Origin of the sequence: Microcoleus sp. S13_C3 (genome assembly GCF_036700905.1) — a bacterium.
Lineage (GTDB): Bacteria > Cyanobacteriota > Cyanobacteriia > Cyanobacteriales > Microcoleaceae > Microcoleus.
The window spans coordinates 57,672-115,342 of the sequence record NZ_JAUBPT010000003.1 but is presented as its reverse complement, the minus strand read 5'-3'; the positions used below and the strand labels follow the sequence as shown (position 1 = coordinate 115,342).

General features: G+C 45.3%; 52 protein-coding genes and 1 pseudogene (2 of these 53 cut by a window edge). 32 read left to right on the top strand and 21 right to left on the bottom strand.

Translation table 11 applies throughout. From position 1 onward, the window contains the following. The 6 genes from QUA16_RS01885 to QUA16_RS01860 form a co-directional block, all read right to left on the bottom strand. A protein-coding gene (locus tag QUA16_RS01885; RefSeq protein ID WP_333101573.1) for an MBL fold metallo-hydrolase crosses the window boundary here: on the bottom strand, window positions 1-768 show its 5' portion. The gene continues 141 nt to the left of window position 1, outside the view; only the first 768 of its 909 coding nucleotides appear in the window; the start codon lies at window positions 766-768; its stop codon lies off the left edge, out of view. A gap of 511 nt (window positions 769-1,279) precedes the next feature. Continuing rightward, window positions 1,280-1,792: an inorganic diphosphatase gene (locus QUA16_RS01880; RefSeq protein WP_006634582.1), complete on the bottom strand. Its 513-nt coding sequence runs from the start codon at window positions 1,790-1,792 to the stop codon at window positions 1,280-1,282. 247 nt (window positions 1,793-2,039) lie between these two features. Further along, a complete protein-coding gene (locus QUA16_RS01875; RefSeq protein ID WP_333101574.1) occupies window positions 2,040-3,554 on the bottom strand; it encodes a serine/threonine-protein kinase in 1,515 nt (504 codons plus the stop codon). Between the two features lie 143 nt (window positions 3,555-3,697). Next, window positions 3,698-5,005 (bottom strand): serine/threonine-protein kinase, encoded by a 1,308-nt coding sequence (locus QUA16_RS01870; protein ID WP_333101575.1) that lies wholly within the window; start codon window positions 5,003-5,005, stop codon window positions 3,698-3,700. A gap of 160 nt (window positions 5,006-5,165) precedes the next feature. Continuing rightward, window positions 5,166-5,714, bottom strand: coding sequence for an inorganic pyrophosphatase (locus tag QUA16_RS01865; RefSeq protein ID WP_333101576.1), 549 nt, complete (start codon window positions 5,712-5,714; stop codon window positions 5,166-5,168). A gap of 911 nt (window positions 5,715-6,625) precedes the next feature. Then, the gene (locus QUA16_RS01860) at window positions 6,626-9,808 is read right to left on the bottom strand and encodes a GAF domain-containing protein (protein WP_333101577.1); all 3,183 of its coding nucleotides are present in this window, start codon (window positions 9,806-9,808) and stop codon (window positions 6,626-6,628) included. 394 nt (window positions 9,809-10,202) lie between these two features. Here QUA16_RS01860 and QUA16_RS01855 point away from each other — a divergent pair, with 394 nt between their 5' ends. Next, window positions 10,203-11,465 carry a transposase gene (locus QUA16_RS01855; protein ID WP_333101578.1) on the top strand — a complete coding sequence of 421 codons (1,263 nt, stop codon included), beginning with the start codon at window positions 10,203-10,205 and terminating at the stop codon, window positions 11,463-11,465. 385 nt (window positions 11,466-11,850) lie between these two features. Here QUA16_RS01855 and recN read toward each other — a convergent pair whose 3' ends face one another. Next, window positions 11,851-13,605: a DNA repair protein RecN gene (gene recN, locus QUA16_RS01850; protein WP_333101580.1), complete on the bottom strand. Its 1,755-nt coding sequence runs from the start codon at window positions 13,603-13,605 to the stop codon at window positions 11,851-11,853. Window positions 13,606-13,801: 196 nt separating this feature from the next. On the opposite strand from recN, the gene QUA16_RS01845 reads away from it, so the two are divergent. From QUA16_RS01845 to QUA16_RS01835, 3 genes are all read left to right on the top strand, one after another. Next, complete coding sequence (locus QUA16_RS01845) at window positions 13,802-15,133, top strand: TAXI family TRAP transporter solute-binding subunit (RefSeq protein ID WP_333101581.1); 1,332 nt, start codon at window positions 13,802-13,804, stop codon at window positions 15,131-15,133. Window positions 15,134-15,320: 187 nt separating this feature from the next. Continuing rightward, a complete protein-coding gene (locus QUA16_RS01840) occupies window positions 15,321-15,500 on the top strand; it encodes a hypothetical protein (protein ID WP_333101582.1) in 180 nt (59 codons plus the stop codon). 415 nt (window positions 15,501-15,915) lie between these two features. Continuing rightward, window positions 15,916-17,247, top strand: coding sequence for a TAXI family TRAP transporter solute-binding subunit (locus QUA16_RS01835; RefSeq protein WP_333101583.1), 1,332 nt, complete (start codon window positions 15,916-15,918; stop codon window positions 17,245-17,247). Window positions 17,248-17,660: 413 nt separating this feature from the next. On the opposite strand, the gene ruvB is transcribed toward QUA16_RS01835, so the two are convergent. After that, window positions 17,661-18,749 carry a Holliday junction branch migration DNA helicase RuvB gene (gene ruvB, locus QUA16_RS01830; RefSeq protein WP_333101584.1) on the bottom strand — a complete coding sequence of 363 codons (1,089 nt, stop codon included), beginning with the start codon at window positions 18,747-18,749 and terminating at the stop codon, window positions 17,661-17,663. A 71-nt stretch (window positions 18,750-18,820) separates the two neighbouring features. Here ruvB and QUA16_RS01825 point away from each other — a divergent pair, with 71 nt between their 5' ends. From QUA16_RS01825 to QUA16_RS01785, 9 genes are all read left to right on the top strand, one after another. Beyond that, entirely contained in the window at window positions 18,821-19,360 is a 540-nt protein-coding gene (locus tag QUA16_RS01825) for a hypothetical protein (RefSeq protein ID WP_333101585.1), read from the top strand. Window positions 19,361-19,541: 181 nt separating this feature from the next. Further along, window positions 19,542-20,396, top strand: coding sequence for an ABC transporter permease (locus QUA16_RS01820; RefSeq protein ID WP_445252181.1), 855 nt, complete (start codon window positions 19,542-19,544; stop codon window positions 20,394-20,396). A gap of 245 nt (window positions 20,397-20,641) precedes the next feature. Continuing rightward, a complete protein-coding gene (locus QUA16_RS01815) occupies window positions 20,642-22,054 on the top strand; it encodes an ABC transporter ATP-binding protein (protein ID WP_333101586.1) in 1,413 nt (470 codons plus the stop codon). Between the two features lie 15 nt (window positions 22,055-22,069). Next, complete coding sequence (locus tag QUA16_RS01810; protein WP_333101587.1) at window positions 22,070-23,569, top strand: methyltransferase; 1,500 nt, start codon at window positions 22,070-22,072, stop codon at window positions 23,567-23,569. A 42-nt stretch (window positions 23,570-23,611) separates the two neighbouring features. Then, window positions 23,612-28,969, top strand: a complete 5,358-nt coding sequence (locus QUA16_RS01805) for a glycosyltransferase (RefSeq protein ID WP_333101589.1) — start codon at window positions 23,612-23,614, stop codon at window positions 28,967-28,969. Then, window positions 28,926-29,936: a class I SAM-dependent methyltransferase gene (locus tag QUA16_RS01800; RefSeq protein ID WP_333180986.1), complete on the top strand. Its 1,011-nt coding sequence runs from the start codon at window positions 28,926-28,928 to the stop codon at window positions 29,934-29,936. Before QUA16_RS01805 ends, QUA16_RS01800 begins: the two co-directional genes overlap by 44 nt. Beyond that, the gene (locus QUA16_RS01795) at window positions 29,927-30,643 is read left to right on the top strand and encodes a class I SAM-dependent methyltransferase (RefSeq protein ID WP_333101592.1); all 717 of its coding nucleotides are present in this window, start codon (window positions 29,927-29,929) and stop codon (window positions 30,641-30,643) included. The genes QUA16_RS01800 and QUA16_RS01795 overlap by 10 nt, the downstream gene beginning before the upstream one ends. A gap of 179 nt (window positions 30,644-30,822) precedes the next feature. Then, window positions 30,823-32,103: a glycosyltransferase family 4 protein gene (locus QUA16_RS01790; RefSeq protein WP_333101594.1), complete on the top strand. Its 1,281-nt coding sequence runs from the start codon at window positions 30,823-30,825 to the stop codon at window positions 32,101-32,103. Window positions 32,104-32,219: 116 nt separating this feature from the next. After that, window positions 32,220-32,855, top strand: a complete 636-nt coding sequence (locus tag QUA16_RS01785) for a DUF1802 family protein (protein ID WP_333101595.1) — start codon at window positions 32,220-32,222, stop codon at window positions 32,853-32,855. A gap of 115 nt (window positions 32,856-32,970) precedes the next feature. On the opposite strand, the gene QUA16_RS01780 is transcribed toward QUA16_RS01785, so the two are convergent. The 3 genes from QUA16_RS01780 to QUA16_RS01770 form a co-directional block, all read right to left on the bottom strand. Continuing rightward, complete coding sequence (locus QUA16_RS01780) at window positions 32,971-33,618, bottom strand: ABC transporter permease (RefSeq protein WP_333101597.1); 648 nt, start codon at window positions 33,616-33,618, stop codon at window positions 32,971-32,973. A 137-nt stretch (window positions 33,619-33,755) separates the two neighbouring features. After that, on the bottom strand, window positions 33,756-34,511 hold the full coding sequence (locus tag QUA16_RS01775) for an ATP-binding cassette domain-containing protein (RefSeq protein WP_333101599.1): 756 nt from the start codon (window positions 34,509-34,511) through the stop codon (window positions 33,756-33,758). A 539-nt stretch (window positions 34,512-35,050) separates the two neighbouring features. Next, window positions 35,051-35,737, bottom strand: coding sequence for an NUDIX hydrolase (locus tag QUA16_RS01770; RefSeq protein ID WP_333101601.1), 687 nt, complete (start codon window positions 35,735-35,737; stop codon window positions 35,051-35,053). A 282-nt stretch (window positions 35,738-36,019) separates the two neighbouring features. Here QUA16_RS01770 and QUA16_RS01765 point away from each other — a divergent pair, with 282 nt between their 5' ends. Further along, window positions 36,020-36,292: a hypothetical protein gene (locus QUA16_RS01765; protein WP_333101602.1), complete on the top strand. Its 273-nt coding sequence runs from the start codon at window positions 36,020-36,022 to the stop codon at window positions 36,290-36,292. Window positions 36,293-36,861: 569 nt separating this feature from the next. Here the strand turns inward: QUA16_RS01765 and QUA16_RS01760 are convergent. Continuing rightward, the gene (locus QUA16_RS01760; protein ID WP_333101603.1) at window positions 36,862-37,293 is read right to left on the bottom strand and encodes a hypothetical protein; all 432 of its coding nucleotides are present in this window, start codon (window positions 37,291-37,293) and stop codon (window positions 36,862-36,864) included. 146 nt (window positions 37,294-37,439) lie between these two features. Here QUA16_RS01760 and QUA16_RS01755 point away from each other — a divergent pair, with 146 nt between their 5' ends. After that, window positions 37,440-37,751 carry a hypothetical protein gene (locus QUA16_RS01755; RefSeq protein ID WP_333101604.1) on the top strand — a complete coding sequence of 104 codons (312 nt, stop codon included), beginning with the start codon at window positions 37,440-37,442 and terminating at the stop codon, window positions 37,749-37,751. Between the two features lie 51 nt (window positions 37,752-37,802). Next, entirely contained in the window at window positions 37,803-38,714 is a 912-nt protein-coding gene (era, locus tag QUA16_RS01750) for a GTPase Era (RefSeq protein WP_333101673.1), read from the top strand. A 265-nt stretch (window positions 38,715-38,979) separates the two neighbouring features. On the opposite strand, the gene QUA16_RS01745 is transcribed toward era, so the two are convergent. The 3 genes from QUA16_RS01745 to QUA16_RS01735 all read right to left on the bottom strand — a co-directional run bounded on the left by QUA16_RS01745 (window position 38,980) and on the right by QUA16_RS01735 (window position 40,896). Continuing rightward, window positions 38,980-39,237 carry a hypothetical protein gene (locus tag QUA16_RS01745; RefSeq protein WP_333101605.1) on the bottom strand — a complete coding sequence of 86 codons (258 nt, stop codon included), beginning with the start codon at window positions 39,235-39,237 and terminating at the stop codon, window positions 38,980-38,982. A gap of 251 nt (window positions 39,238-39,488) precedes the next feature. Beyond that, complete coding sequence (locus QUA16_RS01740; RefSeq protein ID WP_333101606.1) at window positions 39,489-40,022, bottom strand: peptidoglycan-binding protein; 534 nt, start codon at window positions 40,020-40,022, stop codon at window positions 39,489-39,491. Between the two features lie 241 nt (window positions 40,023-40,263). Further along, entirely contained in the window at window positions 40,264-40,896 is a 633-nt protein-coding gene (locus QUA16_RS01735; RefSeq protein WP_333180989.1) for an RNA-guided endonuclease TnpB family protein, read from the bottom strand. Window positions 40,897-41,119: 223 nt separating this feature from the next. Here QUA16_RS01735 and QUA16_RS01730 point away from each other — a divergent pair, with 223 nt between their 5' ends. The 9 genes and pseudogenes from QUA16_RS01730 to QUA16_RS01700 all read left to right on the top strand — a co-directional run bounded on the left by QUA16_RS01730 (window position 41,120) and on the right by QUA16_RS01700 (window position 45,576). Next, window positions 41,120-41,341: a hypothetical protein gene (locus tag QUA16_RS01730; protein ID WP_333180985.1), complete on the top strand. Its 222-nt coding sequence runs from the start codon at window positions 41,120-41,122 to the stop codon at window positions 41,339-41,341. Between the two features lie 289 nt (window positions 41,342-41,630). After that, window positions 41,631-43,181, top strand: coding sequence for an ATP-binding protein (locus QUA16_RS01725; protein WP_333101607.1), 1,551 nt, complete (start codon window positions 41,631-41,633; stop codon window positions 43,179-43,181). A gap of 78 nt (window positions 43,182-43,259) precedes the next feature. Further along, window positions 43,260-44,090 (top strand): TIGR02452 family protein, encoded by an 831-nt coding sequence (locus QUA16_RS01720; RefSeq protein WP_333053535.1) that lies wholly within the window; start codon window positions 43,260-43,262, stop codon window positions 44,088-44,090. Window positions 44,091-44,173: 83 nt separating this feature from the next. Further along, window positions 44,174-44,248: pseudogene (locus QUA16_RS36830) on the top strand (hypothetical protein); the annotation flags it as partial. Window positions 44,249-44,251: 3 nt separating this feature from the next. Next, window positions 44,252-44,530 (top strand): hypothetical protein, encoded by a 279-nt coding sequence (locus tag QUA16_RS01715; RefSeq protein ID WP_333053536.1) that lies wholly within the window; start codon window positions 44,252-44,254, stop codon window positions 44,528-44,530. Between the two features lie 43 nt (window positions 44,531-44,573). Continuing rightward, a complete protein-coding gene (locus QUA16_RS01710) occupies window positions 44,574-44,828 on the top strand; it encodes a type II toxin-antitoxin system VapB family antitoxin (protein WP_333101608.1) in 255 nt (84 codons plus the stop codon). A 186-nt stretch (window positions 44,829-45,014) separates the two neighbouring features. After that, window positions 45,015-45,245 (top strand): DUF433 domain-containing protein, encoded by a 231-nt coding sequence (locus QUA16_RS01705; RefSeq protein WP_333101609.1) that lies wholly within the window; start codon window positions 45,015-45,017, stop codon window positions 45,243-45,245. Then, window positions 45,242-45,328: a DUF5615 family PIN-like protein gene (locus tag QUA16_RS36825; protein ID WP_263053636.1), complete on the top strand. Its 87-nt coding sequence runs from the start codon at window positions 45,242-45,244 to the stop codon at window positions 45,326-45,328. The genes QUA16_RS01705 and QUA16_RS36825 overlap by 4 nt, the downstream gene beginning before the upstream one ends. Before the next feature lie 41 nt (window positions 45,329-45,369). Then, window positions 45,370-45,576 carry a DUF5615 family PIN-like protein gene (locus QUA16_RS01700; RefSeq protein WP_333180984.1) on the top strand — a complete coding sequence of 69 codons (207 nt, stop codon included), beginning with the start codon at window positions 45,370-45,372 and terminating at the stop codon, window positions 45,574-45,576. A gap of 189 nt (window positions 45,577-45,765) precedes the next feature. On the opposite strand, the gene QUA16_RS01695 is transcribed toward QUA16_RS01700, so the two are convergent. Continuing rightward, complete coding sequence (locus QUA16_RS01695) at window positions 45,766-46,470, bottom strand: Crp/Fnr family transcriptional regulator (RefSeq protein WP_333180983.1); 705 nt, start codon at window positions 46,468-46,470, stop codon at window positions 45,766-45,768. Window positions 46,471-46,631: 161 nt separating this feature from the next. On the opposite strand from QUA16_RS01695, the gene QUA16_RS01690 reads away from it, so the two are divergent. From QUA16_RS01690 to QUA16_RS01675, 4 genes are all read left to right on the top strand, one after another. Continuing rightward, complete coding sequence (locus QUA16_RS01690) at window positions 46,632-48,950, top strand: nitric-oxide reductase large subunit (protein ID WP_333101611.1); 2,319 nt, start codon at window positions 46,632-46,634, stop codon at window positions 48,948-48,950. 48 nt (window positions 48,951-48,998) lie between these two features. Beyond that, a complete protein-coding gene (locus QUA16_RS01685; protein WP_333101612.1) occupies window positions 48,999-49,712 on the top strand; it encodes an alternative oxidase in 714 nt (237 codons plus the stop codon). Window positions 49,713-49,905: 193 nt separating this feature from the next. Beyond that, entirely contained in the window at window positions 49,906-50,145 is a 240-nt protein-coding gene (locus QUA16_RS01680; protein WP_333101613.1) for a type II toxin-antitoxin system VapB family antitoxin, read from the top strand. A gap of 140 nt (window positions 50,146-50,285) precedes the next feature. Continuing rightward, window positions 50,286-52,556, top strand: a complete 2,271-nt coding sequence (locus tag QUA16_RS01675) for a DEAD/DEAH box helicase family protein (protein ID WP_333101614.1) — start codon at window positions 50,286-50,288, stop codon at window positions 52,554-52,556. A gap of 290 nt (window positions 52,557-52,846) precedes the next feature. Here the strand turns inward: QUA16_RS01675 and QUA16_RS01670 are convergent, their stop codons facing one another. After that, window positions 52,847-53,239, bottom strand: a complete 393-nt coding sequence (locus QUA16_RS01670) for an aspartyl protease family protein (protein WP_333101615.1) — start codon at window positions 53,237-53,239, stop codon at window positions 52,847-52,849. Then, window positions 53,232-53,450: a hypothetical protein gene (locus QUA16_RS01665; protein WP_333053554.1), complete on the bottom strand. Its 219-nt coding sequence runs from the start codon at window positions 53,448-53,450 to the stop codon at window positions 53,232-53,234. Before QUA16_RS01665 ends, QUA16_RS01670 begins: the two co-directional genes overlap by 8 nt. A gap of 59 nt (window positions 53,451-53,509) precedes the next feature. Between QUA16_RS01665 and QUA16_RS01660 the strand changes: the two genes are divergently transcribed. Then, window positions 53,510-53,683 (top strand): hypothetical protein, encoded by a 174-nt coding sequence (locus tag QUA16_RS01660; protein WP_333101616.1) that lies wholly within the window; start codon window positions 53,510-53,512, stop codon window positions 53,681-53,683. 79 nt (window positions 53,684-53,762) lie between these two features. Here QUA16_RS01660 and QUA16_RS01655 read toward each other — a convergent pair whose 3' ends face one another. The 3 genes from QUA16_RS01655 to petM form a co-directional block, all read right to left on the bottom strand. After that, window positions 53,763-54,680 carry an NAD(+) kinase gene (locus QUA16_RS01655; RefSeq protein WP_333101617.1) on the bottom strand — a complete coding sequence of 306 codons (918 nt, stop codon included), beginning with the start codon at window positions 54,678-54,680 and terminating at the stop codon, window positions 53,763-53,765. A gap of 1 nt (window position 54,681) precedes the next feature. Beyond that, window positions 54,682-55,659 (bottom strand): NmrA family NAD(P)-binding protein, encoded by a 978-nt coding sequence (locus tag QUA16_RS01650; RefSeq protein ID WP_333101618.1) that lies wholly within the window; start codon window positions 55,657-55,659, stop codon window positions 54,682-54,684. Window positions 55,660-55,856: 197 nt separating this feature from the next. Next, window positions 55,857-55,961: a cytochrome b6-f complex subunit PetM gene (gene petM, locus QUA16_RS01645; RefSeq protein WP_172189541.1), complete on the bottom strand. Its 105-nt coding sequence runs from the start codon at window positions 55,959-55,961 to the stop codon at window positions 55,857-55,859. Between the two features lie 70 nt (window positions 55,962-56,031). Here petM and pdxA point away from each other — a divergent pair, with 70 nt between their 5' ends. Continuing rightward, a complete protein-coding gene (gene pdxA, locus QUA16_RS01640) occupies window positions 56,032-57,129 on the top strand; it encodes a 4-hydroxythreonine-4-phosphate dehydrogenase PdxA (protein ID WP_333101619.1) in 1,098 nt (365 codons plus the stop codon). Between the two features lie 119 nt (window positions 57,130-57,248). Then, window positions 57,249-57,671, top strand: the beginning of a protein-coding gene (locus QUA16_RS01635; RefSeq protein WP_333101620.1) for an OmpA family protein. Its footprint extends 3,189 nt past the window's final position; the window shows 423 of its 3,612 coding nt (coding positions 1-423); the start codon lies at window positions 57,249-57,251; the stop codon falls past the right edge of the window.

Here is a 57,671-nt window from a genome sequence, read left to right as displayed (position 1 = left end):
AGCTTTCGCTATTTCTACTCCTGCTTGCCAAGTCGAGTGTCCCCAGCCAACTTTCGGGGTTTTGAAGTCGTAATACTCTTGGTTGGTGTAGTTGGCGTCGTAAATCAGCACGTCGGCGTTGCGAGCGAGGTGTAACACGTTGTCGTCCAGGCGATCGGGAAAATGTTCTGTATCGGTGCAGTAGACGGCTGTGTGTCCCTCCCAGGTGACTCGATATCCGATCGCGGTGTTGGGATGGTTGAGCAGTGCCGTTTCTATTTTCACATCGTCGAGTTCGAGAATATCCCCAGGCGTCAAATCGTTGAATTTGAGGTCTGATTGCATGACTTGGATGGGGACGGGAAAATTGGGGTGCACCATTTGGTCGGCAAGACGGTGTTTGATTGTAGTGCCGTTGGGGGCGATCGCACCGTAAATGTGAAAGCAGTTCCCTGGGATAAAGGCGGGAGTAAAGAACGGAAACCCTTGAATGTGATCCCAGTGAGTATGACTAAAAAACATATGGGCTTCCACCGGCATTTGCCGCAGCAGATTGAGGCCTAGAACTCGCAGGCCCGTACCACCGTCAAAAATCAGGCGTTTTTTGCCCAAGCGCATTTCTACACAGGAGGTGTTGCCTCCGTAGCGCAGTGTTTTGGTGCCGGGGGTGGCTATGCTGCCCCGCACGCCCCAAAACTGAACGACAAACTCGGTCAAAGGACTATTTTCCATAGTGGCTTTGCGATCGGAGGGCTGTGGATTGGCTAGAGAGGGTGCGGAATCTGGCATTTTTTTTAGTTTTGGCGGCAGGAACTTGGGAGTTGAAATCTTAGTTTTTACTTTTTAGTTTTTAGCAATCTGTACTATAATAAAGCGCTTGATCGGGAAACCATTCGAGTGCCGCACACTTGGGCTATTACAAGCCTAAACCGTACCGGTTGGTGTAGGAGATGTCGCTTGAGAGATTATTTTTCCACCCTGCGGGCTGTTGATCGTGTTCTCTATTCTGAGATTAAGATAGCGCCGAACCAGAGTTGTTAGGGTTAAATTTCCTCAAACGTAGAACGCATTTTCCAGGGGTAGAATTTGCGCTTAATCTTACTCTAGGAGTAGTATTTTTTTCAAGATTGGGGCCGGGGCGGGGTTTTCAGGAATGCCGTTCCGGTGACTCGGCATTGACGAAGGATTTGACCTTCTAGCTACCCGTTCCTCGACTGCATCGCCTGACGTGCAGCATCGCCTTGAGTTGGGCCCTCTGAGTTTTTAGTCGGGTTGCAGTCGAGGAGTGCGGGCTAGGGACTTATTTGCGATCGGCTGCGATGCACTTTTCCACTAAGGGCATGACTTGATCGACATCTTGCCAACCCAGAATTTCCGTGACTTTTTTCTCCAAATTTTTGTAGGTTCTAAAAAATTCGGCTATTTCGTCCAGGCGGTGGGGGGCTACGTCTTTGAGGGACTTATAGTGAGCATAGCGGGGGTCTTTGTCGGGAACGCACAAAAGTTTTTCGTCCCTGTCGCCTCCGTCGATCATTTCCAGCATTCCGATCGGACGGGCTGCGATTATGCACCCTGGAAATGTGGGCTCATCCATCATGACCATGCCGTCGAGGGGGTCGCCATCATCGGCTAAGGTATTGGGTATGAAGCCGTAGTCGCACGGATATTGGACTGAGGAAGAAAGCACCCGATCGAGAGCAAAGGCTTGTAAGTCTTTATCAAATTCGTACTTGTTTTTGCTACCGGCGGTAATTTCGATGAGGACGTTGAGCAGTCCTGGTTTCGGCTGTGCCGGAATTAGCGATAAGTCCACAACAATATCTCCAAGTTAACAGATGATTGGGATGAGTGCTACTTGCCAAATCCCTTTGATAGCATTTTACGGGCGATCGGGCCTTTCGGCTGCATGAGATTGACCGAAAGCGGGGGAGTGTGTCGCCGGCTGGGGGAATACACGCTTTCGGGCGAGACGCCCATCCCACACAATAGAGAGGGGACGGGCGGGACGCCCATCCCACAGTTTGAGAGGGGAATGCTTTGCTTGGGCTAGGGAGATATGTTCAGAACCATTTATTCTGTTTACCGTCTGTCAAAATTATTTTAATTTTCAAACCCAACCACTGGCTCAGTTCTGTTGCTAACCACTTGATTTCTGATTCACTTAGTCCCTCCTTCTCTCCTAACTGATATTTGTGTTTGCCTGCTTGAACTATCATCTGATAGACTTTCCCTAATCTCACTTCCGAGTGGCCCTTCTGCATAAGTAATGATGCCGCTTGATATAACTCTCTAGGGATTGAAAAAGCAAAAATCATAACTTTTATAACTTTTATAACTTTTACACCAATACCGCTGTTTCTATATTCACGTTGTTGAATTTCCAACTGGCAAATCTCGTTTCTGGGAGATGGCTTGGCATGATTCCATCTCAACCCCAGTAGATGGCTGCTACAGGAGATTTGCTGGCGATCGATTCTGAGGCGCCTTTCCCTAAATAGTGCAAATATCAACTTTAGTCCTGCCATACATAACAAACTTCCTGATATTATTATAAAAAATTGGGGATTTATCTTTAACGCATCGCTCAACATATCCCTTGCTATAAATGAGACAGGACTCGCAGATACCACAGCCGAAAGCGTGGCAATTAAACCAAAACCGATGCCTGGTGGCGGAATTACAATTTCTATAAACTCCGAATTTTTTGTAAGTTTAATATCGCTGCCTTGTGGCTGCAGCACCACCATAGGACTTTTGTTGATAAGGTGGGGATTTTTAAGCCCTCGCCATGCTTCCCTAGCCGAAGATAACCGTTTGGACAAACTTGGTTCTGTCATCCACTCCAGCCAATCTATTAAATTAGGATTGACCTGCGGTACCCGATCGGCAAATTGAATTTTCAAATCCTGCTGCGACAGTTCGGTGGGATGCAAACCCGTTACCAAATAAATTAAAGTTGCACCTAAACCGTAGAGGTCAGAAGCCGGAACCGAGCGCCCGCCAAATTGTTCGGGTGCCATATACCCGTAAGTTCCCACTACTGTAATTGTGCCGCCAAATTTTGCAGCTTGGTTCTGCACCGAACCGAAATCAACTAAATAAACTTGTCCAACCGAGTTACCTGATCTGCTATGCAGTAAAATATTGCTAGGTTTAATATCGCGGTGAATAACAGGCTGATTTTGCTCGTGCAAATAATTCAAAATTGCTAACAGCGATTTAGCTAATTCTTTCACCTCGCTTTCGCTAAAAGTACGCCCCGATCGCAAATGCTCTTGCAAAGTTTTTCCCTCTACATAAGTCTGTACCAGCGCAAAGCTTTTACTGTTTAGTTCGTCAATTTCCAGGTAATCGAGGTAGCGCGGAATTGCTGGGTGAGAAAGTGCTTTTAAAGTTTCCGCTTCCCGTTCAAATAGCTTGAGGTCTTGCCATTCAAAATCGCTGCCGAGGAATAGCTGTTTGATAACAACTAATTCGTGAGTTTGTAAGTCACGAGCCAGCAGCGTTTGGCGACCAGTTTGTTTTCCTAGTTGCCGCTGCACTTCGTAGCGTTCTGCTAATATTTTGCTAGTCATATTTTTTTACATGAATTTGAGTGTGAGGGGAACGTCGGGGTTCAGAAACCGGGTTTTTTAGCGAGTCTGGCGGTTCTAACGCGTCTTTTCGTAAAAACGCGGTTTCTAGGAGTCGGAGTGCGTCCAGAACTGTAAATTTTAGATTACAGTCCACTTTCTTTTTGATACCACCGGGCAATAGACTTGCTACTTGCCCCCATTGACAGTCCTGCAATTAGCGACGGTGCTAGCACGAAAATAATCTCAAAACTCAAATCGTTTAGCTTATTCCAATCCATTATCCGAAAGTAGACGATGCTTATCGAGGTACAGAGTACAATACTAATTGCAGTTAAAACCTGTCGGTGAAGTTTGGGATTAGTTAGGGGAAAGAACCACAAGCGCGTCACAATTCCTACGATTATTCCGTTCCCCAACCCCAGCAGCAAGCCGAGAAAAAGACCGATAAATCCTCCTAAAATTGTCGCCACTACCGGAAAAATAAAGGTTCCGTAAATTGCTGCACAAGCTCCTACACCTAGAGTGCCCATCCAAGTGCTGCGCCCGATCGCATTCTTGAACAACCTAGAGGTATCTAGCGTTTTTCCCAGTCTCAATGTCTGGGAATATTTATTTATTTGCTGTGGTTTTTCTAGAACTTCTTTGGCTATTTGGACTGAGGCGGGACGGCATTCTAAACTGGGATGCGTCATCCACTTCAGCCAATTGGTAAAACCGGGACTCAGTTGGGTGAATTGCTCGAATTCAAGCTGCAAATCTTGCTGCGGTAAATCGGCTGGATGCTGCTTGGTAATTAAGGCGATTAATGTTGCTCCCAAGCTGTACAAGTCGGAAGCGGGAACTGCTCTCCCGCCAAATTGTTCGGGCGGCATATAGCCATAAGTTCCGACAACGGTGACTGTTTTTCCCTGTTGCGTGGCTAGGGTTTGAACTGCACCAAAATCGACTAGGTAAACTTCGCCGACGCTGTTTCCCGATCGATTCTTGAGTAAAATATTGCTGGGTTTAATGTCGCGGTGAATGACGGGGGGCTGTCGCTGGTGCAGGTAGGCGAGGATGTCTAATAATGCTGTGGCTAATTGTTTGACTTCGCTTTCGCTGAAGGTGCGGCCGTCTGAAAGATATTCTTGTAGGGATTTGGCTGCGATGTAAGTCTGAACTAGGGCGAATCCTTTGCGGTTGGGGGTGTCGATTTCAAAGGAGTCGAGATATCGGGGAATTGCGGGATGGGATAGGGATTTTAAGGTTTCGACTTCTCGCTCGAAGAGTTTTAAGTCTTCCCAGTTAAAGTCGCTGCTGAATGACAGGAGTTTGACTACTACTTGCTGTTGGGTTTTTAAGTCGCGGGCGAGTAAGGTTTGCCTTCCTGCTTGCTTGCCGAGCCGCCGATCGCACTGATAGCGATCGGCTAATATTTCTTTTGACAAATCGCCGATGTTTTCTCCGCTCATGTTCTCTTGCCCTAGAACCGATTAAACCTAGTGTAGTTGACAAAAGTGGAATAATCGCAAATGTTCGGGCTAGGGCAAAAAAATTTTTATGTCAAAGAGCAACTGCCTTTAAGAGCGATCGATCTCGCACAATCAAGACGCCCCTGAGTGAAGCTTGAATTTAATTTTGGATTTGCTTGTAAATTGACTGCACTACGTCGAGCAGGCTCAAGACTTGCTGCCATTCGGGGGCATCGGGGTTGTAGCTTTTGGCGCGCTGAGCTTTCAAACTGTGGTGCAAAAGGGAAAGCAGCGCCTCTGGAGACTCTAAAGAATTGTCATCTTCATCTGCTGGGGTTTGGGCTGCATTTTCTTCGATGTCTTCTTTAATTTTTTGTGCTCGATCGGCGAGGGCTAAAGATCTGCCTGCCAGGTTTTCCGGCATTTTGGGCTGTTCGGACAAAGACGCGCTGGTTAGTTCTACCAATAGTTGACAGACTCGATCGACCCATTCGTGATCGTTTACTGAAAAGGAACCGGATTTGAACACTTGCCCGTCAGGTCTTTGTTGAATGCTTTGTACCTTCTGGATCAGAGGGATAGCCTTAACAGTGATATTTTCCGGGATTCTGGGGATATCTGACAGGGAGCTCCGAGCAATCTCCAGCAATAGTTGGTAAACCTGATCTACCCACTCAACATCTCCCGATTGCGAATTCCAATTATTCATAACTGACGCTAGTGGTTTTCTATATCTAAGACTAGAACATTGACTATCTGCGAAGGAAGCTCTTTTTAGGAGCCGCTAACGCTATTAAGACTTACGCAGGTGGGGTGAGAAACCCGGTTTTTGAGCGGATGTTTCGTCACCTTTCTCCAAGATTTTTCTCAGAAACTGGGTAACGCTGCCGCCAGTCATAACTATTTTTAAGCGCTTCAAATAATAGAAGTGCTAAGTTTGTTGCGGTAGGTAGTGCGATCGAAACACCTAGGGCGAAACCCCCGGCATCTCGCTGGCAAATTGAAATCCGGTTATTTGGCACTCCCCAACCTAAAGGATGGGGATTCTTAATTCAGCGACTGACCTTTAAGTGTTGCGTCCTTACGGCAATACTCAAACCTTTTAACCGTAGAAATCCTACCAATTAAGGAGTCTGATTCGCAGTCACCCGCCTAGGGCCTATCTCCAAAAGCGTACTAGGATATTGACCTAGAGTTTGGGTATGCCCTACCCTACCTAACAAAAGTAAATTGTTTATTTTTCTGGTGGTGAGACTGTATTAAGCCTCTAGCTGTATGGCGAGTTTTCGCCGCTCTTTGTCCCCCGGTTAACGCCTAAAAGTGTGTCTGAGTCCCTGTTTCACGAGGGCGTTGCGAGTTTAACCTTGACTATTGTAGCATACCACAAATACTAGGAATTTCCTGATTTTTAAGAATGGATTTAAGAAATTAAAGCCGTCCTAAAAGGATGGGGTTTTAAACCCATCTTCCTGATAACCATAATACCTGTTGGAGCTTATTTACAATTACCTCAATAGGAGATTAAGGTTAATTGGTGGTGGGATGGGAGGCGCACCCCCGATCGCGATCGCCCCCACCCCGAACCCTGACGCCACCGCCAGCATTTGCTGTGGGCTACTGCTATTTTTCTGTGAGATTCCACACACCATCCCAGTTGAGTACGTCTGAAAAACTATGCTGAAATAACATACAGCGATCGACGTGCAATTTAGCTGCCTTGTTTTTCGGGTCAATTTCCAGAACGGCGTTAAATTCGCGTTTGGCGTCTGTAAAAGCTTGCTTGGCTTTGGGTTCTAAGGCTTTCTTAAACTCGCTCAGCAGTTTTTTCACCCGATCGAGTCCCAGGTTTTCAAATTCCTCATCTAACATTTCTGCAACTGTCTCGCAGGCCCGACTTTTAATTTTCGCCTGCAATAGCTGCCTGATCTCTCCTGGTTTCAGCCGCTTGATTTGAGGATTTGATGGTTCTAAGATGTCTGCTTCCAAGAGCTTTTTGACTTCGCCTTCTTGCAAGTATTTAATATCGTCTGCTGATAGGGGCTTGATTTTTGCTTGCAGCAGCACTTTGGCTTCGTCTTCCGAGAGGTTTTTGATTCCTTCCAATTTCAGCAGTTGGATTTCTGGCTGCAACAGTACGATGAGTTTGTCTGCTTCGGACAGGTTTTTCGGGTCGTACTCTGACAGCTTTTTCAGTTGATATAACAGGTTCCTGAGTTCGTGTTCCAACTGTTGCTCTAAATTGTAGGAGAGTTTCTTAATCTCTGCCTCCGGCATTTCGGCGACATCCTTTAAGATGTTTTTCACCTCACTTTCTGAAAGTCTTTGGCTAACGGGAGTTTTGTAATGTTCGCGCCCCTTCGTGTAATGTTCTATAATTTGTTGCTGTGTTTCGGTTAGTGACTTGCCCACTGGCGAGTATCCCTCGCGGATGCCGACGAGTTCGTAAACGATTACGGGTTCGCTTTTGCCTTTGACAGTAATAAAGTCGAGTTCTCGCACGTACAGCCGATCGGCATAATCTCTGTAAGTATTGTCGCTGATGATCAAGTCGGTGCCGTACTGCTTGCTAGCGCCTTCTAAGCGAGAGGCAAGGTTTACACCGTCTCCGATCGAAGTCAATTCCATGCGTTTGCTACTACCGATGTTGCCGCTGACAACTTCATCGGAATGCACGCCCATACCAATGCCGATCGGCAGTTCGCCATTTGCCACGCGATCTCGATTGAACTCTGCCAGTTTTTCCCGCATTTTCACCGCCGTTTGCATGGCGCACCAAGCATGATCCTCTAGGGGCGCTGGAGAGCCAAAAACTGCCATCAGAGCGTCGCCGATGTATTTGTCGAGAGTCCCTCCGTACTCGAATACGACATCTACCATCACTTCAAAATATTTATTCAGCATCACTACCACTTCTTCGGCTTGCAATTTTTCCGTAAGTGTGGTATAGCTGCGAATGTCTGAGAACAGCACCGAAACGTTTTTGCGCTTACCGCCCAATCCAGTATCCCCTGAAGCTAACAAAGCTTCGGCTACTTCGGGAGTCATGTAACGGTACATCAAGTTTTTGATTTGCTTGGCGCTGCTAATATCTTCCATGACGACTAACGCGCCGTTGACCTTGTTGGGGTCGGTAGCGTCAGTCATTGAATTAATCGAGAGATTGATACTCTGCCCTTCTCCTTCCAAGGAGAGTAAAACTTGATCTGGGTAATACTGCTGGCGGTCGTTATCGTCTTCGGGAGACAAAGACGCATCAAACCATTTGGCAAAATCGCCTTTTTCTAACTTAATCAACTCGCGCAAAGATTGACCTTCGGCTAATTCGGCATCGCTGACACCCAGTAATTTTTTGGCACTGGGATTGGTCGCTACTATATTGCCTTTTTTATCAGTAGAAATCACGCCGTTAGTCAAGGCGTGCAGCATATCTTTTTGTCTTTGTTCTTGCTGTTTGACTTCTGCAAACAGTTTGGCGTTTTGCAGCGCCACTCCTGCTTGGATGTTAAACGCCTTCATAAATTCCATGTCGTTGCGATTGAAACTCGCTTTCCACTGATCGGGGGCGTGAGGCCAATCTTCCGGGTTGTAGGGCGGGAATTCTCCTTGTCGTTTTTTATTAACTAATTGGGTGACGCCAATCAATTTTTTGTCCGAGTTAAAGACTGGCATACAAAGCATACTACAAGTGCGGTAGCCCGACTTTTGATCGACTTCTTTGGAAGTGGCGGCGCGGGGGTCGTCGTACACGTCAAAGGGAATCAGCAGTGGTTCGCTAGATTGGGCGACGATGCCTGCAAAACCGGCGGTTCTGGGTATGCGAATTTCTTTCAAGTTGCCACCCATCGGGATTTTCGTCCACAGTTCGTCTTTATCTTCATCGATTAGCCACAGGGTGCTGCGATCGGCATTCATGAGTTCTTGGGCCTGATCCATCACCCTTTTTAGGGTATCTTCTAAGTCTAAACTGCTCTGAGAAAGAGCGTTGACGGCGTTCATCAGCGCCGTTGCTGCTCGTTGTCTCTGAGTTGCTGCGTAGAAAGATTTGGACGATTCTAGAATTAGGCGAATCGAGGGAGCAAATTCTTTAAAAACTTGTTCGTCTTCTTTAGTAAATCCGTGCCGATCGATTTGTTCGTCTAAAGTCGGGTATTTTTCGTGATTTGGTCTTAGTTTATTAATCAGTTGAACAACTGCTACTAACTCTTTTGTATCTTCATTAATCAGGGGCATTGCCAGCATTGTATAAGTGCGGTAGCCCGTTTTTTCATCAGTTTTTTTGGCGTTAGCAGATCGTTCGTCGTTGTAAAAATCGTAAGGGATATTAACCACTTTTTGGAACGTGGCTACTTCTCCTGCAATACCCACGTGGGCCGGAACTCGGATTTCTAGGTTTTTGCCATTTTCGTCTTTAGCGACGATCGCCCAGAGTTCATTTTTTTCGTCGTCTAATAAAAATATCGTGCTGCGATCGGCATTCAGCAATTCCCCTGTTTTGAGGGTAATCGACTGCAACATCTCGTTGAGTATGGCGTCAAATCCCTCGCTCTCCAGGATATTGTCGAGCATTCCCAAGGTTTGATTGACAACCTTAAGTTTGTCTTCTACTTCCTTAACTACTACTGTGAAACTTTGCTTATTTAGAAGGTCGAGAATGCCAGAGAGGTTTCCTTGGCGCGGGATAATTGCACTGCTCCTAATTTCCGGGGGAGAATAATGTTCCTGATGATGATTTTCACCGCCGACAACAGCGACATCAATCACGTTGTCCAGAGAAGAGTAATTGGTGGAAGATGCAGATTTCATAGACCTTTACAGAAGCTTAAGTGTAAGGGTTAGTCTCTAAGCGAAGAGAGTGGGGAAGTTGATTAGTGAGTCACCTGTCGCACAAAACTCAATTATGTGTGAAAGTATTTCCCAGTTTACAGAACTCCGACCACAAGGCAAGGGAAATTCAGTTGGCCTTGCTGCTGAACGGAGGGTGGGCGAATAACGAGGCTGTGGGAATGCTGCAATCTTTTTAGAGATCGCGAATCTTGTTTAACTAATAAGAGCGCGAGAACATAAGTCCCACTCGCTCCACGGTACTCCCTTCAGCGTCGGGTAACAGGTCGTCTCGCCGCTTGTTGAGTGGGGTTCGATGCCCCCGAAACAACCATTTACCGCGCTCTGTTCGTGGTAGAATATCGCGATGTTGACCATGAATTACACTTACCGAATCTATCCAGATGCCATTCAAGAGACTGAGCTGCTTGAATGGGCTGAGACGTGCCGAGGCGTATATAACTATGCTCTGCGCGAACTCAAAGACTGGCTTGCTTCACGTAAGTGCATAATTGATCGGTGTTCTTTGGAACGGGAATACATTATCAGTGCATCTGAGCCGTTCCCGTCCTATCACCGACAGCAAAACAACCTGCCCAAAGCAAAAAAGTTGATTCCCCGCTTGGGTGAGGTTCATTCTCAGGTGTTGCAAACTACGATTCGCAGACTGCATGACACTTGGGAAGCTTTTCAAAAGCGTGGACTTGGATTTCCCCGCTTCAAGAAGTTTGGTCAATTCAAATCGTTTGTGTTCCCTCAATTCAAAGTCAACCCAATTGAAAGCAATTTCATCAAGCTGCCTAAGATTGGGGCGATTCGGATCAACCTGCACCGTCCAATTCCAGATGGATTTGTGGTGAAGCAGGTTCGGGTATTGTCCAAGGTTCGAGGAACACAATGGTATGTCGTGGTCACGATTGAATCGAGCGTATCTATCCCAGATGCCCCCGTTTATGGTCGAGCCATTGGAATTGACTTGGGATTGGAGCGATTCTTGACCGCTTCGGATGGCAGCTTCCAGGAACGTCCAAAGTTCTTTCGGTCTATGCAAGGCAAGCTGAAATTGCTGCAACGCACAGCCTCTAAGAAACAGAAGCGTTCTAAAAACTGGGAGAAGGCGCAAATCGAAGTTGCCAGAATGCACAATCGAATTGCAAACCGTCGAAAGGATTTTCACCTCAAAACGGCTCATAAACTCTGCGATCAAGCTCAAACTATTTTTGCCGAAGACCTCAATGTCAAAGGGTTGACTAGAGGGATGTTGCGTAAAGATTGTGTTGATGCTGCATTTGGACAGTTTCTCTCTTTGGCTGAATGGGTGTGCTGGAAGCGTGGGGTGTACTTTGCTAAGGTCAACCCAAATGGAACCAGCCAAACCTGTCCAGCTTGTTTTGCCACTGTCAAGAAAGACTTGAGTGTAAGAGAGCATCATTGTCCTGAGTGTGGGTATCAAACACATAGAGATCATGCAGCAGCAGAAATGGTCTTGAGTCGTGGACTAGAGAATATAAGTACCCAGGGACTCTGGGGAAAGGAAACGGTCTGCCAAGTCGGGCTATCGGGGGTCTATGACCTAGATAAGTGGCGTGGGGCAGAAATACCCAAGAGCGATCTTGGGAAGCCCGCGCTGTATGCGTAGCATCAGCGTCGGGAGTATGTCACATGGTTTATTAACTGATTTTGACATTGTGCGTGCCTGGTTTAAGTAAGTTCTACCTATCTTTGAGCCGATCGCCCACCGTAACATGAATGCGTACTGGCGGGAGGACTGATGAAAGAGGGGTGGCCTGGTGGGACTAGCCGCAATTGTGACACTACCTGTTGCTAGTGATGTGTGCCCTTCTCTACACAATTGTGGTTTTTAACTAGAATTTCTCTCTATTTTGCTGTTCTTAGCTTTCAGCCCACTAAATTCACGGGGTTTTCACCTTTTTTTTGTAAAATTTGCGGTTGACATTTTTAGTGTAACCTCCGACTCTGAAAAAACTCCGCCTTTTAACCCCCCGATCGGCTTGAGGGTCTGATCAGGGTTTGGCGGACTGAGTTTGGCGCAATCCAGCGGCTTCGACAAGCAGGGATTCGGCGAAGGCAATGGCTTCTGTTGCTGAGCGGCCGCTGGCGAGTTGGGCGAGTTCTTCCCGCCGCTGGTCACTGTTGAGGGCGGCAACTCTGACTACTGTGCGTTCGACTGGTTCGGAGTCGGCTGCAGCTTCGCCGATACTTGGTTCTGCTTCGATCGTCTGTTTGTTGACGCGAAAATGAAAATCAGCCATCGCGGCGATCAGCGGCTGGTGGGTGACGCAGAGAACTTGGTGTTTGTCGGAAAGTTGGTAGAGTTTTTTGGCGATCGCCCCGGCGACTCTCCCGGAGACTCCGGCGTCGATTTCGTCAAAAATCAACGTACCGGCACTTTCTATTTGGGAAAAACAGGCTTTGATGGCCAGCAGAAAGCGGCTCATTTCTCCCCCGGAGGCGATCGCCCCCAGAGGTTGCAAAGGTTCGCCCGGATTGGGGCTGAAACAAAAGGCGATTTGGTCTGCACCGGTAGCGGTTGGGGTACAAGGCGAGATTTCGACTTGAAACTGCACTTTTTCCATTGCTAACGGCTTAAGTTCTCCTACGAGGTGTGTTTCTAGTTTGAGGGCTGCTTCGCGTCGCAGGGTGGTGAGGTGGTTGCAAGCGTCTTTTAATTGCTCTAAAGCAGTCTGATATGCGAGTTCTAAGGCTTCCATTGACTCGCCTCCTTCTAAAAGTTCATTTAGTTCGTTTTGAATGCTGTGGTAGTAGTCGATCGCTTCTTTGAGCGGCCCGTATTTGCGACAAATTTGTTTGAGTTCGCGAATCCGATCTTCTACTTCTTCGAGTCTTTCGGGATCTGCTTCTAATTGTTCGCCGTAGCTGCTAATTTGCCGGCTGGCTTCTGTGGCTTGGGCTAAAGCATCGCTGACCATTTCTAGGATTGGTTGCAACTGCACATCGTAAACCGCCATGTCGCTTAAAATTACTTCGGCTTTGCTCAACAAGTCGGCGGCTGATGCGCTGTCGCCATCGTTTTGGTACAGGGCTTGGTGGACTTGGTAACTCTGCTGCTGCAATTCGACGACGTGGCCTAGCCGGATTGATTCGTGTTCTAGGTGTTCGAGTTCGTCGGCGTTTTCGATGTGGGCTTCACCGAGTTCTCGGACTTGGTATTCTAACAAATCAAGTCTTTGCAGTCGCTGCTGTTCCGACTGACGCCTGCGTTTGAGGGCGGTTTTGGCGTTGTTGGCTCCCAGCCACGCGGCGGCGATGATCGATCGCGCTTCAGTGAGCTTTTTGCCGCCGTATAAGTCGAGCCATTCTCGCTGGAGGGTTTCTTGTCCGAGGTGGACGGTTTGGCCTTGGGCGGTAATTTCCACAAGTCGATCGCGCAGTTGATCCATTAACTGGCGGTTGACGAGAATTCCGTTCAAGCGGGATCTGGTGCGTAGAACACCGCTCGATGTGTTAATTTCCCGGCTGCAAACGGCTAAATTTCCGTCTATGGGTTCGATTTCTTGCTCGCCCAGCCACAAAGCTGCGGCTTTGTCCAATTCAAAGGTAGCTTCCAATATTGCCCGCGCTGCTCCGGTGCGAATCGATCGGCGATCGACTTTCCCGCCCAAAACTGCATCGATCGCATCTAGGATAATCGATTTACCAGCGCCGGTTTCCCCTGTAAATACGTTCAAACTCGGGCCAAATTCTAGATCCAGGCAGTCAATTAGAGCAAAGTTTTCTATTCTGAGGGATAGTAACATGGGGAATAGGGAATAGGGAATAGGGAATTGGCCAAACAGAGCATTGGCCAAACAGAGCATTGGGCATCGCGCATTGGGAATGGGGTATTGGGTATTGGATCTTCCACTATCGGGCGCGTCGAATTTTCCGAGTCCTATTTTCATTTTTAACTAGAATACTTTTGATTTTGCCATTATTGAGCGAGTCTCAACCTCTATGCCAAATAAATTTCTGCTTCCCGTTGCTCTATTAAGCGTTGTCCTGATTGGATTTTTTGGCTGGGCTCTGCACCAAGACAAGCAGCGAGTCTATGAATTAACCCTGGCGACGGGAAACAAGACAGGCTATTATTATCCTTTCGGACAAGCAATTGCTGAGGTAGTTATGCAACAAAATCCGCGCCTGCGGATTAAAGTTGTTGAGACTGAAGGCGCTGAGGAAAATATGCGCCGGCTTGAGGCAAATGAGGCCCAGTTAGCTATTGCCCTGAACGATACGGCTGCTGTACCCCAAGCGCGGGTAATTGCTTCTTTGTTTAAGGAAGCTTTTCATTTAATTGTTTCGGAACAGTCGGGAATTGAAAGTGTTTCTGATTTAAAAGGAAAACATATTGCGCTGAGGGCTAAAGGCAGCACTTCTTACAGTTCTTTTTGGTTAGTCAGCAAACATTACGGTTTGAAACCAAGCGATTTTCAGTTTACTCCTGGCTCTTGGGCAGAGACTACTAAGTTGTTTGCTAGCGGCGAGGTTGATGCTATTTTTTGGGTGGTACCTCTGGGGAGCGATTTGGTTAGCGATTTGCTGCAAAATACGCCGGGCAAGTTGGTTCCCATCGACCAAGCGGCGGCGATGAAAATTAAGTGGCCTTATCTGCAAGCTGACTTGATTCCTAAGGGTACTTACAAGGGCGACCCGGCAGTACCAGATGTGGATTTGCCTACCGTTGGGGTGGAGGCAACTCTGTTGGTTCGCAAGGATGTCGATCCGGTAATAGTTAAGGAAATTACGCGGATTTTGTTCGAGTACCGCCGCAATTTGGTAGCTACTAATTCTTTGGCGGCCATGATTAGTCAGCCGTCGGAAAGCGGCGGTTTGGCTTTGCCCGTACATGAGGGCGCTCAGGCTTATTACGATCGCGAAAAGCCGGATTTTTTTGCAGCAAATTCCGATGTTATCGGCTTGTCTTTTTCGTTTGTTACTCTTTTTGTTTCTTGGCTTTTGCAGTTGCGAGCGCGCTTTTTGCATCAACAAAAAAATCGAGCTGACAAGTTTAATTTGATTATTCTAAATTTGATTCAAAGAAGCCGCCAAGCCGGAACTTTTGAGGAAATAGATCGGTTGCAAGAAGAGTTATTTGAGATTTTTAAGCAAGTTATGGCGGATTTGGATGAAGATAGAATTGATGCGGATTCTTTTCATTCTTTTACTTTCACTTGGGAAACAGCGCTAAAGATTGCGACTGATAGAGAAAAAGCATTGCGTAATTTGTCGCTGGTTTCCCATGATTTAAAAGCTGATTTTACGGATGTCAAAAAGATGGAAAAATAATTTACATTAGCAGTTATTAGTTATTGGTTATTGGTTATGAGTTGATTCCTGGACGCAAAAAGTGGTTTCACACTACTTATAGCGGTAAGGTTCCCCGTGCACACCCTACTTAATTGATAAGAGGAGTTATAAGTCATTATAGCAATCCTAAATGATTCAGATAAATTTGTAGGGGTAGTCCCTTTCTTTGCCTACCCCCTATCTATCGGGCAACCGGGCGTGGGATTGCCCCTACAATAATTATGCAAATGATGCGAGGATTGCTATAGTAACATGGGAATTGGGAATTGGGAATTGGGAATTGGGAATTGGGAATTGGGAATTGGGAATTGGGAATTGGGAACTGGGAATTGGGAATTGGGCCTAAAAGCATCGGACAATTTTAGATTTTAGATTGTAGATTTTAGATTCAATAGTCCGGACAGTTTTTATATAGCCCAATAGCTTATGCTCGCTAGACTTCGCAGCCCCTGTGGATAATTAAATCAATGTCAGCTCCACCCCTGACTTACATTTAATTCGACTTTTTTATGCTCCTTGCCCCGCGTAAGCTTGTAGTATCGTTCCAAAGACTGTCCGGAGTATTGTTAGATTGAGTGGTAATCTTAATCTAAAATTCCCTATGGGAAATCCCCCATCGGATGGGGTCTAAAAGCATCGGCCAAACAGGGAATTGGCTATTGGCTCCTCCACAATCTGGCGCGTCGAATTTTCCGAGTCCTATTTTCATTTTTAACTAGAATACTTTTGATTTTGCCATTATTGATCGAGTCTCAACCTCTATGCAAAATAAATTTCTGCTTCCCGTTGCTCTAGTAAGCGTTGTCCTGATTGGATTTTTTGGCTGGACTCTGCACCAAGACAAGCAGCGAGTTTATGAATTAACGCTGGCGACGGGAACCAAGACAGGCTTTTATTATCCTTTCGGACAAGGAATTGCTGAGGTAGTTATTCAACAAAATCCGCGTCTGCGGATTAAAGTTGTTGAGACTGAAGGCTCTGAGGAAAATATGCGCCGGCTTGAGGCAAATGAGGCTCAGTTAGCTATTGTCCAGAACGATACGGCTTCTGTGCCCCAAGCGCGGGTAATTGCTTCTTTGTTTAAGGAAGTTTTTCATTTAATTGTTTCGGAACAGTCGGGAATTCAAAGCGTTTCTGATTTAAAAGGAAAACATATTGCGCTGATGGCTCAAGGCAGCGGTTCTTATAGTTCTTTTTGGTTTGTCAGCAAACATTACGGTTTGAAACCAAGCGATTTTCAGTATACTGCTGGCTCTTGGACTGAGGCTACTAAGTTGTTTGCTAGTGGCGAGGCTGATGCTATTTTTCGGGTGCTACCTCTGGGGAACGATTTGGTTAGAGATTTGCTGCAAAATACGCCGGGCAAGTTGGTTCCCATCGACCAAGCGGCGGCGATGAAAATTAAGTTGCCTTATCTGCAAGCTGACTTGATTCCTAAGGGTACTTACAAGGCCGCTCCAGCAGTACCAGATGTGGATTTGCCTAGCGTTGAGGTGCAGGCTACTTTGTTGGTTCGCAAGGATGTCGATCCGGTAATAGTTAAGGAAATTACGCGGATTTTGTTCGAGCACCGCCGCAATTTGGTAGCTGCTAATTCTTTGGCGGCCATGATGAGTCAGCCGTCGGAAAGCGGCGGTTTGGCTTTGCCAGTACATGAGGGCGCTCAGGCTTATTACGATCGCGAAAAGCCGAATTTTTTTGCAGCAAATTCCAATGTTATCGGTTTGTCTTTTTCGTTTGTTACTCTTTTTGTTTCTTGGCTTTGGCAGTTGCGAGCGCGCTTTTTGCAGCAACAAAAAAATCGAGCTGACAAGTTTAATTTGCTTATTCTAAATTTGATTCAAAGAAGCCGCCAAGCCGGAACTTTTGAGGAAATAGATCGGTTGCAAGAAGAGTTATTTGAGATTTTTAAGCAAGTTATTGTGGATTTGGATGAAGATAGAATTGATGCGGATTCTTTTCATTCTTTTACTTTTACTTGGGAAACCGCTCTAAAAATTACGGCTGAGCGAGAAAAAGTATTGCGGAATTGGTCGCTGGCTTCCCATGATTTAAAAGCTGATTTTACGGATGTCAAAAAGATGGAAAAATAATTTACATTAGCAGTTATTAGTCATTAGTCATTAGTCATTAGTCATTAGTCATTAGTCATTAGTCATTAGTCATTGGTTATTAGTCATTAGTCATTAGTCATTAGTCATTAGTCATTGGTTATTAGTCATTAGTCAACAGTCAACAGTCAACAGTCAACACTCAACAGTCAACACTCAACAGTCAACACTCAACAGTCAACACTCAACAGTCAACAGTCAACACTCAACAGTCAACAGTCAACAGTCAACAGTCAACAGTCAACACTCAACAGTCAACAGTCAACAGTCAACACTCAACACTCAACAGTCAACAGTCAACACTCAACAGTCAACACTCAACACTCAACACTCAACTATAATTCCGGTGCAACCGGAATTGATATGACCAATAACCAATGCCGAGGTTCCCTTTTTTATTCCATAAAACCCAAATGTTTTCTAGCAGCAAGAGTTACCATTCTGCCCCGATTTGTCCGCTGCAAAAATCCGATTTGCATTAAGTACGGTTCGTATACATCCTCAATGGTTTGAGTATCTTCTCCTGTAGAAGCTGCGAGGGTTTCTAAGCCCACTGGGCCGCCGTTAAAGTTCTCAATCATTGCTGTCAAAATCCGCCGATCTGTCCAATCTAAACCTAGCGGATCGACGTTGAATAATTCCAGGGCGAGTGAGGCAACTTCGGCATCAATTGGCTTTAAATTTTTGACTTCGCTGTAGTCCCTAACTCGCCGCAGCAAACGGTTAGCGATCCGGGGGGTTCCGCGAGCTCGGCGGGCAATTTCTGTGGCTCCTTCTGGGGTGATTTGAGTGTCGAGAACTTGGGCGGTTCTTTGGACAATTAGACTAAGTTCGTCTATTTCGTAGTAGCGCAATCTTTGGATCAAGCCGAAGCGATCGCGCAATGGAGATGTCAGCGATCCGACTTTTGTGGTTGCTCCTACTAAGGTAAAGGGTTTCAGGGGAATGCTGCGGATTTTGGCGGTTTTTCCTTGACCGATCGTAATATCTAACCGACAGTCTTCCATCGCCGGATAGAGGATTTCTTCTGTAACTTTAGATAAGCGGTGAATTTCGTCGATAAACAGCACGTCGCCTGCTTTGAGGTTGATCAGCAATCCGACAATATCTCGCGGTTTTTCTAAGGCTGGGGCGGTGGTGATTTTGCATTCAACTTCCATTTCTGCTGCTAGAATTAGCGACATTGTGGTTTTTCCCAACCCTGGAGGCCCGTATAATAACAGGTGATCCATAGGTTCGCCGCGAGATTTGGCTGCTGCAATTGCGATCGCCAAAACTTCTCTTAAGTCTTTTTGCCCGATGTATTCAGCTAGCCGCTGGGGCCGGATTTTGTCGTCTTGTTTGCTGTTGATTTCGTCGGGTAGTTCTTGCGATTCTAGCAAAGATTCCGCCTGGGGTTTGGCGGCTTTTTTGCGACGAGCCGGGGCTATGTCTTCAGGTAGATTTGGGTCGGGGGGCTGTTGTTTGGAGGATATAATAGCCATATTTATCTGCGTTCGGGCAGCGGGAAGTGTTTACAATTGTTAGCAGAATCTTTAAAATTATTGAGCTCGTTATGAGTATTCCATCTTCTTTATTAGCATCGGAAAGCATAACTTTTGAGGGGGCGATCGAGCTGACTCAATCTTTACTGTCGTTCATGGAGGCTAATCGACTTTTACAAGCCGACATCCAGCAAGCTGTTACATCTCTGGTGAAAACACAGAACGGTGCTAGGGGGTTTTTTGTCACCTATCTAACGGACGATCGACCGGAGGCAGATCACCCGTCACCCGGAGTAGTCGAGGCGCTGCGATCGGCTCCTGAGATCGTAGCAGAACTGCTGGTGAAAAATTTGGCGATGTCGGCGGCAATGGTTGTACATCATTCGCGCCAGCAAAAGGAGGAAATGGCGGCCGGTTCTGCTAGAGTGCAGGAGCGATCGCGCAATTTAATTCAAATCCTGCAAATGCCAGCCTGTCAAACTATAGCGTCGCAAATGCTAGAAAGTTTGCACAGTGCCAACGGCGAGTATGAAAAATTTTTCCGGCGGTGGGGCTACGACGACGAGCAAAAACTAGCGATGGGTTCGGCAGTTCGATCGGCGATCGGCTAAAATAACCTCCGAAGGAAGGGGAAAGAAGAAAGAAGGAAGAAGCCGAAGCCAGGGTGGCAGATCCTTGATCAAAACGACGGGGCTGTGGAATAATTGCGGTTTAGCAAAAGCTGCACAATTGTAGCTTGAGTTGATTTAGGTGTGAAGCTAGTGAACGAGGGCGAAAAAATTGCAGAGAACTGTGAAAGGAGTTGCCCAAAAGGCCCGAAGGCTGGGCGGCCGGCTGCCGACAAGTACACGCGAACGGCGGTGGGCGAATCTGAATCTGCTGGCAACCTTGGTGCGCCGGGACTTGGAAGCTCAATACAAAGGCTCGATTCTGGGCAATTTGTGGCCGCTGCTGAATCAGCTATCGCAATTGGTGATTTACACATACGTATTTTCGATCGTCCTCAAGGTAAAGCTCAGCCTTACAGGCTTCCCAGAAAACAGCGACATTACATTTGGAGTCTGGTTGTTTGCAGGTTTGCTGCCTTGGACTGCCTTCACCAGCGGTTTGATCAAGTCGGCAGTATCGGTGGTGGGGCAGCCGAATTTAGTCAAAAAAGTGGTATTTCCTCTCGGTTTACTGCCCCTAGTGCCGATTTTTACAGCTTTTCTTGAAAGTTCTCTGGGTTTAGCAGCTTTGATTGTGATAGTAGCAGTGTCGTCGCAAAAGCTCAACGCTACTTTATGCTTACTGCCGTTGGTGTGGGTGCCTCAGTTGCTAATAACAGCGGGTTTGGGATATTTGACAGCGGGCTTGACTGTATTTTTGCGAGACATTCCTCAGACATTAGGTGTTATTCTAAATTTTTGGTTTTATTTGACGCCGATCGTCTACCCAGCATCCATCATCCCCCAAGAGTGGCGAGTGTGGATATTTTGGCTGAATCCAATGGCCGCCATCTCGGAGGTTTATCGAGACCTCATACTGCTGGGAGAAGTTAAGCATTGGGGCGAATGGGGTGTCGCCACGCTAATTTCTGCTGCTATATTTTGTGGAGGTTTGGCGGTTTATCGGCGTTTGCGTCCCGCTTTTGCTGACGTGCTGTAAATTTATTTGAGATATACAGCATATTCTATGTATATGTAGTACACACAATTTTCTAGCCCGTGTAAGGTGCGTCGCCACCCGTCAATCTGCAAGTTTTATCCAATATCTCGCAGCGACGCACCCTACAGATTAACACCACACAATAGAGCTGCTAATGTACTTTATGAACCACCGAATATGCTGTAAAGTCAATCTAAAATCTAAAATCTAAAATCTAAAATCTAAAATCTAAAATCTAAAATCGGATGACAGAAAATGTAATTTCACTAAAAAATGTTTCCAAATGCTTTAAGCGGTACGATCGTCCCGGAGACCGCTTAAAGGAAATTATTTATCCCAGCAAAAAACTGGCTGACGAATTTTGGGCCCTGCACGACATCAATCTGGAAATTCCTCAAGGACAAACTCTGGGAATTGTCGGTCGCAACGGTTCGGGGAAAAGCACTCTCCTGCAAATAATTGTGGGGACGCTGACGCCTACCGCAGGAAGCGTGGATGTTAAAGGGCGAGTCTCCGCTTTGTTGGAACTCGGAAGCGGGTTTAACCCGGAATTTACTGGGCGACAAAATGTGTTTTTTAACGCTCAGTTACTGGGATTCAATCAAAAAGAAACTGAAGAAAAGTTTGACGATATCGCTGCTTTTGCTGATATTGGCGATTTCATCGAACAGCCAGTCAAAACTTATTCTAGCGGTATGTTTGTCAGGCTAGCTTTTGCGGTTGCGACTAGCGTCGAGCCAGATATTTTGGTGGTAGACGAAGCGCTTTCGGTGGGCGACGAAGCTTTTCAACGCAAGTGTTTTGCCCGCTTGCAAAGCATTCAGGAAGGTGGCGGAACAATTTTATTTGTTTCTCACGCTGCTACTTCTGTGGTGCAACTTTGTACGTCGGCCATTTTAATGGATAGCGGGGAATTGCTGCTCGCTCACACGCCGAAGGTGGTAATTTCTAAGTATCAAAAGCTGATTTATGCCGATCCGGATCAGGTTTTGGGGTTGAAGTCAGATATTCGAGCTCTGAACCAACTGACAAAACAGGAAAGTCAAGACCACCTTCAGGATGCTAATTTAGAAAGCACAAAGAGGGAAGTTAAACCGGAGCAACATCTCTCCAAACCCAAGGAATATTACGATGAATTTTACGATCCGGGGATGATACCGTCGAATACGGTAAGGTATCCGTCTCGCGGAGCGGAAATTATCAACCCCCACATCGAGACGCTGAAGGGAAATGTGGTAAATCACTTGATCGGCCGTCAAGATTATATTTACACTTACTCGGTCACTTTCTCGCGGTCAACTTCCAAAGTTAGGTTTGGAATGTTGATTAAAACGATTAGCGGTTTTGAGTTGGCGGGTGCTTCTTTGAAGGCTTCTACTCAGTCAGTTAGGTATGTGGAAGCTGGAACGACAATTGTAGTGAAGTTTCAGTTTAAATGTTTGCTGAATCCCGGTGTTTATTTTCTGAATGCTGGGGTTGTGGGAACGGTAGATGGAGATTTAACTTATCTGGATCGCTGCGTTGATGTGGCGATGTTTAGGGTTCAGTCTTGTACTGAGTCCTGCGGTAACGGTATCGTTGACTTGCTGATCGAACCGTGTTTAACTGTTGTTAATGCTGATTCTCTAGTGCAAGAGCAGTCAACAGAGGTTATCTAAAATTCTGTAAAAACAATGAGCGATAGCAATTTAGATTTAGTCGAAAATCCCGTAATCAAAGCATTTATTCAAGATCAAGCTAAGTTTCCCGAAAATTTTAAATTGAATATTTGCGAAGACGATGAAATGTATTTGTTCAGCTTGAACAACGTCAAAGACGATCGCGATCAGGCTTTGGTGCGCTATTATGCGCTCGGGCGCAGCGTCCTGGCTACGGTTAAACAAGTTGTGGAATGGCATTTTGGCAGTTTTGAAAATGTACCGTCTTTTCTAGATTTTGCCTGCGGTTACGGTCGATTTACGCGGTATTTGATTCAGGAAATGCCGCCGGAAAAAATTTGGGTTTCTGATATTTATTCTAACGCGGTCAAGTTTCAAACTGAATACTTGGGCGTCAGCGGTATTGTCTCGACGGGAAAACCAGAAAATTATTTAATTGACCGCAAGTTTGACTGCATTCTGGCTAATTCTTTTTTCAGCCATATGCCGGAAAGGACTTTTACCAGTTGGCTCCAAAATTTGTATGATTTGTTGACTCCTAACGGCATTTTGATGTTCAGCGTTCACGATCAGTGTTTGCTGCCGTCTCACATAGAAATGCCTGCCAACGGTATTTTGTTTAGTCCCCAAAGCGAAAGTCAGTCTTTAGATAAGGAGGAATACGGCACAACTTATGTAACAGAAAAGTTTGTGAGAGAAATTGTTGAGGAAGTTAGCGGAGGCAAAGCTTTTGTTCACCGCCTCAAAAAAGGCATCTGCAGGTTTCAGGATTTGTATGTTGTCACAAATCAGCTAGTGAGAGATTTTTCGGAGTTGGAATTTAATCACCAGCCGGGAGGATATATTGATGTGGCTGCTTTTACGAGTAAAGGTAGTTTATATTTGGAAGGATGGGCCGCTGATGTGAATCTCGACGGGCGAATTGAGGAGGTGCAAGTGCTGGTAAACGGTGAGGTTGTGCAGAGGTGCGAGCCTTTTTACGATCGCCCGGATGTGGCTGCATATTTTCAAAAAGATGCGATTTTGCAATCGGGTTGGAACTGTTATGTACCCAAAAATACTGTGACGCCACAGGATGTGTTAATCGTCAAAGCAATCAATAACTACGGTGGTGAATGGATTCTGGAAACTTGCACTGTTAACTCGCTGATTAACCAAAGACAATCCCAGTCTTTATTGTGTTCTACTCAGACTAAACTCAAATTACTTGAGACTCAGTTAGAGTCGGCTAGGATAGAAGGGGAGCAAAGTCAAAGTAAGTTAATGATTACTCAAACGGAGTTGCAAGACACTCAAACTAAATTAGTTTCTGCTCAAACGCAATTGGAGCAAACTCAAAATCAGTTAGTATCTGTGCAAACACAGTTGGAGAAAAAAGAAAATCAGCTAATTAATCTCAAGCAAGAACTAGAGCAAGCGAAGTGTCGGATTTTGGCAATGGAAACCAGCAAGTTTTGGAAGCTGAGAAGCGCGTGGTTTCAAGTCAGGCGATCCCTGGGCTTAGCGGGAGAGTAGCGAGTAAATTGGGTGTGGGAATTAGGGCGAGGGAGAGAAATTGTGAGTACAAATGACAGCAAACCGTCGGTTTTTATTGTTACCGGAATGCACCGTTCCGGTACGTCTTTAACAGCTTCTTTGTTTCAGAAAGTCGGGGTTGATATTGGCAAAAAGTTAGTGGGCCCGGCTGACGGAAATGTGAAAGGTCATTTCGAGAATGTTGATTTTGTGGAGTTTCACAAAAGTGTCTTGCGATCGCAGGGTATTGATGAACTCGGATGTACGTTTGAAAAAACGATTCCGGTAGCAGCAGAATACGTCGAAATCGCCAAAAGGGCGATCGACCAAAATCAACTTCCTCACAAACATTGGGGTTGGAAAGACCCGCGAACAGCCCTTTTTTGGGATTTCTGGCTGACTTTGCTCCCCGAAGCTAATTTTATCTGTGTTTATCGATCGCCCTGGGAAGTAGTCGATTCCCTTTACCGCCGGGGAACCGATGTCAGCTTGCTGCAAAATCCCGAAAAGGCAGTAAAAATGTGGATTCACTACAATCAAAAAGTTTTAGAACTTTACGAACGTTTCCCCCATCGCTGTCTCCTAGCCAACGTTTACCCCATCGGCAACACTCCTGAACTTTTCCTCGATCGAGTCAACGAAAAATTTAATGTTAACTTAGGTGCGATACCGGGCGACAATTTTGAAGAATCTTTATTAGTCAACGATATTGTCAAAAGTCACAGACCTAGTTTAATAGAAAAATATTTTCCCGAAGCATTAGAACTCTATGAACTTTTGGAAACCCAAGCTGGCAATCTCAGCAGCGAATCGAAAGGTGCGATCGATAAAGTTATTCATTTCCCAGCCTCTCCAGTCTGGCCATTTGAAGATTGGCTAAAAATCCGCTTGCTGGAAAAACAGCAAAAAACTAGCTCTTCCGAACTCAAACAATGGCAAGAACAATTTCATCAGGCCCAGGCGAAAGTGTTGGGATTAGAGACAGAATTAGGGGAAACTCAGGTACAGCTTGCAGGCAAAGAATCGCAATTTCAAGAAGCGTTAGCGAAACTCCTCGGATTAGAAACAGAATTAGGAGAAACTCAGGTACAGCTTGCAGGCAAAGAATCGCACTTTCAAGAAGCTTTAACAAAAGTCTTAAAATTAGAAGCAGAATTAGGGGAAACTCAGGTACAGCTTGCAGGCAAAGAATCGCAATTTCAAGAAGCGTTAGCGAAACTCCTCGGGTTAGAAACAGAATTAGGAGAAACTCAGGTACAGCTTGCCGGCAAAGAATCGCAATTTCAAACAGCTTTAGCGAAAGTATTAGAATTAGAAGCCGAATTAGGGCAAACTCAGGTACAATTTGAAGAGACTGAATTTATATTGCAGCAAAAGTTAGCTGAGTTACTTCAGTTAGAAACCGCACAAAGTCAAAATCAGGAAAGATTAAAGGATACTCAGGAAAAATTAGAACACTCCCGCCAGGAAAATGAAAACTTTCGGGCAGAACTTGCTATAATCAAGTCTTCAATATGGTGGCAAGTGAGAGAAAAGTTGGGGGAAGTTCAGCGTAAAATCCGCGACTTGTTCCCTAAATTTATTTTTTCGTTAGATCGACCCACTACTTGGCAAGTTTGTGATTCCAACCTGCTAATTGTGGGCTGGGTTTTCAACCAAAAAAGAGAGACTACAGCAGTCCGCGCCCGAATTAAAGACCAGAGTTTCCCAGGCGTTTACGGCATAGATAGAAGTGATATAGCGCTAGCACACTCTAATATTCCGGCGGCGCATAAATCAGGTTTTACAATTCAATTGGAAGCGCCTGCCGGACGGCACGAAGTGCTACTGGAAGCGCAAGACGATCGAGGTAAATGGCATTTGTTGGCAGCTTATCCGTTGTTAGTTTCAACGATTCAAGCATCGTTAGATGTACCGGTGGTGTGGGAACAGCGTCAGGGTCAAATTTTGTTTGCAGGTTGGTGCTGCCACCACGATCGCAAAATTGCTAAATTAAGCTTGTTGTGCGGCGATACTTCTGTAGAATGCGCCTACGGTTTACGGCGAAAAGATGTCGGCGAAGTTTTTCCCGACTGGGTTAACAGTTCGGAAAGCGGTTTTGAGGCCCTTGTGGATTTGCCGCCAGGGGAATGGCACGTTTCTCTGCAAGCTGAGTTAGAAACCGGGGAAATTTTGTCTTTTCAAGCACCTAAAATATTGACAGTGCGGCGCTACCATATCTGGCAGCGAAGTGCTGATAAGTTTGAGGAGTTATCAAGGTTTACAGCGGCAATTCAGCAGCGGGCGAAGGAAAGAAAACAGCGTCTTGGTAGAATTTGGCCTCTGCCCTGGGAAATTGTGAAAGTGCTGCGCCAGTTGGGGAAGATTTATCGGCAGCAAAAACAGTTTAGTGCGCCGGGAGATTTACTGCCACCTGCGGGTTTTGTGGTGGCTCAACCCATTGATAGGTATGACGCTTGGCTGGAGGTGAATCAGTGGAACGATCGCGCGCGCGATTATTTGATTTCTCGGTTAAAATCCTGCCGGGAACCCCTGCCAAAAATTTCGGTAGTAATGCCAGTTTACAATCCGCAGATAGATTTTCTCCAAAGTGCGATCGACAGCGTAATCAATCAAGTTTATCCAAACTGGGAACTCTGCATTGCCGATGATTGCAGCACCGATTTCACTGTTGCTGAAAATTTGAAAAGCTGGGTTCAAAAGGACGATCGTATCCGCATCACATTTCGTACCGAAAACGGCAACATCAGCGCAGCAACCAACAGCGCCGCCGCCCTCGCAACAGGCGACATCATCCTGTTTTTAGACAACGACGACGAACTAACTCCCGACGCATTAGGCGAAGTCGCCCTATATTTTGCCTCACATCCAGCCACCGATTTTCTCTATTCAGACGACGACAAAATCGACACTAAAGGTCGGCGATTCGCCCCGCAATTCAAACCAGAATGGTCGCCGGAACTGCTGCTTTCATATATGTATCTCGGTCATTTGTGCGCTGTCAGAAGACACATTTTTGAACAAATAGGCGGTTTACGGATAGGTTTGGAAGGCTCCCAAGATTACGATTTTGCCTTGAGAGCCACCGAAATTTCTCGCCACGTCGCGCACCTGCCGCTAGTGCTGTATCACTGGCGAACCGCACCTGGTTCTACAGCCATATCTGGGGCAGCAAAACCCGCCAGTTTTGCCGCAGGTCAAAAAGCCATTCAAGACGCACTAAACCGCCGAAAAATTAACGGCAATGTCGCTCAGCACGCATGGGCGATTAAAGAAAATTTGGGCATATTTGCCCAGGATTTCCCGGATAACGGCCCATCAGTAACGGTAATTATTCCTACTAAAAATCAGCTAAAATTGCTGAAAGCCTGTCTGGATTCTCTAGAAACTACAACATACAAAAATTATCAAGTTGCAGTCATCGACAACGAAAGCGACGACCCTAAAACTCTGGAATATTTAAAGCAATTAAATTGCCAAGTTTTGCATATAAAAAATCCTGGGGGCAAGTTTAGTTTTGCAGGAATTAACAACCGCGCTGTCGAACAAGTTGATAGCGAATATGTGTTGTTTTTGAACAACGATACTGAAGTAATTAACCCTCGCTGGCTGAGTCAAATGGTGGGATATGCTCAAATTCCCGCAGTGGGTGCAGTCGGCGCGCGGCTTTTATATCCAGACGGCAGAATTCAGCACGCGGGCGTAATTCACGGGCTGCATCACGGTTTGGCGGGTCACGCTTTTAAGCTGATGAACAGCGAAAATCGAGGCTATCTTTCTCAGGCGATGGTGACGCGAAATTACTCTGCGGTAACAGCCGCTTGCACCATTACTCCGCGTCAATTGTTCTTAGAATTGGGCGGTTTTGATGAGGAGAATTTTGCTGTTGCTTACAATGATGCAGATTACGGATACCGACTGTTAGAACGCGGTTATCGGTGCGTATATTGTCCTGATGCAGAGTTGTTGCACAAAGAGGGAACTTCGAGGGGTTTTACGGACAATCCTCAAGAAGTGGCGGCTTTTAGGCGCAAGTATGCGGGCAAAAATGACAGTTTTTACAGTCCTCACTTGTCTTTAGAAGATGAGTATTTTCATATTCAACCTCGACGGGTTTTTATGAAGGAAGAAGGTTCGGCAACGGATGTAACGGATGTAACGGATGTAACGGATGTAATAGATAAGGAAGAAGTAAAATTTAATGCTTCTGGTTTGTTGGTAGCAGACGCAGAGAATTTGATTCATCCTATCAGAGTTTTGATGTGCAGCAATTCGCTGGATTTTACTGGGGCGCCGCTGCATCAGTACGAAATTGCCGTGAAATTGGCGGCTGAGGGTGTGATTAAGCCGATCGTACTTTGCGTAACAGACGGGCCCCTGCGTCAAGCTTACGAACAGCAGGGAATTGAAGTAATTGTGCGCGACAATCCTCTCGAACACATCTACCAGCGCGATGCTTATGATGAAGCCATCCGCAGTTTTAGCCAAGAAATTGCAAGTTTAAAAGTAGATGCAATTTATGCCAATACTTTAGAAAACTTTTTTGTAGTGGATGCCGCGCGGCAAATCGGAATTCCTGTGGTGTGGAACGTGCACGAAAGCGAACCTTGGCAAACTTATTTTAACAGGTTTGGTTCGGAGATTGCGGCGAGAGCTTTAGAGTGTTTTCGCTTTCCTTACAAAGTGATTTTTGTGGCAGATGCAACGCGGGACAGGTATTTGCCTCTCAACAGCCACCACAATTTTACCGTGATTCACAACGGCTTAGATTTGAGCAAACTGGAAAATTCGGAGAACTCTGAATTGGCTAGAAAAACTTTAGGTGTTGCAGCCGAAGATGTGGTGATTTTGCTGCTGGGAACGGTATGCGAACGCAAAGGACAGCAGGATTTAGTTAAGGCACTTTCTCTTTTGCCTGACAAATGGCACAATAAAATTAGGTGTTTTATTGTGGGCGATCGCCCTAGTATTTACAGCAATAAATTAGCCGAGTTAGTGGGGGAATTGCCAGCAGAGTTGCGGCAAAGGGTAACAGTAGTCCCGGAAACTGGGGAGACGGGAAAATATTACAAAGCCGCTGATATTTTTGTTTGCACTTCTCGCGTCGAAAGTTTTCCAAGAGTGATTTTGGAGGCGATGGCCTGCGATTTGCCAATTATTACAACGCCAGTTTTTGGGATTAAAGAACAAGTGCGACCTGGAATTAATGGTTTGTTTTACACGCCCGATCGCCCAGAAGAACTAGCGGCCTCACTGCATAGTTTATTGGAAGATAAATCTTTGCGCCAGCGGTTAGCAGAAAATGCTAAATATGTGTTAGAGTCTTTGAATAGTTTTGCAGAAATGACTCAAGCTTATGGTCAAATTTTTAGAGAAGGTTATTTTACTACTAAAAAGTAATCGTTCAAGATTCAATGGTAAAAAAGTATGGCGTCAAATTTCCAGCATCACGGAAGAGAACACATCCAATGAATTAACAGCTAAAAATTACTGGGAGACTAACCCAACAGCCGCAATTGGGAAGCAGGGTTACTGGTTGTCTAATCCGATTATCGAAAAAGCTATAAACCATCGGCTGTCAGGTGGTAATACTCAAGGTTACTGGCTAACCTGGTTAGTCAAAAAATATTTCAAAAATCGACGGTTCGATCGTCTTTTGTCGATTGGTTGCGGTGTGGGAAATCACGAGATTCTCCTGGCTAAATTAGGATTAGCAACTCAAATTGATGCCTTTGACTTTTCCGAAAATTCTTTAGAAATTGCTAGACAAGATGCCGCAGCAGCGGGAGTAGAGATTAATTTTTATCAAGATGACTTTAATTTGTTTGCGATTGATGATAATAAAAAATACGATGTAGTTTTTTGCTCTGGTTCGCTGCATCACGTCAAAGAACTAGAACGATGTTTATCAATTGTTCAGAAATGTTTAAAACCCGATGGATATTTTATTGTCAATGAATACATAGGAGATTGCTACAATATATATAATCAAGCTCAAGTGGATGTGATTAATCGCATTTACAAATGTTTTCCCGACACGCTAAGGTCGGGAACAACTGAAAAATTTTCTAGTCCAAGTATTGAGAAAGTATTGGCGAGAGACCCTTCAGAAGCAGTCCGGTCAAAGCTGATACTTCCGTTTTTAGAATTCTACTTTGATGTGGAAGTATTGAATCTAGCCGGGGGGGGGTTGCTTCACGAACTTTACCCTTTTTTAGATCACGCTCGACTTTCAGACGGAGAACCAAAGAGTGAAACGATCGTCAAGTTATTGCTGGAGATTGAACAAATCTTAATGGATCAGCCGGGAGGACTATCAAGCGACTTTTGTTTGTGTATTCTGAGACCTAAAAAAAAATGGAAATAATACCGCCTAAAATAGATTACGAAGAAGCTTGGGACAGTTACGCCCAACAGTGGCAAAAAACTAATGCCGAACTTGCCCATATTGGCGACGAATGGATAGGTAAAGCTGCCGGTGCCGCTAACTCTCTAGCAGAATACGAAGCGCTGATAGAACAGCAATTTATTGCACCGTACATCAAAAAAGAACATAGGGTTTTAGAAATTGGTATCGGTGGCGGAAAAACAGGTTCGCTGTTGCTGAAATATTGCGATCGACTAATTTGTGCCGACATTTCCAGTCAAATGCTGAAAGCGGCGCGATCGCGCTTGGGAGACGATCGCGTTTCTTACGTCAAACTCGACGGTTTAACATTAGACGGCATCGCTCCAGGTTCAGCCGATGTCTGCTTTTGTTACGATACAATGGTACACGTAGAGCCAGTAGATATATTCAACTACCTGACTCGAATTCCCAAACTGCTGCGGGGCGATCGAATTTGCGTCTTTCACCACGGGAATATTCTCAGCGAATTAGGGTGGCAAAAATTCGCCAGCGAGTGGGACAAAAACCTGCTGGGACGCAGAGACGGCACTGCATTTTCAGTTATGACTGATACAATTATGGAAAAATTTCTCCATCATTTAAACTATGAAATTATCCTGAAAAATACATCTTCAGTACCGCGAGATTGTGTCTGGATATGCAAAGCCCCAACCCCCAATGAATAAAACCAAAGCTTTTTAGCCACCTCAAAATATTTTATTCCAACTAACAACAGTCAACAGACAACAGACAACAGTCAACAGTCAACAGACAACAGTCAACAGTCAACAGTCAACAGACAACAGTCAACAGACAACAGTCAACAGTCAACAGACAACAGTCAACAGACAACAGTCAACAGACAATGAAAGCATTATTTCTCCATCCCAACTTCCCCGCCCAATACCGCCACATTATCACGGCTTTAGGCGCAGATCCCAAAAATCAAATTGTTTTCGGCACTAAAAACGAGCGCCCAGAGTGGAACATTCCCGGCGTTCGCAAAGCAGCATTTACCCCCAGCCGGGAACCCCACGCCCAGACTCACCAATACGTCCGCCCTTTAGAAAGTGCCGTCATCTACGGACAAGCCGTATTTAGAATGGCAGAACAACTCAAAGCAGACGGTTTCGTACCCGATATTATCTGCGGACATTCCGGTTGGGGGCCGACATTGTTTGTCAAAGAAGCTTTTCCAAATACACCGCTTTTGTGCTATTTCGAGTGGTTTTATCATGCTATTGGTTCCGACGCAGATTTCGACCCAGCGGAACCTTTAACAGTTGACGATATGGCCAGAATTAGAATCAAAAATGCGCCGATTTTGATCGATTTATACTCTTGCGATTGGGGTTTATCACCAACTTATTGGCAGCGATCGCAATTTCCGCCCGAATTACAACAAAAATTATCCACACTCCACGACGGCGTAGATACCGATTACTTCAAACCCGACCCCGGTGCTAAACTAATTTTGCCTAACTTAGACTTGTCTGGCGTTGATGAAATTGTCACTTACGTATCGCGGGGAATGGAACCTTACCGAGGTTTTCCCGAATTCATTGAGTCGATCGCCTATGTACAAGAACGCCGCCCCAACTGTCACGTCGTAATCGTTGGTTCAGAAAGAGTTTGTTATGGGCGTTCTTTACCCAACGGCGAGTCTTACAAAGACTATATGCTCAAAAAAGTACCCCTAGATTTGTCGCGAGTTCACTTTGTCGGGCCCCTACCTTACGGACTGTATTTAAAAGTAATTCAAGCATCCGACGTACACGTTTATTTGACCCGACCTTTTGTGCTATCTTGGTCTATGATTGAATCTCTATCAACCGGATGTTTAGTAATCGGTTCCGACACAGGGCCAGTTAGAGAAGTTATCCGCGACGGAGAAAACGGTTTGCTAGTCGATTACTTCTCACCCAAACAAGTAGCCGATCGCATTGATGAAGTTTTAGACCATCCTACCCGCATGGCCGACATTCGCATCAAAGCCCGTCAAACCGCCCTAGAACGCTACAGTTTAGCTAAAATGCTGCCGCAACATTTACAACTGATCGAGCAAGTAGCAAATCGTTCCATGCCGCCTACAGTTGGCATGGAACCAGAACGCGAATTAGCAGCATCTTTTGCAGTGAGAATTTAGCAATAAAGGGTAGTCCTGCATAGTCAGGACTACGCCAATTTTAACAGGAAAAAGTGGCTGTACTTGCTTGAAAGTACCGATTTTTGTTACTATTGTTAAAACCCAACTAAATTCCCATGAAATCAACTACTAGGGCGCTGAAAGAATGGAATGTAGCAGTTAATGCTTTGGAACAAGGTCAAACCATTGTGCTGTTGCGGAAGGGGGGAATTCGCGAGCAAGCAGGACAGTTTAATGTCACTGACAAACAGGTTTTGCTGTATCCAACTTTTGAACACCAACAGCCGGATTTATTAAAGGCGGAGTTTGCACATCAAGTCAATAGTGTTGAATCTGGTTGGCATCCTGAAGTTATTAGAATTGGCAGTTGGGCGGAAATTACTGATGTTTTTTTGGTAGCTTGGGAACCAGCAATTACTGCGCTATTTCCTTACCATATTTGGAATGAAAAATTTGTCAGCGATCGCCTGAAATGGAAACAAAATCAGCCAATTTATATTTTATTGCTGCGGGCTTATCGCCTTGCAGAAATCCGCGAAATTCCCTACATTCCTGAATACGGCGGTTGTCGTTCTTGGATCGATTTGGCTGATGCTATTTCGCTGGAGGGAAGCCAAGCTGTTTTGAGCGATCGAGAGTACATTGAACGCTCAAATGAAATCCGCAATCTGATAGCAAATCCTGCGAATGCTTCTGGTTCGCAGAGAGTGACAACGCTGACGAAAGGTAGCCAGGATTTTAGTCCTCATTAGGATCGCTAATTAAATAACTTACAATTTTAATTGTTATTGTGGGATGGGCGCCCCGCCCGTCCTTTTTGGACGGGCGGGACGCCCATCCCACAAACTTGTGGAAGTTATTTAATTCTCATTCCTTAATAGTTCTTAAGGTACTTTTCGATAGGCGCCCTTCTACCAAACCTAGCCCAAAATCCGCAACTAAGGCCATTAAAGCGGCCGGAATTGCCCCAGCCAAAAGTAACTGATTGTTGACGGTAGCAATGCCCCGAAAAATAAACACCCCCAAGCCACCCGCGCCAATTGCAGCGGCGATTGTAGCGAGTCCGATCGCAATTACCGCAGCAACTCGCACCCCCGCCAGAATCACGCCCAGCGCCAGGGGAATTTCCACTTGCCATAACAGTTGCATATCAGTCATTCCCATGCCTCTTCCCGCTTCCGTAATCGCTGGATCGACGCCGACAATACCAGTATAAGTATTGCGGATAATTGGCAATAAAGAATACAGAGTGAGGGCGATAATTGCCGTGCGATCGCCTATTCCACCCACTACCGGCACCGGGATTAGCAAGCCAAACAAAGCTAAACTGGGAATTGTTTGCATAATATTAGCAAATCCCAAAATTGGCTTTTTCAATTTTGGCTTTCTCGTGGCTAAAATTCCCAGGGGCATCCCCACAATAATAGCGATAAAAATTGCAACAGTTACTAAATATAAGTGTTCGGTCGCGCGCTGAACTATCTCCGCACCATACCGATTTAAAAATTCTATCATTTGGTAATTGGCAATTGTGGTATAATTAAAAATCTCGTAGGGGCGGGTTCACCAATATCTTTAATTCCCAACCATCAGCTTCAAAAACCCGCCCCGCCCATACCCATAAACGAATGATGCGATCGCACATCATATTATTACCCCGTTCCGGGTAATTGCAAACATTCAAGAAAAGCCCCAGCTTCTGGATGCTGAGATTTGAGAAAATCATCAGGTGTTGCCAATTCAACCAACCGTCCGTCTTGCATCAAACCAATTCTAGAAGCTAACAAAAAAGCTTCTTGAATGCCGTGAGTCACAAAAATCACAGTTTTGCCGAGTTGCTGCTGCAATTGACCGAATTCCCGCTGTAATTCCAGACGAGTAATCGGGTCTAAAGCACCAAACGGTTCATCCATTAACAATATCGGAGGGTCAGCCGCCAGTGCTCTAGCGACGCCTACCCGCTGCCGCTGTCCGCCGGATAACTGATGGGGATAGCGTTTGGCGAAGTGCTGGGGATCGAGGTTGACTAATTCTAACAGTTGGCGGACGCGAGATTGAATACGATCGCCCTCCCAACCTTCTAATTTTGGCACTACACCGACATTTTGCTCGACGGTAAAATGGGGAAACAAACCAATTTCTTGAATCACATAACCAATTTTTCGGCGCAGTTGAATTGGGTTCCACTGAGTTGTCGGTTTTCCCATGACAAGAACTTCGCCGCTGCTTGGCGTTAGTAAATTGTTAATCAATTTCATGGTAGTAGTTTTGCCACTCCCGCTGCGTCCCAGCAATACTAAAACTTCTCCTTGCAGCACTTTGAAATTGAGTTTGTCTACTAAATGCCTGCGGTTGAGGCGATATGTCACGTCAAGGCATTCGACAGCAACTTCATTATTGAGAGGCATGATTAGTTCCGGTGATTTGGGTTTTCAGAAATTTTAGAACTTACAGAGAAGGGGCTAGAAACCAGGTTTTTATATTAGGAACTAGAATTAAATAACTTGCATTTTTTGTAGGTTGGGTTGAGGCACGAAACCCAACAATCAAGCGTGGGCTTGGGCGGAGTGAAACGGAGGGTTCGTGCCACGGGCCCAACCTACGGAAGTTATTTAATCCACGATCCTTAGATATTTTGCTGCTTAATACCAATTTAAGGTGAAGTTGCACATATCTCGATCCCCCTCGCATACCCCCTACTCCCCCTGATTGTTGGGGAGTAGGGGTTGACTTTGAGAAGAATCTTGTCCCACCCCCTACTCCCCTTAGTAGGGGCGGTGCGACCCCTACTCCCCGTGCCCGCCCTCTTGGCTAGGGGGGATCAGATTCTACGGGGCCTCATAAAAAATTGGTATAACCCAAGATTTGTCAGAGAAACCGGGTTTATGAGCGTAAGTCCTAAAATTCAAATCAGCGAGTATCGGGGGACAACTCCCAATTCTAAAATCTAAAATCTAAAATCGACTTGATTTTGCCATTCTAGCAGTAATGCTCGACATTGGAGGCAAGTTAATTTTTTGAGCAAGTCGCGAATTCCGTCTGAGGTGACAGGATATGCAGCACCGATCAGTTCGGGATTTACTGTTGCTGTCGGGTGCAATTCTGCAACAAAACCGTAGAGTTTTTGATTGGAGAAGGAACTGTTTATTGCCCAGCCAATGGTGTTGAGCGGTTCGATGCGGGCGATCGCAGTTTCTGTCACGCCTAATTCTTTCTTGAGTATAGCTGGAACTGCCGCTGCTGGCGTGGCTTCTGCTGGTACGCGACCGCCGGGAAAATCGAGGGTTGCGGATGCCACGCCGGGGCGATACATCGGCGTGGGAAATAGCAATTTTCCAGCTTTAATTGTCAAGATTACAACTGAATCTGCTCTTTCTACTCGCCAATATTCTACTGTTTTTCCTTCGGTTGTTTCGAGATGTTCGGCGATTAGTTTTACCCAATGAGAGTTGATTTCTACAAAGCGATCTAGAGTTTTCCACTGGGATTTGGCAGTTTGGTTCATGTCGGAATTTTTGAAATAAATCATATCAATTCCGGTAACACCGGAATGATGTTGACTGTTGACTGTTGACTGTTGACTGTGAATCGAACAACTGAAAATTGCGCCGAGATAGGTGGCGGCTTGTAACAATCCTTCATGAATTGCCCTCTAATTTATCACCTGACGATGCAGCCGGAAACGATATCAGGTGTTGTTTGCTATGGTAGGCGATCGTTAGCGAGCGCAACAATAGCCGACCTTTTCAGCTTTGAGCCCGTTTTTTCCTCTCGATTGTAAATTTTTGCTACAACCTTACACATTCGCCTAGATAATTCGGTAACATAGACTACATAATCAAAATTTATCTGCGCCTTCGCTCTGGGTTGTTTCAACCGCGCCCTGGTGCAGACTCTTAGCTAGACAGGAGTAATTATGCAACTGCAAACAGATATTCGTACTTGGCAATCCCAACCAACATCAGGAAGCTTCACCAGTGTCAGCGACTGGGAAAGATTTGGCTGCGCCGTACCTGCACCAAAATTGACTCCTTCTATGTGGGTTAAATTGTTCAATCCGCCAACCGCATTCAGCTTTGACGAAGCGTGGCTGTTGTGTGAATCTTCGGAAGAACAGTGGCTAGCTTGGATTCCTGATTATGGCGAAATTTTACTGAGTACACATGAATTTTGCGCTCCTAAATCGTGAATTACGCAGACAAACTTTCATAAACCAGGTGTTAAAATCCATATCCCTCCGGTTCCACGGGATTTTTTGGAAACAAGCTGGTTTCTGCGTAATTATCTCGTTTGCAGTGAGGAATGCAAGTCCTTAAACTTTGATAAGGACTTGCATTCCTCACTACAAACCTCTTATTATGATGTCGTTTCAGCCGATATCATATAATATCATGTCCCATAGATTGACCGCGATTAAAGGCTTAGGAAGGGTTTACAGATTTTCCGGTTTCTATTCAATATCTTGGCGAACCCGCCCCTACAGGAATCATGGTTAATTGACCGGACATGATATAAGTCCTAATAGATATTAATAGAAATTTCGCCAACAAAAAGAGCAATAGGTTTTCTATTGCTCTTTTTGTTCAAAAACACTCTCTAGTTTTTATCTTTAGATAGCGGAAGTTATCTCCACTGGCCTCGATTGACCCCAATATCGCTGCGGTGACGGGTTTACTGTATCAATGCTTGCATGGGAGATATTGGTGAACCCGCCCTTACAGCAATTACGGTCAATTTAGCCCCTGTGATATTGCTGGCTTATTTGCAAACTGCACGGTTATTTGCGTTTCTGACAATCGTGCCTACTTTACCATTAATCTGAATCGGGTTCTTAGTGCTGGCTCGAATCAAGAGTGGTTGTTTGGCGAGACATTCTCTGATTGATGTTGCCCAGGAGGTGAGAGCTCCGGTGTATTCTGTACGACCCGCTGGGGCGCGAAACTGATCGGTAATCAGGAAATCCGAGGTGATGCTAGTGTCAGTACCAACATTGGTAATAATTGGAAAGTCAAAGGCTTTGGGCAAGGTTCTGTCCTGGATTTTACCCGGTACCAACTGGTAATTCTTCGAGCCACCCTTGTAGTCAATACCTGCTTGAGGGCTGGTGGGAGGGCTGGTTTGAGCCAACGCGGAAACAGGCAAGCTTGCTACCAAAACGGTGCAGCAACTCCAAAATAATTTCGATTTCATTCGATTCATCTCCTCAACTTTATGACGATTAGCACTAATTTAGGTAGGATCAAAAGACACTAGCTTTTATTGAGAAAGCGCCTGATGATATTGAGCTTTTGAGTTTGAGTTCAACTTACCTAAGTTATTACCAAACATCTTCAAAAATGTTAAAACTGGTTTGCCTGACAAACTGTAGAAGAGTTTCAGTTGAGTTAGATATTTACACATCTGAAGTTGTTACAGCATTGGGAGTCGGTTTTACCAGAATGATTCATTTTCGATCGATGTCACTGGAACTTTATCAAATTTTGTCTCAGATATCAAGTTTTGCCGATCGCGTATCCTGTTTTAACACTGGGAAAGCGGCTCGATCGAGCTTTGAGTGTTGCGGGCTATACCGGGGCGAGAAAGATGCTACAGTGCATCGATGGGCGTTTGAGTATTTTCAGGCGACAATAGACAGAGAAGGGGCTTGAAAATAGGTGATTGTAGTGGAAGATAGTAAATTTATCGACGTATCGGACATTATGGGTGTTCCCGCGGCTCCGGCGGGTTACAAATCGGGCTTTGTGGGTATTATCGGACGCCCGAATGTCGGAAAATCAACGCTGATGAATCAGTTGGTGGGGCAGAAAATTGCTATTACTTCGCCGGTGTCTCAGACGACGCGTAACAGGCTGCGGGGCATCCTAACGACACCGGAAGCACAAATTATTTTTGTAGATACTCCCGGAATTCACAAGCCGCATCACCAATTGGGCAAGGTTTTGGTGCAGAATGCCCGCACAGCGATTCAGTCAGTGGATGTGGTGCTGTTTGTGGTGGATGGTTCCGTGGAATCGGGAGGGGGCGATCGATATATTGTCGAAATTCTCAGCAATATCGGTATTCCGGTGATTTTGGGGATGAATAAGTTGGACGAACAACCGGAGGATTCCGTGTTGATCGATCGAACTTACGAGCAAATTGTCAATCCTGAGTGGCCTGTAGTGAAATTTTCCGCTCTCACGGGCGAGGGCGTCGAGTCGCTGCAACAATTGTTAATCGAACATTTGGAGGTTGGGCCTTATTATTATCCGCCCGATTTGGTGACTGACCAGCCGGAACGCTTTATTATGGGCGAATTGATTCGGGAACAGATTTTGCTGCTGACGCGGGAAGAAGTGCCGCATTCTGTAGCAATTGCGATCGACATCGTTCAAGAAGAAGCAAAAATTACGCGCATTCTGGCGACAATTCACGTCGAACGAGATTCCCAAAAAGGTATTTTAATCGGTAAAAGCGGCAGTATGCTCAAGTCGATCGGCAGTGCGGCCAGGGAACAGATTCAAAAGTTAATTGAAGGCAAAGTATATTTGGAGTTATTTGTCAAGGTACAGCCGAAATGGCGGCAGTCGCGTACTCGTTTGGCGGAATTGGGCTATCGGGTGGAAGAATAAAGCGAACTGATGGAGTCAATAAAGGCGATCGTTGAGAGATTTGACAACTGAACTTCCCTTCGTAGGCAGAAGTTCAGTTTAAACTCACATCTTGCACCATTCTCGCTTAACAGGCAAGATGCCTGTTCCACAAGAAAATTCACTCTTTGTGGAACAGGCATCTTGCCTGTTCCTAAACAAGTAATTGAGAATGGTGCAACATCTCAGTTTAAATTATTCCCCTAAAAACTCAGCCCGCAACTGTCAACTGTCAACTATCAACTCTTTAAGGACGTTCTGCAAATTTTTGAACAGCTTTTGGTGCAAAAGCAGCAACTAAAAAAGAAGTTGTAATGTATTTGCCATCAGCATTCTTGCTAGTTATTGTGATTGCGCCAAACGCTATCGCTGCAATCAGTGCAATAAAACTCATCGCTCGCATTGCCGAGTAGTGTCCATTATCTTCCTGCAAAAATTCAGCCAGCTCTTGTCCGTGTTCTGCAGAATTTGCTGTTGTAGCTTCAAGGATAGGAGAATGTGTCATTTGATTAACCTCATAAATGATTAAAGCTTAACTAACAGGACTTACGCACTAACTGAGAAACTACACTACCTGTAGTTGTAAGGTGCGCGTTTCGCACCCTACAATTAGAGTCGGCACGTAAGTCCTATACAAGTGAGATATAGCCATCCTCGCATCATTTGTGAATTTCTTACTCCCTCCCCTTGATAAGGGGAGGGTTGGGGTGGGGTCAAAAATTTACGACTCCTGCAAGGATTGCTATATACCGTTGTTTAGTGCCGTAACTTGCTCAAAGCGTGCCAAGTTCTCGGCCCGACAATTCCATCGGCTGGTAAACCCTTAATCGTTTGGAACTGGATCGCAGCTACTTTGGTCATAACCCCGAAGTATCCGTCAACAAAACCGAAATAGTATCCATTCAATTTCAAGACATTCTGAACAATTTTGACAGCATTACCTGAACTACCATTCATCAGAGTCGGCATATTCACAGGTGCACCAGAGTATAGTGCTTGCCAGGTTAGAGGACCGACAATCCCATCTTCAACTAAAAAGACGCGGTGTTGATAGCCTTTAACGGCGTCTTCAACATAGGTGTCGAAAATACCATCGATCGAAAAACCGTAATAATATCCCCAATGATATAAAAGCTGTTGCAGTTCCTTGACGGCTTGACCTGTAGAACCCCGCTTTAAAGTGGGTTTCATCAGTTCAGAGGCTTGAGCAACTGCAAGAGTTGATTGAGAAGTAGTATCGGCGACGACAGCGATAGCTTGATGATTGAGAGTTTTTTCTTCTGTAAACATGATGGGAATCCTCTGTGCATTCGAGTGTTTTCATTTGATATTTCAGGTATAACTGCTGTCTTCGGTGGCTTCACAGTCGCTTTTTATAGTGACGCTTTTGTGAGTTCACACATTGGAGTGTCACTCATTTGAGTTATATTGTTTCCGCTTACAGTCGATCGGCAGTGCGGCGCGAGAACAGATTCACAAGTTAATTGAAGTTGACATACTCCCCCGGCTCTTATCACGGGGGATTCTAAGCTCAGACAGCGATTGCAGGCATAGCCTGTCTAACATCGCCTAACTTAACGGTTGATGCCCCAACCGCACAAATGTTCTTAGCTGCATTCTCGTCTCTGTCGTTCACGTTCTGACAGGACGGACATCGCCATTCTCTCGTATTCAAATCCAACTTTTTTAGGACGTGTCCACAATGATTGCAAGTCTTAGAGGATGGATACCACTGATCGACGAAGATCACCTGCTTATTTTTTTTCTTGGCAACCCATTCGAGAATTTGGAGAAATTCGCCGAATGCAAGGTCTGAGATTTTACGTCCCCAAAGTCGTTGCATTCCTTTTAGATTCAACGTCTCAAAGCACAGCATATCGAACTTATCAGTTAGTTCGTGAGCCAATTTCCAGAACCAATCAGAGCGACGATTCACTACATCCTCGTACTTGCGAACTAAATTGAGTCTTGCTCTTTCCCGGTTCGCTGAGCCTTTCCGTTTTTTGGAATGCTGACGATTTGCTTTCTTAATAGCGTTAAGGGACTGTTTCAGAAATTGCGGTGATTCGATTTTCGTTCCATCTGAGCAGGTGAGAAACGTTTTTAAGCCGAAATCTTGCGCCAGCGATTCTACTCGTCTCGACTTTGGTTTCAGGTTCTTCAACGCTGTCAACGACCACAACCATAAATAGCTCTCCTAATGTCGTGCGTTTAATGGTTAACGTCTTGACCGTCCCCTCTATCTCTCTGGAATTCCAATACTGATAAACGCGATTCCCAATCTTAATTCGATTGCCGCCTAAGAATTTGTAGCCAGCTTGCTTGAGAGTGAACGATTTGTATCTGCGAACTTTCTTGAATCCGGGCGGTCTAACTCCTTTCTTGTGATGCTTAAAAAACAGTTGGTAGGCAATCGAGATTCGTTGGCAGATATCCTGCACAGCTTGAGAGCCGACCGTTTGCCAGAACGCTTTACGCTTTCTCTGTTTGGCAATATGCGATTGAAGTTTTGCACAATTCAAATGCTTTCCCCACATTCGGTAGTACCGTTTATGGAGTGCAATGCAATGGTTGTAGATCACCCCGGCAGCATTGATACTTCGCTTTAGGTGTCTATTCCGCTTGCTTTGATATAGCTTAAACTTCAATGTTTTCATGCTATTATTGTAGATCATCTAGCTATACTTTGCCATGAGAAAGAGCGTATTTCTTAGGCTGACTGATGAAGAGTTTGAGAAGCTATAATCTTACTGCGAATCACGCGGTAGATCGAAATCAGATGCTCTAAGGGAGCTCATTAGAAGCCTTAAGCTCAAAAAAATCCGTCAAGCGAAGGACGAGGCTTTAGACCCTATTTTTAGGTAAACTGAGAGCAGCTCCATTCGCCCCAGTTGACCTATGCCACGTTGGTTCAATACTGCTGGCCCATGCCAAGAAGACATTCATTACGCACTGTCGCCCACGGTACGCTTACCAAGCTTAGAACGGTTAATAGCTCAACGCAACTATTTCGTCATCCATGCACCCCGGCAAGTGGGGAAAACCACCGCTATGCTGGCATTAGCCCAACAACTCACCGAAAGCGGACAATACACCGCCGTGATGCTGTCAGTAGAAGTCGGCGCACCCTTCAGTCAAGACATCGCGGGTGCAGAGGATGCCATTCTCGGTGCTTGGCGACGGGCGATTTCGATTCGACTTCCCCCAGAATTGCAGCCGCCTGCTTGGCCCTCGTCGGAACCGGGACAGCAAATCGGCGATGTACTCAGCCTGTGGACACAATCTTCTCCTCGTCCTTTGGTGGTTTTCATCGATGAAATTGACGCATTGCAAGACCAAGCGTTGATTTCTATTTTGCGACAACTGCGCGATGGTTATCCCAATCGCCCGACAGCGTTTCCTCAGTCTATTGGCTTAATTGGTTTGCGGGATGTTCGCGATTACAAAGTGGCTGCGGGGGGAAGCGATCGACTCAATACATCCAGTCCGTTTAATATTAAAGTGCGATCGATTACTCTCAGAGATTTTAATGCCTCAGAAGTCGCGGAACTCTACGCGCAACATACCCAAGATACCGGACAAGTTTTTACACCTGAAGCCGTCGCTTTAGCTTTTGAACTGACTCAGGGACAACCTTGGTTAGTGAATGCTTTAGCTAAGGAAATTGTAGAAGAATTAGTTACCGATGAATCGATCGCTATTACACCAGACCATATTTTAGAAGCCAAAGAAATTCTCATAAAACGACAAGATACGCATTTAGATAGTTTGGCAGAACGACTGCGAGAAAACCGAGTCAAAGCCATTATCGAGCCAATGTTAGCCGGACGAGAATTGCCAGAATCTTCTAATGACGATCGCCAATACCTCGTAGATTTGGGCTTGCTCAAACGCGATCCAGCCGGGGGTTTAGTTATCGCCAATCCGATTTATCGAGAAGTGTTGCCGCGAGTTTTGGCGCAAGGGCCGCAAGATAGTTTACCGATTATCCGTCCGAGTTGGTTGAACGATCGCGGCGAACTGATTCCAGAAGCACTCCTGCAAGCGTTTCTCGCCTTTTGGCTACAGCATGGCGAACCGTTACTCAAAAGTGCATCTTATCCCGAAATAGCCCCTCATTTAGTGTTGATGGCGTTTCTGCATCGGGTGATTAATGGTGGGGGAACATTGGAGCGGGAATATGCGATCGGACGCGACAGAATGGATTTATGTTTGCGTTATGGTGAGGTAACATTGGGAATTGAACTGAAGGTTTGGCGAACTCGGAAAGTCGATCCGTTGAGTAAAGGGTTGGAACAGTTAGATGGATATTTGGCTCGATTGGGACAAGATGAAGGGTGGTTGGTGATATTCGATCGACGCGAGAATGCGCTGGAATTAGAAGAACGACTGAATACTGAAATTCATCTGACACCAATGGGGCGAACCGTTACAGTTATTCGTGCGTGAAGAAGTTTCGATGAATGTCTGTTCGGGTTGTCCATTCTGAGTCTCGAAGAAGTTTTATGCACCACCAAGGAGGAGCGTATGTCGTTAAAAGGTATAGCCAAGGAAACATTGCAGATTCTAGAAAAAGGCGAGTTCATTTCAAGGCACGATCGTGTTATTAATTTCGCTACAGAGCAGAAGCTGGCAGAGAAAAATACTAAATTGTATCGACCAGAAGAAGTTGAAAATTTATTGCAAAATACGCAATGTGATGCGAAACAGAGCCTTTTGGTGGAAGTTACCGATGAGACCTCTCAAGCAGCCGCCTACCGTTTGGTAAAAGGTGAAGGTTGCCACGATCTCGCGCTCCTAAACTATGCCTCCGCTCGAAATCCTGGCGGCGGATTTATTAATGGTGCAAAAGCACAAGAAGAAGATTTGGCTCGCTGTTCCGGGTTATATCCCTGTCAATTGACACAGCCCGAGTATTATCAAGCAAACCGATCGCAAGATTCTCTTCTTTACACCGATTATCTGATTTATTCTCCAAAAGTTCCTTGGTTTAGAATCCGCAGTCGTGAATTGCTCGATGATTATTTTTTAGCATCTGTTATTACTGCGCCCGCACCAAATGCAGGTCAAGTATTGCGTCGCGATCCCAATGCAATTCCCGATATTGAAAAAGCATTACGGCGACGTGCTGGATATGTACTTGCGGTGGCGCAAGATAATGGACATCGATCGTTGTTACTCGGTGCATGGGGCTGTGGTGTGTTTTGCAACGATGCCAGTATGGTAGCAGATGCTTTTGGTCAGTGGCTTGAGAGTCCGCGATTTCATGGATGTTTCGATCGTGTAGTTTTTGGTATATACGATTCGGCTAAGAGTAAGGATACATTGAAGGCGTTTAAAAATAGATTTTTGAAATAGTACCGAATGGGGAGGTATTCTGATGAGCCAAGTGAATTTTGAGGCTATGAGCGATGCCGAATTGAGACGGTACTTTCTGGAAAATCGCGCCCGATCGAGCTGCTTGTCAGGCATATTTAGACAGGTTCAGTCAGCGTCCGAAATCAATCATTGGAAGCCCGATGGATCCCGATTTTGACGCAAAGATTCAGGCAGCAATTCGGCAGAAATTAGAAGCATCGCGTAGTAGCCAGCCAGCTAACAACACAGTGGAGCGGAATAGAGTCTTTTCGCTTCGTTTCGGTGTTACTTGCCGCCGCAGCGTTTTGCCGTTATCTCGTAAACACTGCCTGACCTTGGAGATGATTCGGAATCTCGATCGAGAGATTGACCTACAGAAAATTGGTAGAATAAATAGATACGCTAGATGTCGATCGCTGCCGATGGGCGATCGCTTATAATCGGATGAAAGCGCGATCGATAAAACTCACCCCAAAAGCACCTATGAAAAGCACGATCGAAATCGATAGCTCCCTCATCACCAATGCGCTCCAAGTCACCGGACTGACTGCACAACAAGAAGTCATCGAATTGGCCCTGAGCCTGCTGATCCAAATGAAAAACCAAGAGAACCTACGTGCGCTACGGGGTAAACTCGCCTGGGACGGCGACCTCGATCGCATGAGAACGGATGATGACTGCGATCGAGAACAATCCTTTTTTGAGCTAGCCGGAATCTGGGAAGGAAAAAATAAGTAGTAGGACACAATTAATTACACAAAAATTTGGGCTACAAGCCTTGTCTAGTAAAGAATCAGCAAAAAATCAGTGTGTAATTAATTCTGTCCAATTACTTATCACCCTAGACGACATTCGCAAAGACGCATGGGGTAAGGATACATTCTATGTAGCTTCACAGAAAAATGGTATTACCGAGTGTTTCTTATGAACTACCGAAACCACATCACGATCGAAGCAAATAAACGCGGTGGTAAGCCTTGTGTACGCGGGTTGCGAATTACGGTTTATGAAGTGCTTGAGTACCTGGCTTCTGAGATGACCGAAGCAGAAATTATCGACGATTTTCCCGATTTGACGCGAGAAGATTTAAAAGCCTGCATTGCTTATGCTGCTGACCGCGAGCGTCGGTTTATGACCGCGACCTTATCGGCATGAAATTACTTTTTGATGAAAACTTGTCGCCCAAGTTGCCGAATCGTTTGAGCGATATTTTCCCAAATTCGCTTCACGTCCTTTGATGTGGGAATGAAAGCAACGATCGACCCAATAGTTGGGGATTATGCATTCATACAATAATTTGATGATTGTCTCGAAAGACGCGGATATGCACGACCTGAGCTTAGTATTTGGGAACCCACCGAAAGTTATTTGGCTTTGCCTTGGAAACTGTTCGACATTGCAAGTTGAAAATTTGCTACGTCGGGATTTTAATACGAGCGAATTATTTTATGAAGACGAGAATTTATCGCTGCTTGCTTTATCATAATACACCGAATCGAATTAGCGTTAGGGTAGGTAGTTTTTCCATGATTATTCCACCAATCTTTTAAAGCCTCACACGCCAATTCATTGGCATATTTACTGTTTCATAATGTTATACATCCTATGTTTTGTTGAAAATCATAAATCCCATGTGGAATCACTTTTCCGTGAGCTAAACTCCAAAATTCATGATCTAAAAGCGATCGCCCAACTCTACATTCTGACTCAACGCTTGTAGCCGATCGCGATCCAATAACTCAATCTGAGAACCATTGATCGTAATTAATCCTTTATCGTGGAGATGCGAAAATGCCCTAGAAAGGGTAGCAGAAATCGTCCCTAAAATAGCAGCTAGTTGAGTTTTAGTAACATCTAGATTAATAATTTTATCGCCATTAGCGCGACCGCTCAAATCTAATAAATAAGCCGCTAATCTTTGTGGCACTTCTTTAAACGACAGATCTTCCACCATCTGTGCCAATTTACGCAAACGGGTTGCCAAACTTGTCAGCATATTGATGGCGAGCGCAGGATATTGATGAAGTAAATCCAGAAAAGCTAACCGAGGGAAGAAGATTAATTCTGTGGATTCCAATGCGATCGCCGAAGCTGGAAAAGCTTTGCCATCAAAGGTGGCAACTTCGGCAAAGTAATCGCCTCTTTTTAATAAATGTAAAATGTGTTCTTTCCCATTGGATGCAGTCTTAAATACCTTAACACGACCAGCTTGGACAATGAAAAACCCAGTTGCATCACTGCCCTGATGGAAAATTGTCTCATCTTTTCCAAAGGTTTGCAGTTGAGCGATCTGAGCTAAAGGAATCAGTTGCTCTGCCGATAATCCTTGAAAAATCAGAATGTTTTGTAACCAGTTGCTCAAATCGACTCTATTTAACATCGTTTAGGGTAGTGAGGATGGTTGGAACAAAGCGCCGAGCTAGACAATATAAACGTACTCGAGCATTTTTTAAGGTTGTTTTTGACTTAAGTCAAAGCATTATTAGGTTCTATTCTCCTATGCTATGTCGATAGGTACTTTAAAACCGAATTTATGGCTTTATGGCAAACCCAACCTTTGACAAAGTGGTGACAGCCCGCGCTCGTCCCCGTCAAATTAGCCTACCCGCTTGGCTTGTGCTAATTTGCATCGTCACTTTTTCAGTGCTGATCTTTGCAGGATCGGCGATTTATAAAAATGCACCACCGATTCCCGCGACAGTGGTTTCTCCACAACAGGAAATCATTCTAACTCAGGAGAATATTCAATCTGGGCAAGTAACCTATCTAGGTCGTGGGGGGCAACATATTGGTAGTATTTGGGGGCATGGCAGTTATTTAGCACCCGACTGGACTGCCGATGTTTTACACCGTTGGGGCTTAGCAACGGCAGGAATTTTGCATAATGGCAATCCTGATTTTAGTGAAGCAGATTTACAGGCACTATCAGAAGTCGATCGCGCTACCCTCCAAGCGCAGGTACAGCAAGAATTTAAAACTAATCGCTATGAATCCGAGACTGGAGCCTTAACCCTCACTGCGGCTCAAACTAAGGGACTAAGCAAGGTTTTTGATAGTTATCAAACGTTACTATCCCAAGGTTCTAAGATTCATTCCATTCCTAGCGGTTGGTTTACTGACGATACGCAAATCCGTAATGTCACTGCTTTCTTTACTTGGACAGCTTGGGCCGCCGCCGCCGATCGCCCGAATGCACCATTTTCCTATACCGCCAACTTTCCCCACGATGACTTGATTGGCAATCAGGCTCCGGCTCAATTCTTGATCTGGTCAATTGTGTCGGTGATTGTTCTCATTGCTGCGATCGGTATATTTCTGTTTGTTTACATCACCCAAGAAGATAGCGAAGAAGTAATCGCTGTCGCCCATCGCCCCCTGATTCGCCTTGCCACACCTAGCCAAAAAGTCACCACCCTCTTCTTTGGGGTTGCTATGACTTTGTTTTTGGTGCAAATGTTGATGGGAATGGTCACAGCCCATTACGCGGTAGAAGGCGACGGCTTCTATGGTGTGCCACTTCAGCAATATTTACCCTATGCCGCCTCACGGACTTGGCATTTACAGCTAGCAGTATTTTGGATTGCCACCTGTTGGCTCGCAGCAGGGCTATATTTCGCGCCAAGGTTTGGTAAACATGAGCCGAAGTTGCAAGCTTGGGGCAATGGCGGTTTGTTAGTGGCTTTGACTGTCGTTGTTGTTGGTTCCTTAATCGGATCTTGGGCTAGTGTCCAAGGCATTATCGGCGGTGACAATAGTTTCTGGTTTGGACATCAGGGCTATGAATATGTAGAACTTGGTCGCCTCTGGCAATTATTGCTGATTGGTGGCATGGTGTTTTGGCTCTGGCTGATGTACCGCGCCCTCAAGCCTGCGCTCAAGGCGGAAGGTGATAAAACGGGACTGAATCATTTCTTTCTCTACAGTGCGATTACAATTCCCCTGTTCTATGCGTCAGGGTTGATGTACAACAATCACACCCATTTGAGCATTGCTGAATATTGGCGTTGGTGGGTTGTGCATTTATGGGTAGAAGGCTTCTTTGAGGTGTTTGCGACGGTAGCGATCGCCTATCTATGTAGCGAGTTGGGCTTTCTAAAGCGCTCATCAGCCCTGAGAGCCACCTACATGACGACAATTCTCTATCTCGGTAGTGGCGTAATCGGCACGTTACACCACCTCTACTTTGCAGGAACACCTGTATTCATTACGTCGATGGGTTCCGTTGCTTCAGCCTTAGAAGTCGTTCCCTTGACCTTAATTGGCTTTGAAGTGGTGAAGTCGATGAAGCTATCCCAAGAAGCGCAAGGATTTTATCGAGTACCACTAAAATTCTTTATTGCCACTGCTTTTTGGAACTTAATTGGCGCAGGTGTCTTTGGTTTCTTAATCAATCCACCGATTTTCCTCTACTATTCCCAAGGACTAAATACCACGCCAATCCATGCCCATTCTGCACTTTTTGGTGTCTACGGCTCCCTTGCGATCGCCCTGATGCTCTTTGCCTTGCGTGAAATCACTCCCGATCGCGCATGGGATGAGAAAAACTTCAATTTATCCTTCTGGTGGATCAATGGTGGTCTAGGCATGATGATGGTTTTCGGACTGATTCCTAATGGTTTTTATCAATTGGTGCAATCTGTTAATCATGGCACTTGGTACGCTCGCAGTGCTGAAGTCATTGGTTCGGCATGGATGCAGTGGACAGTCTGGCTACGCATCCCTGGGGATATCGTCTTCTCTGTTGGCGCATTGATCCTCGTCGTTTGCGTAATTAAGGCGATCGTGGCTATTTTCCAACAGCCTACTCAAGCCCAACCCCTCGAAACCATTGTGGCTGAGACTCCGGTCGTCAGTCATTAGTTGCTCAATTGTTCAAATTATCTTTCGTATTTATTGAGGATTCAGTCAATGATTCGCCTCTTAGTTGGTATTCTCGTTTTTGTGATCAATGTCGTCTATGCCAATCGCCCTTATCCTCGGTTTTATGTGCTAGAAACCGTGGCTCGTGTTCCTTATTTCTCTTATCTATCGGTACTTCACCTCTATGAAACCTTGGGCTGGTGGCGGAAGGCTGATTGGTTAAAAATCCACTTTTCGGAGTCGTGGAATGAACTACATCATCTGTTGATTATGGAATCACTGGGAGGATCGAGCTTTTGGGTCGATCGCCTTCTAGCACGAGCCACTGCACTCATTTACTACTGGATTATCATTTTTGTCTACATGGTGTCGTCCAAATCTGCCTACAACTTCATGGAACTTGTCGAGGGACACGCCTATGCCAGCTACGACAAGTTCCTCAATGCCGAAGCTGAAGCTCTCAAGCAACAGCCCGCACCAGATGTCGCTATCCAATACTATCGAGATGGCGATTTGTATATGTTTGACGAGTTTCAAACAAGCAGTGCTAATGTATTCCGTCGTCCAACGATCGACAATCTCTATGATGTGTTTGTTGCCATTCGGGATGACGAAATGGAGCATGTGAAAACAATGGTGGCTTGTCAGCAGCCGACTCCACAAATCTCGTTAGTCAGTCCCCATGCGATGCAGGCAGCTTCTACGCTAAAGGTTGAGTTTACTGCAAAGACCGATGCTGTGGAACTCAGTCCCTCGAAATAGGTGATTTGAACCCGTCGTTCTCTGGTATGAAAACGTTGGTATCGCCCTGTGTCTAGGGGCGATCGCGGCTTTTCTGATGGATGCTATTTCGGTCGTCTATCGACAACAGAAATCCCTGTGGGAGGAGATTTTCAAATGCCATTGAGCCAACTCAAGTCCAAAATCATTGATTTAGCAGAACGATTATAATCGGATGAAAGCACGATCGATAAAACTCACCCCAAAAGCACCTATGAAAAGCACGATCGAAATCGATAGCTCTCTCATCACCAATGCGCTCCAAGTCACCGGACTGACTGCACAACAAGAAGTCATAGAATTGGCCCTGAGCCTGCTGATCCAAATGAAAAACCAAGAGAACCTCCGGGCGCTACGGGGTAAACTCGCCTGGGACGGCGACCTCAATCGCATGAGAACGGATACGGAACAATAGTAAGCCCATGATTATTGTTGATTCCAGCGTCTGGATTGACTACTTTAACGGACAATCGACTAAAATACTAGTGGGGCGAAGCCAAAAGCTGATCTGCTAGAACCAACTGGTTTATATCTTCATTTAGGTTTACAGCTAACATGCAAACAGTTCAAGTTGAATACTCAGGTCAAATTCAAGTAAAAAAAGGTGAAAGCCCCAAAGAACTTTATGCTCACCAGAACGAAGCAATAAAAGCTCTGAATCATAAAAATCAATCTGCATTTGAAGGTTTACTAGTTCTACCTACAGGCGGGGGGAAAACTTTAACTGCTGTGCACTGGTTACTACGTAACTTTATTGACAAACGCAAGAAAGTTTTATGGATAGCTCACCGTCACGAGCTACTAAACCAAGCCATAGAAACTATAAAGTTCACTGCCTATAGTTCGGTCTTAAAAGATTCTGATAAGTTTAACTTTCGAGTAATATCAGGGCATCCTAAGCATGATATTCCCGTGAATATAAAACCAACAGATGACATCATTATTGCCAGTAAAGATAGCCTAAATAGTGGATTAACTCACCTTCTAAATAATTGGGTAGAGAATTGTGATTCAATACTTTTAGTGGTCGATGAAGCTCATCATGCAACTGCAAAGACCTATCGAAAATTAATCAATGCCATTAAAGAGAATTTTGAAAAACGTCAGAAGCAAGATGCATTTAGAATGCTCGGTTTAACTGCAACTCCATTCAGATCCGAAGAAACCGAAGCAGGACTGCTTAAAAAAGTTTTTCCTGACGATATTATTTTCTCTGAGCATCTAAGAAACTTAATTACGAAAGGAATACTTGCGGAACCAGTTTTTGAGGACTTGACTACCCAATTAGATTTTTACAACGAGCTAACCGATAAAGACATTAAAGCAATAGAAGATTTTGACAAATTACCTCAAAATATTGCTAAAAAGATCGCACAGTCTAGTATTCGCAATAACCAAATCGTAGATCACTATGTTAACAATCGAGATAAATACAAGCCAGTATTGTTGTTTGCAATTGATGTAGACCACGCTATTGCATTAAATGGTTTATTAAAATCAAGAGGAGTTAGCTGTGATTTTGTGGTTTCTAAAATAGTTGACATTGCGACAGGAGCTACAATTTCATCTGGCGACAACTCTAAGAAAATCGAGCGATTTAGGAATGGAGAACTTGAGGTACTTATGAACGTTGAGATGTTAACAGAAGGAACTGATCTCCCAAATGTTCAAACTGTTTTCCTTACCCGCCCGACCACTTCCACAATCTTAATGACTCAGATGATAGGTAGAGCTTTGCGTGGTCAAAAAGCAGGGGGGACAGAAAAAGCCTATGTAGTTAGCTTTATTGATAATTGGGAAGATAGAATTAGTTGGGTAAATCCTGAAAAATTACATCTTGAAGATGATGCAGAATTTGTTGATAGAGATATCCAGACAGTTAAGAAGATTGTTCGACTTATCTCTATCGATAAGATGGAAGAATTTGCGCGGATTATGGATGACTCCATAGATACAACGGGATTAGAGAAATTAGATTTTTTGAAGCGAGTCCCCGTTGGAATTTATCGTTTTTCAATTCTTGAGCCTTCTGAATCTGATGAGCCTACACCAAAGAACTACACTGTACTGGTATATAGTGATACAGATGAGATCTACAATAATTTTGTTAATGATTTAGAAGCCATACTTAATACAGTCAATATTGAAGATAGAGAAATATTGACTGATAAAGAGCTTGAATATTTGCTCCAAATTGCAATAGACAACTATTTTCTTAACCATAAGTTTTTAATAGGCTATAGAGATCGGGACATAGAAAACATCTTACGCTACTACGCACAAAAGCAAATAAAGCCAGAGTTTATTCCATTTGCCGAAAAGAACAAGTGCGATATATATAAGGTTGCAAGGCATATCTACGATAACGATCTTGGCGAGAGAGCTAAAACTGAGTACATTAATTCACTTTGGAGTGCTGAACAGTCATTTTGGCAGGTAATTTTTGACTACAATCTCCTCTACTTCTGCAAGCAATTAGATATTGAAATCTATAAGATCAAAGGACTATACGGCAATCTCGATTTATCCAGCCCAGCAGTGATACCTGATGAAGTTCCACTTACAAATCTAACTCTTGAGCAGATTAGAGAAAAAGACCCAGAAGAATATAGAAAAATTGTAGATACTGTATACGAAAGAGCTACAGATGGGTGGGATTTCATCACTTGTGCCAACAGTGGATTTAAGAGTAAGACTCGGATAAATTTTCAGATCGATCACATCACACCAATGTCAAAAGGTGGTCTCACCACGCTAGAAAATCTTCAAGTTCTGTCTCGTAAAGCCCATACAGAAAAGAGCCGATTGGAAAATTTAGAAAAATAATAGGTTGTTCGACCTAAATGGTTGTCTAACACTGCGTTGGAGCCGACTACTAAAAAACTGATCTGTAAAAGCCAAAGTTTGACTGCGGCGGCTCAACTTACTGCCGTTAAGTAGTAGTTCCGAATTAATTACACAATATTTCTACTGAAACCCTTGCCTAGCAAGGAGTCTTTATGTAATTAATTTTGTGTGGTTACTTATCTCGCAAACGCTGCCTGACTTTGGAGATGATTCGGAAGCTCGATCGAGAGTTAAGCTAAATAAAACTCCGAGTTCTGCATCAATGCTTATTAGAAGCGAATAATTTCGATCGTGCATCGCGATCGCACAAAACAAACATCAAATTCTCGAAAGAAGTTCGTTTGCCCGAGAATTAATGGAACCTGAGAGGCTTGTGCCCAAGCAAATGCTAGGCGAACGGGTTCCAGATTCCCAATTTGAACATCTACAAATACACCCCGCGCCTCAACCGTTGCCAGATTTCCAGCCAATGGCAAGCGGACAGTTTGTTCCTCCCAAATTGCACCCAATTGCAGACCAATGTCATAAGGTAATAGATTGACCGCAGACCCAGTATCTAGCAGTGCATTCGCCGAGACAGAAAAGCCTGCATGAATCAGAGTGATGGGAATCGTGGGTAATGCTTCATTGTCAGAAAAGGGAAACTCGATCGAACTAGGCATGAGTAGATGCCTCTCGATCGTCTCGAATCATCTGCATCATAATGTTTGCCGCTTCCGTTGCATCGTAGAGCGATCGAACCGGATACTCTGATGCAGAAAAGATGACTTGTAGTTCAGCGTCTGGGATTTGCACTGCTAGGAGTTTGAAGAGTGATAATTTGTCTGACTGGCTCAGATTGTTCACCAAAGGTATTAACTCAGCGAGAGACATGGTTTAAACTCCCAGAAGTACGAGAATACATCTATCATAAACGCTGCCTGAGTTTGGAGATGGTTCGGAATCTCGATCGAGAATTAAGGCTTCCGGTGGATAAATGTCGCCCTACATTACCAACACTAATTGCTGCTTTATTCTACGATTTATCAACTGATAAAAAAATCAAAATCCCTTCAATCGGTGAAAAACGGGAACGGGAATTGCCGTCTCCTACAGCTAGGACTTGATATGATATCTACGAGCAAGCCAACTGGTTGAGCCAACAATCCCCGTACCTTGATAGTCGGGGAGTGTCAACAACAACTATCAAGGCAACTCAACCGAACTCGGTTTAGCAATGTGAGGCAAGCCCCAGCCCAATTTTTCCCGCAAAATGTGGAAAAACTCAAAAGATTGCACCCGAATAAAGCGGGCTGGGTACGGAGATCGCTCGACTTGCACCCAATCTTCGGGCAGAACATAACATCCGCCGTTACCATCTACCACCATTACCAGGCGGTTTGGACTCGCCGGCAAAATCTTGATCGGCTCAGTGTTGGAAAACACCAAAGCCCGCGAAGCCATTGAATGCGGGCAAATAGGCAGCAACTGCAACACCGGCACTCCGGGAATGATCACAGGCCCGCCGGCAGACAGCGCGTAAGCCGTCGATCCAGTCGGAGTCGAGATAATTACCCCATCTGCGGCAATGTCAACAGAGGCGTGCTGCCCGATCGCCACTTCAAAATGACACATACAAGTCAGCGGTTCCCGGTGCAGCACCATTTCATTGAGACAAAGGGCTTCCCAGAGGCAGTCGTTTTCTCGAAACAGCCGCACCGCCAGCATAGATCTTTCTTCTATTTCGTATTCTCCGGCGATTACCTTTTCCAAAGCTTGCGGCAGCAAGTTCAGGTAAGTTTCTGTCAAAAAGCCCATATGACCGGTATTGACAGTCAGCAGCGGCACTCCGATGGGAGCAACTTGGCGAAATGCCGACAGCACCGTACCGTCGCCGCCCAACACCACTGCAAACTCCATGTCGCTGTCAAAACCGGGGGGAACGAGTTGGTCGATCGGAGTGTGGCACATCGGGCGAGAGGGGCTAGAATAGCCCAAAATTCCTCCCGAACCAGAAACCGAGCAAACCTCCCAGCCGCGGGCAGTCAGCTTGTCTTCCAACTCTGCGGCGATGCGACAAGCCACAGGTTTAACGTCGTTGTATATAATCCCAGCTTTCGGCACTTTAAAATGTAAAGGGCATTTTTTGTTTACTCCGTTTTTTCGTCTTAAGCTGCTCGTACTCTATTTCCTTGAGCTTCTTCATAATCAGATTAAAGTATTCTTCGAGATAAGACTCCAAAGTAGTAGTTTCTTTGGGATCGATTCCGAAGACACTGTAAACATCATCCATCGGAGCTTTCAAGGGTTTTCCGGCGGCCAAAACTTCTGAAAAAGCCAATCTGTCAGCTACGTTCCAACTCCACTGAAAGAAGGTAGCTAATTTACGAGTAGCCTGCAACAATACGTCTGGGGTGCGCGTAATTTTTGCTTCCTTCCCTGACAGCCGTTCGCACAACCGCACGATTTCGTCAGCATCCCAAGCGCGATTTCCCACCACCGGAAAGCTTTTTTTCTCGGTTTCGGGAACGGAAAGGGCCCGGACGGCAAATTTAGCAACGTCCTGAGTGTTCATGTAGGCAAGGGCGGATGGCTTGTTGGGCAGCCAGACTGCCTGATTGTCCAAAATCGGCATTGCATACAGGCTCAGCAGTCCTTGCAAAAAGCCGCAAGGTCTCAATATTGTGTAGTCTAAACCGGATTCTGCTAAGAACAATTCGGTACAGCGCTTGATTTCCAACAAGGGGACTTGAGGATATTTCTCGGCGTCGAGAAAGGAAAAGAATATGTAACGCTTGATGCCGGCTGCTGCTGCTGCTTGGATCAGCGATACTTTTCCGTCCCAGTCTACTCTTTTGATGCTGACAGAATCGGCTGCACTGGCTGTTGCTGCATCGATAATAGCACTGACGCCTTCTAGGGCCGGAGGCAGACTGTCTGGCTGGCAAAGGTTCCCCGGTACGAGTTCAGCGCCCCATTCTTTCAAAAATGCAGCTTTTCTGTAACTTCTGACTAAACAGCGCACCTGGTAGCCCTCGTCTAGGGCGCGGCGGGCTATCTGGCGGCCGAGAGTGCCGGTGGCACCTAAAATCAATAAAGTCATCTAGGGATTAATTATGAATCTTAAACTTTCTATAAGATGGTATCAGGTTTTTGTTAAGTTTTTATAACAAACTTAACAAAAACCTGAATTTTTCTCATTTTAGGCTTGAGATATTCGGCAGAAGGCTGGCTTTCGGCAGCAAGTAGACTCTAGAAGGCAGAAGGTAGAAGGCTTCTGAAGGATTGGTTGAAAAAAACTTATTCTTCGCCGCCTTGCAATTTGAGCAGGAGGAAGCCTCCACCTATACCCACGAAAATTAGGGAAAAGGACAAAAAGGCTGCATTGAAAATTTCAGGATTCATGATTATATATGTCCAATTGGGCGATCGCATTAAATAAAGATAATATAATTTGGGTCAACCCGGTACATGAATGCTAAAATTTCAGTGCCGAAATTCCTGTATTTTGTTGGAGAAAACTGCCTTGAGTCTCGATCGGGAATCAAAACTAGCTGTAACTCTGGGAGATCCGGCGGGAATTGGCCCGGAAGTGATTCTCAAGGCATTGGCAGATCCCGCTGCTGGTTTGAGGGTAACGGTTATAGGTTCTAGGAGAGTTTTGCAGCAAACTTACGATATGTTGCGATCGAGCAATCCAGCAGCAGAAGCGGCAAATCCCGAAACATTAAATATTATTGATATTGAACCAGACAGCAAGTGGGGCGAGATAGTCCCCGGTGTCGGGAGTGCAGCTAGCGGGGCGGCTAGCTTTGCTTACATGGAAAGTGCGATCGCCCGTACCATCGCCGGCGAATTCTCCGCGATCGTCACAGGCCCGATTTCCAAAACTTGCTGGCAGGCCGCCGGTTACAATTATCCCGGACAAACAGAACTCCTCGCAGAAAGGGCAAAATCGCAGCGGTTCGGAATGCTGTTTGCCGCCACATCTCCCCACAGTGGCTGGACGCTGGTAACTTTGCTCGCTACCACACATATTTCCCTCCGTCAAGTCCCCGATGCTTTGACTCCAGAATTACTGAGCGAAAAACTAGAATTGCTGGTAGAGTGTTTACGGGAAGATTTTGGGCTGGAAAGACCGAAAATTGCGATTTCTGGCTTAAATCCTCACAGCGGCGAAAATGGCAAACTGGGAAATGAAGAGCAAGACTGGATGATACCTTGGCTGGAAACGCAGCGCGATCGCTTTCCTCAAGTGCAGTTAGACGGGCCAGTCCCCCCAGATACCCTGTGGGTAAAACCGGCTAAAGTTTGGTACGGTTTAGCCACAGAAGCTCACGACGGTTACTTGGCAATGTACCACGACCAGGGGTTGATTCCAGTAAAATTGATGGCTTTCGATAAAGCAGTCAACACTACAATTGGCTTGCCTTTTGTCCGCACATCTCCGGATCACGGCACAGCTTTTGATATTGTAGGTCAAGGGATTGCAGATGCCTCCAGCATGAAGGCAGCATTGCAGTTGGCGGCCCAGTTGGCTAGTCGCAGAACAGCAGTTAAAATAGGGCGATAGGTTTAGTACGCCAGACGCTCGGAAAAATTGTGTCATTCCTATTGATTTTCGCTGGGGTGAGGCGGCAAGCAAGCTTGTAATTTCTTCGGTCGATTAAAATCAACTTTTGGTAGGGCAGTATGGCAGCATCTAATGATAATTCAGGCAAAATATATCAGTCAGAAAAAGAGGTTGCTGATGGAACTCTGGCAAGTTCTAAAGCTGGAGAGCAACTTCAGGAATTGCTAACCATACTGACTGAATTTCAGTTATTAAAGAAATCAAAAAAAGAACCAAGCGAGCTGAAGTTACCGCTTTCGGAAAAGTCTGTGCAGCGGTTGGAGGATGAGGAAAATCGGCGCAAACAATTGTCTTTTCGGATCGAATCACCGAGTATTGTACCGGAAGTATTAACTAACGAGGAAGAGATCCCACCTCAAAGACGAGAAAACAATAATGAGGAACCCGATTTATCTATAGCCGCGAAGGTAGCCAGAAAAAATCGGCACTCGGAAGAAGAATTAGAACAAGCAGTAGAGCAGTTTAAGCAGTTGCAACAACTA

What these genes read in the sequence shown, in the direction of transcription:
- QUA16_RS01875 (WP_333101574.1), bottom strand. Translation starts at nt 3,554, where the DNA reads ATGACTAGCAAAATATTAGCAGAACGCTACGAAGTGCAGCGGCAACTA.
- QUA16_RS01680 (WP_333101613.1), top strand. Translation starts at nt 49,906, where the DNA reads ATGAAAGCACGATCGATAAAACTCACCCCAAAAGCACCTATGAAAAGC.
- QUA16_RS01675 (WP_333101614.1), top strand. Translation starts at nt 50,286, where the DNA reads ATGCAAACAGTTCAAGTTGAATACTCAGGTCAAATTCAAGTAAAAAAA.
- QUA16_RS01760 (WP_333101603.1), bottom strand. Translation starts at nt 37,293, where the DNA reads ATGAAATCGAAATTATTTTGGAGTTGCTGCACCGTTTTGGTAGCAAGC.
- QUA16_RS01790 (WP_333101594.1), top strand. Translation starts at nt 30,823, where the DNA reads ATGAAAGCATTATTTCTCCATCCCAACTTCCCCGCCCAATACCGCCAC.
- era (WP_333101673.1), top strand. Translation starts at nt 37,803, where the DNA reads ATGGGTGTTCCCGCGGCTCCGGCGGGTTACAAATCGGGCTTTGTGGGT.
- QUA16_RS01670 (WP_333101615.1), bottom strand. Translation starts at nt 53,239, where the DNA reads ATGCCTAGTTCGATCGAGTTTCCCTTTTCTGACAATGAAGCATTACCC.
- QUA16_RS01710 (WP_333101608.1), top strand. Translation starts at nt 44,574, where the DNA reads ATGAAAAGCACGATCGAAATCGATAGCTCCCTCATCACCAATGCGCTC.
- QUA16_RS01745 (WP_333101605.1), bottom strand. Translation starts at nt 39,237, where the DNA reads ATGACACATTCTCCTATCCTTGAAGCTACAACAGCAAATTCTGCAGAA.
- QUA16_RS01860 (WP_333101577.1), bottom strand. Translation starts at nt 9,808, where the DNA reads ATGAAATCTGCATCTTCCACCAATTACTCTTCTCTGGACAACGTGATT.
- QUA16_RS01810 (WP_333101587.1), top strand. Translation starts at nt 22,070, where the DNA reads ATGAGCGATAGCAATTTAGATTTAGTCGAAAATCCCGTAATCAAAGCA.
- QUA16_RS01870 (WP_333101575.1), bottom strand. Translation starts at nt 5,005, where the DNA reads ATGAGCGGAGAAAACATCGGCGATTTGTCAAAAGAAATATTAGCCGAT.
- QUA16_RS01765 (WP_333101602.1), top strand. Translation starts at nt 36,020, where the DNA reads ATGCAACTGCAAACAGATATTCGTACTTGGCAATCCCAACCAACATCA.
- QUA16_RS01665 (WP_333053554.1), bottom strand. Translation starts at nt 53,450, where the DNA reads ATGTCTCTCGCTGAGTTAATACCTTTGGTGAACAATCTGAGCCAGTCA.
- QUA16_RS01835 (WP_333101583.1), top strand. Translation starts at nt 15,916, where the DNA reads ATGCAAAATAAATTTCTGCTTCCCGTTGCTCTAGTAAGCGTTGTCCTG.
- QUA16_RS01845 (WP_333101581.1), top strand. Translation starts at nt 13,802, where the DNA reads ATGCCAAATAAATTTCTGCTTCCCGTTGCTCTATTAAGCGTTGTCCTG.
- QUA16_RS01775 (WP_333101599.1), bottom strand. Translation starts at nt 34,511, where the DNA reads ATGCCTCTCAATAATGAAGTTGCTGTCGAATGCCTTGACGTGACATAT.
- QUA16_RS01825 (WP_333101585.1), top strand. Translation starts at nt 18,821, where the DNA reads ATGAGTATTCCATCTTCTTTATTAGCATCGGAAAGCATAACTTTTGAG.
- QUA16_RS36825 (WP_263053636.1), top strand. Translation starts at nt 45,242, where the DNA reads ATGAAATTACTTTTTGATGAAAACTTGTCGCCCAAGTTGCCGAATCGT.
- petM (WP_172189541.1), bottom strand. Translation starts at nt 55,961, where the DNA reads ATGAATCCTGAAATTTTCAATGCAGCCTTTTTGTCCTTTTCCCTAATT.
- QUA16_RS01755 (WP_333101604.1), top strand. Translation starts at nt 37,440, where the DNA reads ATGTTAAAACTGGTTTGCCTGACAAACTGTAGAAGAGTTTCAGTTGAG.
- ruvB (WP_333101584.1), bottom strand. Translation starts at nt 18,749, where the DNA reads ATGGCTATTATATCCTCCAAACAACAGCCCCCCGACCCAAATCTACCT.
- QUA16_RS01720 (WP_333053535.1), top strand. Translation starts at nt 43,260, where the DNA reads ATGTCGTTAAAAGGTATAGCCAAGGAAACATTGCAGATTCTAGAAAAA.
- QUA16_RS01715 (WP_333053536.1), top strand. Translation starts at nt 44,252, where the DNA reads ATGGATCCCGATTTTGACGCAAAGATTCAGGCAGCAATTCGGCAGAAA.
- QUA16_RS01695 (WP_333180983.1), bottom strand. Translation starts at nt 46,470, where the DNA reads ATGTTAAATAGAGTCGATTTGAGCAACTGGTTACAAAACATTCTGATT.
- QUA16_RS01800 (WP_333180986.1), top strand. Translation starts at nt 28,926, where the DNA reads ATGGTCAAATTTTTAGAGAAGGTTATTTTACTACTAAAAAGTAATCGT.
- QUA16_RS01785 (WP_333101595.1), top strand. Translation starts at nt 32,220, where the DNA reads ATGAAATCAACTACTAGGGCGCTGAAAGAATGGAATGTAGCAGTTAAT.
- recN (WP_333101580.1), bottom strand. Translation starts at nt 13,605, where the DNA reads ATGTTACTATCCCTCAGAATAGAAAACTTTGCTCTAATTGACTGCCTG.
- QUA16_RS01780 (WP_333101597.1), bottom strand. Translation starts at nt 33,618, where the DNA reads ATGATAGAATTTTTAAATCGGTATGGTGCGGAGATAGTTCAGCGCGCG.
- QUA16_RS01855 (WP_333101578.1), top strand. Translation starts at nt 10,203, where the DNA reads ATGAATTACACTTACCGAATCTATCCAGATGCCATTCAAGAGACTGAG.
- QUA16_RS01660 (WP_333101616.1), top strand. Translation starts at nt 53,510, where the DNA reads ATGGTTCGGAATCTCGATCGAGAATTAAGGCTTCCGGTGGATAAATGT.
- QUA16_RS01700 (WP_333180984.1), top strand. Translation starts at nt 45,370, where the DNA reads ATGCATTCATACAATAATTTGATGATTGTCTCGAAAGACGCGGATATG.
- QUA16_RS01690 (WP_333101611.1), top strand. Translation starts at nt 46,632, where the DNA reads ATGGCAAACCCAACCTTTGACAAAGTGGTGACAGCCCGCGCTCGTCCC.
- QUA16_RS01795 (WP_333101592.1), top strand. Translation starts at nt 29,927, where the DNA reads ATGGAAATAATACCGCCTAAAATAGATTACGAAGAAGCTTGGGACAGT.
- QUA16_RS01730 (WP_333180985.1), top strand. Translation starts at nt 41,120, where the DNA reads ATGCTTAAAAAACAGTTGGTAGGCAATCGAGATTCGTTGGCAGATATC.
- QUA16_RS01725 (WP_333101607.1), top strand. Translation starts at nt 41,631, where the DNA reads ATGCCACGTTGGTTCAATACTGCTGGCCCATGCCAAGAAGACATTCAT.
- pdxA (WP_333101619.1), top strand. Translation starts at nt 56,032, where the DNA reads ATGCTAAAATTTCAGTGCCGAAATTCCTGTATTTTGTTGGAGAAAACT.
- QUA16_RS01685 (WP_333101612.1), top strand. Translation starts at nt 48,999, where the DNA reads ATGATTCGCCTCTTAGTTGGTATTCTCGTTTTTGTGATCAATGTCGTC.
- QUA16_RS01650 (WP_333101618.1), bottom strand. Translation starts at nt 55,659, where the DNA reads ATGACTTTATTGATTTTAGGTGCCACCGGCACTCTCGGCCGCCAGATA.
- QUA16_RS01740 (WP_333101606.1), bottom strand. Translation starts at nt 40,022, where the DNA reads ATGTTTACAGAAGAAAAAACTCTCAATCATCAAGCTATCGCTGTCGTC.
- QUA16_RS01865 (WP_333101576.1), bottom strand. Translation starts at nt 5,714, where the DNA reads ATGAATAATTGGAATTCGCAATCGGGAGATGTTGAGTGGGTAGATCAG.
- QUA16_RS01815 (WP_333101586.1), top strand. Translation starts at nt 20,642, where the DNA reads ATGACAGAAAATGTAATTTCACTAAAAAATGTTTCCAAATGCTTTAAG.
- QUA16_RS01705 (WP_333101609.1), top strand. Translation starts at nt 45,015, where the DNA reads ATGAACTACCGAAACCACATCACGATCGAAGCAAATAAACGCGGTGGT.